The sequence below is a fragment of the Methylosinus sp. genome, assembly GCF_036560965.1.
Taxonomy (GTDB): Bacteria; Pseudomonadota; Alphaproteobacteria; order Rhizobiales; family Beijerinckiaceae; genus Methylosinus.
On sequence record NZ_DATBQF010000019.1, the window covers coordinates 1 to 53,366 of the forward strand.

Consider the following 53,366-nt stretch of genomic DNA (forward strand, 5'->3'; position numbering starts at 1 on the left):
CGACGCGCTGTTCGACAACGGCCGGCGTGGCCGCGTCATCACCGGCGCCAATAAGCGCCCGCTGAAGTCGCTCGCCGACATGCTGAAGGGCAAGCAGGGCCGCTTCCGCCAGAATCTGCTCGGCAAGCGCGTCGATTATTCCGGCCGCTCGGTCATCGTCGTGGGTCCGGAGCTCAAGCTCCATCAATGCGGCCTGCCGAAGAAGATGGCGCTGGAGCTGTTCAAGCCCTTCATCTATTCGCGTCTCGACGCGAAGGGCCATTCGGCCACGGTGAAGCAGGCCAAGAAGCTGGTCGAGAAGGAGAAGCCGGAGGTTTGGGACATCCTCGACGAGGTGATCCGCGAGCATCCGATTCTGCTCAATCGCGCGCCGACCCTGCATCGCCTCGGCATTCAGGCCTTCGAGCCGGTGCTGATCGAGGGCAAGGCGATCCAGCTGCATCCGCTCGTCTGCGCCGCCTTCAACGCCGATTTCGACGGCGACCAGATGGCCGTGCATGTGCCTTTGTCGCTCGAGGCGCAGCTCGAAGCGCGCGTGCTGATGATGTCGACGAACAACATTCTGCATCCGGCCAATGGTCAGCCGATCATCGTGCCGTCGCAGGATATCGTTCTCGGCCTCTATTATCTGTCGCTCGAGCGCGACGGCGAGCCCGGCCAAGGCATGATGTTCGCCGACCAGGGCGAGATCGAGCACGCGATCGCCGCCAAGGCGATCACGCTGCAGACCAAGATCAAGGGCCGCGCCTGGACCTATGACGAGAAGGGCCAGCGCGTGTCGAAGATCTTCGACACGACGCCCGGCCGCCTGATCCTCGGCCAGCTGCTGCCGCGCAATCCGAAGATTCCCTTCGACGCAGCCAACAAGCTGATGACGAAGAAGGAAATCTCCAACATGATCGACACCGTCTACCGCAACTGCGGTCAGAAGGAGACGGTCATCTTCTGCGATCGCATCATGTCTCTCGGCTTCCGCGAGGCGTTCAAGGCGGGCATCTCCTTCGGCAAGGATGACATGGTCATCCCGGAGACGAAGGAGCGCATCATCGCCGAGACGCGCGCGGCGACGAAGGAATATGAGCAGCAGTATAACGACGGCCTCATCACCCAGGGCGAGAAATACAATAAGGTCGTCGACGCCTGGATGAAGTGCTCGGAGAAGCTCGCCGAGGAGATGATGATCCGCATCTCCACCGTCCGCAAGGACGAGCACGGCCGCGATCTGCCGATCAACTCGATCTATATGATGTCCCACTCGGGCGCCCGCGGCTCGCCCGCGCAGATGAAGCAGCTCGCGGCGATGCGCGGCCTCATGACCAAGCCCTCGGGCGAGATCATCGAGACCCCGATCATCTCGAACTTCAAAGAGGGCCTCACCGTTCTCGAATACTTCAACTCCACCCACGGCTCCCGCAAGGGCCTGTCGGACACGGCGTTGAAGACCGCGAACTCGGGCTATCTCACGCGTCGTCTCGTCGACGTGGCGCAGGATTCGATCATCACCACGGTCGATTGCGGCACCGAGAAGGGCATTCGCATGCGGGCGATCATCGACGCCGGCCAGGTCGTCGCCTCGCTCACCTCGCGCATTCTCGGCCGCACCGCGGCGGAGGATCTGCGCGACCAGCAGGGCAAGATCATCGTCCCCAATGGCGAGATGATCCAGGAGTGGCATATCGAGCCGATCAACGCCGCCGGTCTTCAGGAGGTGAAGATCCGCTCGGTGCTGACCTGCGAGTCGAAGAATGGCGTCTGCGGCAAATGCTACGGGCGCGACCTCGCCCGCGGCACGCCCGTCAATATGGGCGAGGCGGTCGGCGTCATCGCGGCGCAGTCGATCGGCGAGCCCGGCACGCAGCTCACCATGCGCACCTTCCACATCGGCGGCGCGGCGCAGCTCGCGGATCAGTCCTTCGTCGAGTCGAACTTCGAAGGCACGGTGCATATCCGCAACCGCCATGTCGCGCGCAACTCGGATGGCGATCTCATCGTCATGGCGCGTAACGTCGCGGCGGTGATCGTCGGGCCGGATGGCGTCGAGCGCGCGGTCAACCGTATCCAATACGGCGCAAGGCTGAAGGTCGACGAGGGCGACAAGATCAAGCGCGGCGAACGCATCGCGGAATGGGACCCCTACACGCGTCCCATCGTCAGCGAGGTCGACGGCGCGATCGGCTTCGAGGATCTCGTCGAAGGCCAGTCGGTGACGGAGACGGCCGACGAATCGACCGGCATCACCAAGCGCGTCGTCATGGATTGGCGTCTCAACACGCGTTCGGCGAGCCTCAAGCCGGCGATTCTGATCAAGAGCCCCGACGGCAAGGTCATCAAGCTGCAGCGCGGCGGCGACGCTCGCTACACGCTGCCGGCCGAGTCGATCATCGCGGTCGAGCCGGGCTCGGTGATCAAGGCCGGCGACATTGTCGCGCGTATCTCGCTGGAGAGCGCCAAGACGCGCGACATCACCGGCGGTCTGCCGCGCGTCGCCGAGCTGTTCGAGGCGCGCCGTCCCAAGGATCACGCGATCATCGCGGAAATCACCGGCACGGTGCAATTCGGCCGCGACTACAAGAACAAGCAGCGCCTCTCCATCGTCCCGCACGAGGAGGGGGGCGAGCCGGTCGAATATCTGATCCCCAAGGGCAAGCACATCCATCTCCAGGACGGCGACGTCGTGGAGAAGGGCGACTATATCGTCGACGGCAATCCGGCCCCGCACGACATTCTGGCGATCAAGGGCGTGGAGGAGCTGGCCGCTTACCTCGTCAACGAGATCCAGGAGGTCTACCGGCTGCAGGGCGTCAACATCAACGACAAGCACATCGAGGTGATCGTGCGTCAGATGTTGCAGAAGGTCGATATCGTCGACGCCGGCGACACCGGCTTCCTCGACGGCGAGCAGGTCGATCAAACCGAGCTCGACGAGGCCAACGCCAAGGTGCTCGAAGAGGGCGGCAAGATCGCGCATGGCACGCCGGTGCTGCTCGGCATCACCAAGGCTTCGCTGCAGACGCGCTCCTTCTTCTCGGCGGCCTCCTTCCAGGAGACGACGCGCGTGCTCACGGAAGCGGCGGTCAATGGCAAGGTGGACCCGCTCGTCGGCCTGAAGGAGAATGTCATCGTCGGCCGGCTGATCCCGGCGGGCACGGGCGCGGCCATGGCGAAGTTCCGTGGCATCGCCACCGGCCGCGACGATCTCATCATCGAGCAGCGCGCCGCCGAAGCCGACGCGCGCCCGACGACGCCGCGCCTGCCGCCCGCCGCGGCGGAGTGAGGCGGCGAATAGACCGAAGAAAAGGCCGCCCAGCGATGGGCGGCCTTTTTCATGGGGGTCGGTCGTCGAGAGGCGACGATCGTCGGTCGGCGGCCTATCGCTTCTTCCGGCCGCCGGCCTCGGCCGTTTTCTTGAAGCCGGTCGCGAGCTGCGTGCCGAGCGCGAGAGCCCGGGCTTCGGTCACGCGCAGCGCGCAATAGCCGAAATCGGCTTCCTGAATATAGGAGCGGCAAATCTCCTCGCGGCGCGCCGAAAATCCGGCCTGCTCGCGCACCAGCTCCTTGCGCTGGGCCTTGTCGGATTTGATCTTGTCGTAGAGCGCCTTGAAATCATTGCGCACGGTCTGGTCGATGCGGGCGCGCATCGTCAGCATGTCGCCGGCGCGCTTGGGGTCGAAATCGCCGCCGCCCATGCCCCAGAGTCCATTGGGATCGGCGCGGCAATCGGCCTGCTTCAGCTCGCAGGCCTTGCCCTCGGCGCTGACGAGAATCGCGCCGTCGAGCGCGTCGAAGCCGAAGGGGCAGGCCGGAAACTCCACCTCATAGCGATGAAGTCCGCTCGCCGTCTCCCGCGGCGTGAGCCGCAGCGGCTCGGAGACCTCGATCCGGCAGGTCTCGCCGGAGCGCGTCAGCCGATCGCCGACCAGCGACAGGCGCGCGACCTCGAGCGCGCCGCCACGGCGCTGCAATTCGATCGAGCCATGCGCTTCGCCATCCTGATAGAGGACGCGGCCGAGGATCGAGTCCTCGCTCGGCAATTTGGGGGCGACGGGCGCGACAGCGGCGCGGGGTTTCGGCTTTGGCGCTTCGGCCGGCGCCGCGACAGCGCCCGTCGGCGCAGGCGCGACCGCGCCCGGCAACGCCATCTGCGCGACGGCGCCGGTCGAGGCGGCGAGAGCCGAAAGAAGCGCCGCGCCGAGAATCGCGCGGGAGGACACATTGGACATGAAAGATAACAAAGACTGAAAGACGCGGCCTCGGCAAGTGCCTCGGCAAATGCGGATCGAGGCCCCGTCCGATGCCGCGCCTCAACGCGGCGCCAGCACCATGATCATCTGGCGGCCTTCCATCGAGGGCTCGAGCTCGACCTTGGCGATGGTGACCGTCTCTGCCTTGACACGGCTCATCAGCCGGTAGCCGATGTCCTGATGGGCGATCTCACGGCCGCGAAAGCGCAATGTGACCTTGACCTTGTCGCCCTCTTCGAAGAAGCGCAGCACGGCCTTCATCTTCACTTCATAGTCGTGCTCGTCGATGCCGGGGCGGAGCTTGATCTCCTTGACCTCGACGATCTTCTGCTTCTTGCGGGCCTCGGCGGCCTTCTTCTGTTCGAGAAATCGAAATCTTCCGTAATCGAGGATTTTGCAGACCGGCGGCTCGGAGTTGGGCGCGATCTCGACGAGATCGAGCGAAGCCGTCTCCGCCAGTGTGAGGGCGTCGGGCAGCGGAACCACGCCGTGGTTCTTGCCTTCCGAGTCGATCAGTTGCACCTCGCGCGCGCGAATCTCCCGGTTGATGCGCGGACCCTCTTTCTGTGGGGCCGCGGTGCTCTTCATTGGACGGCGAATGGATATTCTCCCTTCAGGATGAAACCGATCGTCTGCCGATCCGAGCCGATTCGCGAGAGCAAGCGGCATAAAGCCGCCACCTCCCCCGAGACGACCCGGCGGATGGCCGACGTCGAAAGAATCTCACTCTCTTCGACGAAGTCAACCGTCGAGAGGGAACTATTCTCGGTGACGTGGTCGAAATCGGTGCTCAACCGCAATCCGCGAAGGCGGGACAGGCTGCGCCGCAGCCTCCCGCTCCACCCATTGCGGCGCAGGACGCCTCTGTCTCGCCTCCGCTCGCGGGCTTGGCGATCAGCGACAGCTGGCGCGTCAATTCGACGCTTCCGCAGGCCGGACATGCGGGAATGTCGTCCGAGCGCACCAATGTCTCGAACTCTTTGTCGCAGGAATTGCAGCGATAAGCGTAGAGCGGCATCGATATCCTCGTTACCGGGAAGACGTTCCGACGATTACATGCGCTCGAGGCCGCGTCATTGCAAGCCGTGGCTCCTGCTCACCCGGCCCCCTGTCGCGCGCCGCTGCTCACTCGGCGCGGGCGAGGCGCAGCGCATAGGCGCGGACATCCTTCGGCCATTCAGTCATTTGCGCTTCGAATCGCGCGGCGTCTCCCGAAAAGAGCGCGCGCAGCGCCTCCTCATAGCCCGGCAAATCTCCGGCGACGGCCGACAGAAAGCGATAGGCGGCCTCGCGCGCCGCGCGCTGACGCCCATCCGCCCCGCCCTCGCGCCGCGCGGTCTCGACGAGGCGCCGCAGCGCCGCCGAAGCGCCCCCGGGCTGCGCGGCGAGCCAATCCCAATGGCGCGGCAGCAAGGTGATCTCGCGCGCCACGACGCCGAGCTTCGGCCGCCCGCGTCCGCGCGCGCCATCCTCAACGGCGTCCTGCTCCGCCGCGTCCTGCTCGACGCCGTTCGGCTCCGCAGCCGCGCTCCGGGCCCTGCCGCGCGCCCTGTCGCTCATGGCTGGGCCGGGCGGCGACGCGGCGAGCCGCGTGATGATCTCGGCTTTCGCGCCGCGCAAATCGAGATCGACGACCTCGCCGGTCGCATCGTCGAAAGTGAGGATAAAGCCGTCGGCGGCATCGGCGTTCTTGACCGCCAATGCGACCTCGACCAGAGGGCCGGCGGCCAGCATTCGCCCTTCGGCGAAAGCGGCGCAGGGCCGCGACAAACGGGAGAGCGCTTCGTTTTCCATGGGAAATTATACCCGTTATAAAATAGCAGAGTCAATAATACCCGGAATAAATATTCCACCGGCGGCCGGCGCCTGCGCCCTATCTGTTTCGGGGCCCCGCCTTTTTCGGCACGCGATGGAGATCTCCCGAATGATTCGCCCTTTCGCCCTTTGCCTTTGTCTGTGCGCCACGCCGATGCTCGCCGCGCGCGCGGAGCCCTCGGCGCAGGCCGAGACGCGACGAATCGAGTCGGATCTGCGCCGCATCCGGCTGCCGGAGGGCTTCTCCATCTCGCTCTATGCGCTGGTTCCCCATGCGCGCACGCTCGCCGTCGGCGGACGCGGCGCTGCGATCTTCGTCGGCACGGATGCGAGCCGCATTCATGTGCTGACGCCGGGCGGCGAGCGCGCCGCTTCCATCGACGCATTCGCGCCGGACGCGCCTTTCGTCATTCCGCACGGCCTCTGCCTCGACGCGGAGGGAACGCTTTTCGTCGTCGAGCAGAATCGCATTTCGAGCTTCGCTTCGGCCGAGAAGGACTGGCGCAGCCTCGCCTGGAATGACGCGCGCAATCTCGCGCCGCAGGGCGGGCTCGTCCCCGTCGCCGAGCAGAGCGCCAATCACACGGCGCGCGTCTGTCGCATAGGGCCGGACGGCAGGCTCTATGTCGCGTTGGGCCAGCCATACAACGTCACCCCGCGCGAAAAGCTCGCGCTCTATGACCGGATCGGGATGGGCGGCATCATTCGCATGAATCGCGACGGCTCCGGTCGCGAGGTTTTCGCGCGTGGAATCCGCAATTCCGTGGGGATGGATTTCGATCCAGCGGATGGCGCGCTCTGGTTCACCGACAATCAGGTCGACCGCATGGGCGACGACACGCCGCCCGGCGAATTGAACCGCGCGACGTCGCCGGGATTGCATTTCGGCTTCCCCTGGTATGGCGGCGGCCATGTGCGCACTTACGAATATTCGCGCGACGAGCCGCCGCCGGGCGTGGTCTTTCCGCAGGTGGAGGAGGCGCCGCACGCCGCCGATCTCGGCATGAGCTTCTACCGTGGCTCGGCCTTCCCGCCCTATTATCGCGGCGGGATTTTCTCCGCCCAGCACGGCTCATGGGACCGCACCATGCCGGTCGGCGCGCGCGTGATGTTCACCCGCGTCGGCCCGGAGGGAAAGCGCGGCGTCAGCGAGCCCTTCGCCGAGGGCTGGGACACCGGCGATCCGCAATATCTCGGTCGCCCGGTGGATGTGGCGGAATTGCCGGACGGCTCGCTGCTGGTGACGGATGACCAGAACGGGGCCGTGTATCGGATCGTCTATCGCGCGCCGTGACGTCGGGCCTGGATCGTTTCGTCGCTGCGCTCGTCGCGATGACGCGCGATCAGGCCGGTTCTGCGCTTGTCCCGCTCAACGCCTTTCCGTCATGCCCCGTCACGCGCGCATCCAGCATCCGTCCCGCCTCGGCGCCGGGCGTGCGCAGCGGCGTGAAATCTTCGGCGCGGGCCATGCCGCCCTTTTCCGTCAGCACGCGCAAAGTCTTGCCGATCTGCGCGTCGAGATGGCGCGCCAGCGCCGCCTCTCCCGCTGCGCGCAGGCGGGCGGCGCGCTCTTTCACGATCACGCCATTGACTTGCGGCATCAGCGCCGCCGGCGTTCCGGGGCGCGGCGAAAAGGGGAAGACATGCAGATGCGTCAGCCCGCATTGCTCGACGAGAGCGAGCGTGCGCGCGAACATCTCTTCCGTCTCGGTGGGGAAGCCCACGATGAAATCGGCGCCGAAGACGATGTCCGGCCGCGCCGCGCGCAGCGCCGCGCAGAAGCCGATGGCGTCGGCGCGCGAATGGCGGCGCTTCATGCGCTTTAAAATCAGATCGTCGCCCGCTTGCAGCGAGAGATGCAGATGCGGCATGAGGCGCGGCTCGGCGCTCATGCAATCCAACAGCTCGGCGTCCGCCTCTATGCAGTCGATGGAGGAGAGCCGCAGCCGCTCGAGCTGCGGCAGCGCGCGCAGCACGGCGCGCACGAGCCCGCCGAGCGCGGCGCCTTCGGCGGCGTAGCTGGTCAGATCGACGCCGGTCAGCACGATCTCGCGCTTGCCGCTCGCGACGAGCCGGCGCGCTTCGGCGATGACCTCGGCCGGCGCGATGGAGCGCGACGGCCCGCGGCCGAAGGGGATGATGCAGAAAGTGCAGCGATGGTCGCAGCCGTTCTGCACGGCGAGAAAGGCGCGCGTCTGCCCCTCGGCGGCGCTCTCGGCGCGCGCCTCGCCGGGCTCGACGAGCACGCGGGCGACGCCGTCCATGGCGGAAAAGCTCTCGGGCTCGATGCGCGCCGCGCAGCCGGCGACGATGATCTCCGCCGTGGGACGCTCGCGGTTGAGGCGCCGGATCGTCTGCCGCGCCTGGCGCGTCGCCTCGGAGGTGACGGCGCAAGTGTTGACGATGACGCGCTCGCGGCCACTCGATTCCGGAGCGCCGGCGCGCGCCTCGCGCAGCAGCCGCTCCGAATCGACGTAATTGAGACGGCAGCCGAAGGTGACGATGTCGACCGCCGCGGTCACGCGTCCGGCTCGGTGAAGAAACGCGCCTCGAGCACTGTCTCGAATTCCAGCTCGACGTCGCCGGTCATCAGCACATGATCGTCCGCTCCCCAGGCGATGACGAGATCGCCGCCGGGCAGGCGCACGCGCGCCTCGCGGGCCGAGAGGCCGGCGCGGGCCGCCGCCACCAGCACGGCGCAGGCCGCCGAGCCGCAAGCGCGCGTCTCGCCCGTGCCGCGCTCCCAGACGCGCAGCAGAATCTCATCCGCCGCGATCATCTTGGCGAAGGAGATATTGGCGCGCTCGGGGAAGAGAGGGTGATGCTCCAGCTGCGGCCCGAGCGTCGCGAGATCGATCGTCTGCGGGTCCTCGACGAAGAAGACCGCATGGGGATTGCCCATGTTGACCGCCGAAAAGGCGGCGGGCGCCCCCTGGACGGGAGGCGAGAGCGGCACATTTGATGTGTCTGAGGCGTCAGTGGCGAGCGGGATCTCCCGCCAGCCGAGACGCGGCGCACCCATGTCGACGGTGAAGCGCGTGTCGCCGGCGCGCCAGGTGCGCACGGGGCCGGCGTCGGTCTCCAGCGTCAGCGCGTCGCCTTCGCCCGCGCGGCCGAGCACATAGGCGACGCAGCGCGTGCCATTGCCGCAGGCGGCGGAGAGCGAGCCGTCGGTGTTGTAGATGCGCATGAAGGCGTCGGCGCCCGCTTGGCGCGGCTCGTGCAGGACCATGAGCTGATCGAAGCGCAGGCCCGGCGCCCGCGCTATGGCGCGCGCCTCCGCGGGCGCCGCCTCGACGCCGGCTCCGCGCAAGTCGAGCACGAGTATTTCATTGCCGATCCCGTTCATGCGAAAGATCGGGCGGCCGGCGAGCGGGTTGGTCATCATGCCGTTCATTTCCTGTTACAGGCGTATATAGAGAATCGAATCGCGACGCTATGGCCGGCGCGCGCTTTCAAAAGGACGAGACCGATGAGCGATACGAACGGTGAGGGCTTCACGCAGAGATTGAAGCGCGCCTGGCCCTTTGTGGTGGGTCTGGCCGTTCTCGCCGTCGCGGCCGGCGCCTTTTTCGGCGCGACCTCCAGTCCGCCGCCCTCGCCTCCCTCCGCTCCGCCGTCATCCGCCGCCGTCGCCCCGCCGCCCGGCGCGCATGCCGCGGCGGAGGCGCCCGCGCCCGACAGCCCGGTCGCGCCCAAGCCGACGTTGGACCTCAACGAGCAGCAGCCGCCGGCCGATGCGCAGGCGGAGGCGCAGGCCGAGGCGATCGCCGGTCAGGCGATCGACATCATCGCGCGCCCCGTGGTCAAATTGCGCGGGCAGGGCACATGGGCGGAGGGGTTGAAGACGATCTCCGACGCCATCGCCAATCTGCGGATCGCCGCCTCCAAGGTCGGCCTCACGGTGGACGGACGTCCTCTCGTCGCCTTCACCGAGACGGATGACAATGGCTTTCATTTCGAGGCGATGCTGCCGCTCACGAAACCGCCGGAGGCCAAGACGAAGCTCGACCATGGCGTCGAGGTCGGCGCCTCGCCCGCCGGCAAGGCGCTGAAATTCCAGCACCGCGGACCCTATGAGGAGATCGACTCGACCTATGAGGCGATCACCGCCTTTCTGGACGAGAAGGGCCTCGATACGAAAAATCTGTTCGTCGAGGAATATCTCACCGATTTGAAGACCAGCGACGACGATGGGCTCGAGGTGGATATTTACGTATTCTTGAAGTGAGAGGCGTCACGTCGTCGTCTCTCCTTCCGGGCGATATTCGAGAATATCGCCCGGTTGGCAGTCCAAGACCTCGCAGATCTTCTCCAGCGTGTCGAAGCGAATTCCCTTCACCTTGCCGGATTTCAAGAGGCTGACGTTCTGCTCGGCGATGCCGATGCGTTGCGCGAGATCGCGCGAGCGCATCTTGCGCCGCGCCAGCATCACGTCGAGATTGACCACGATCGCCATGGCGCTCACACGAACTGCGCGTTTTCGCCGGCGATGTCGGCGGCCGTCTTGAAGATATGCGCAATGGCGACCAGCATCAGCGTGAAGATGATGTTGAGCAGATCCTCGAGCCTTATATAGCCGTGATGGCTCTGCTCGAAGGGCAGATGCGAGGCGATCGCGAGAATGATCGCCGAGCGGAGCGCCACATCCAGAAAAATCGAGGCGAGGCCGATCACGCCCGCGCGCCGCAGCCATAGCGCCGCCTCGGCGGAGAACACGCCGCCGCTCAGATAGAGGCTGAAGACGCGCCACAGGCAAAAGCAGATCACGGCGACGAACACCCACAGGGCGAGGCTCAGCGCCGTCGCGATCGCATATTGGCCTTGCGAAGCGCCCGAAACGTCGATCTGCAGCAGCTCGCGATAATGGCTCTCGACCTTTCCACGATCGGCCCAGAAGGTCAGGATCGCGAGGAGATCCGCCCCGGCGAAAAGCACGACGAGCGTGCGGATCGTCTGGCAGATCCAGCCGATGCGCATCCGCAGCGCCGAGACGCGCGGGTCTTGAAAAGCGGCGATGTCGGTCATGAAATTCATCCTTCTCCTCGCGCCGGCAGAAATTGCCGTATCGCGCGATGAAAACAATTTGACGCATATTATTTTTAATGTCAAACATGAAATTATTATAGAACCACAGGAAGCGAACCATGACCCGCGGTTTCACGCCTCTCACGCTCGCCGTCGCCGCTTGCCTCTCCGGTTGCAATGGCGTGCCGCTCGCCACGCAATGGAAGCTGCGCTCCTATGATCTCTCGACCGCCGACGTCGCGCCTCTGCGCGTCGCTTTGCGCGCGCCCGATTGGCTCGAGCCGACGCCCGCCAGCGCGCGGGTCGTCGCGACCTATTGGCGCGACGGCGAGGAGGAGGCGAAGCATGTGCTGACGATTCGTCTCGTCGGCTCCGAGCGCGCGGAGGACGCTCCTGTCCTCGCTGGACAGGACGCCGCCGCCTCCGGCAGGCTCGTCGTCTTCGAAGCCGATCGCCGCGATCTCGCCGCCATCCGCGCCGCGCAGGAGGAAGCGAGCCGCTGGCGCGCGAGCCGGGCGCAAACGCATGGCTCGCTCGATCTTACCGGCGGCCTCTTCTGCCGCCGCGCGGAGATCGCGAAGGGGCCGTTGCTCTTCGACGTCTATGTCCATGCGGATGATGGGCTCGGCTGGCTGCCGCTGCTCCTCGGCCATGATGCGCATCCGAGCGACGCGGACGAGCGGAAGTTGGCCGATTTCATGCCGCCTTGCGCGGCCGGGCCCGCGAGCCTCGCAGCCAAAGCGCGGAAATAGCGGGCCGATTGCGCCGCTGTCCGATCTTGCTGGCGCAGCCCCCCCTCGATCCGATATGATCCTCGCCACACTGCCCGCGGGCAGGGCTGGACACCCAAGTCAATGTACGGCGACGAGCTTTCCGTCGGCTTCGAAATCTTAGAGATCATCTGGATCGATCTGCTTCTCTCGGGCGACAATGCGATCCTCATCGCGCTCGCCTGTCACAAGCTCCCGAAAAAGCAACGACGATGGGGCATATTGCTGGGCGCGGCCGGCGGCGTCGCGTTGCGCATCGCCTTCGCTTTCGTCGTCGTCCAGCTCATGGGCGTTCCGGCGCTCAAGGCGATAGGCGGCGTCCTGCTGCTGGGCGTCGCGGTGAAGCTGCTGATCGACGAGACCGAGCATCACGTCGATGCGAAAGAGGATCTCTGGGGCGCTGTCGCCGCCATCGTCATGGCCGATGCGGTGATGTCGCTCGACAATGTCATCGCCATCGCCGGCGCCGCGCGCGGCTCCATGCCGCTCATCATTTTCGGCCTCGCCGTCTCGGTGCCGATCGTCGTCTTCGGCGCCGGATTGCTGATGCAGGCGCTGTCGCGCTTTCCCATTCTGGTCTGGGCCGGCGCGGGCCTGCTCGGCTGGATATCGGGCGAGCTGATCGCCGGCGATCCGGTGTGGGAAAAATTCGGCTGGACCGCGCCCGCTCATTTCGATCTTGCCGCCTCCGTCGTCGGCGCCGTTCTGGTGCTCGCCGCCGGCGGGATCGCGCTGAAGCTCGAGGAGCGCGCCGAGGCGCGGCGCAAGACGCAAGGCGGGGGCTGATCCGCCATGGCGCTCGCGCTGCTGAAATGGGCGCTGCTCGTCGCCGTCTGCGTCTATGTTCTCGCGGCGGCGGGTCTCGGCCTGTTTCAGCGGCGGCTGCTATATCTGCCGGATACGCGCCACATCCCGCCGCATGAGGCGGGCCTGGACGGCGTCGAGGAGCTGACCCTCGCGACCGCCGATGGCGAGACGATCGTCGCCTGGCGCGCGCCGCCGCGCGAAGGGCGGCCGGTGCTTCTCTATTTTCACGGCAACGCCGGCGGGCTCTTCGACCGCGTCGCGCGTTTCCGCAATTTTATCGGCGAGGGCTATGGCTTCCTCGCCATCGCCTATCGCGGCTATGCCGGCTCCAGCGGAACGCCGACGCAAGACGGACTCATGCGCGACGCCGAGGCGGCCTATGACGCCGCCCGCGAAGCCTATGCGCCCGCCCGCATCGTGATCGTCGGCGAATCGCTCGGCTCCGGCGTCGCGACTCGGCTCGCCGCGCGGCGGGAGGCGGCGGCGCTGGTGCTCGATTCGCCCTTCACCTCGGCGGCCGACATCGCCGCGGCGCGCTATGGCTTCCTGCCGGTGCGCTGGCTGATGCTGGATCAGTTCCGCTCCGATCTCGCCATTCGCGATGTGCATATGCCGGTGCTGATCGTCCATGGCGATCAGGACGGCGTGGTGCCGATCGCGCTCGGGCAACGGCTGTTCGCGCTCGCCAATGAGCCGAAGAGCTTCATTCGCGTGCCCGGGGGGCAGCATCTCGTCGTCGGATTGGCGAATGTGTTTCCGCGCGTCGCGCGCTGGGTGGATGCGACGCTCGCCGCGCCACGCCGCATGGAGAGGCGAGCGACTGAGCGTGTCGCTCAGCCGCGCGAGGAGCCTTGGCGCGCGATGGGCTGCTGCGGATCGAGCGCCAGAGCGCGCTGATAGGATTCCGCCGCCTTCTGGCGATTGCCCTTGCGCTCATAGGCGAGGCCGAGCCACGCCCAGGCCGGGGCGCTCCGATTGTCGACATTGAGCGCCGCGTTGAAATCCTCGATCGCCTTGTCGTAATTGCCGAGCGTGACGAGGCTCTCGCCGCGCGCCTGATAGGGCGCCGCCGCGAAGGGATCGCGGTCGATGGCGTTGTCGAAATCGGTGACGGCGCGTTGATTGTCGCCGCGCTTCTGATGGATCAGCCCGCGCGCGTGAAACGCCTGGGCGCTCTCGGGATTGAGCTTGATCGCGGAATCGAGGTCGAGCAGCGCCTGATCGAAATTGCCCTGCGAGCGCAAGAGATTGGCGCGGCCTATATAGGCCGGGGCGTGATTGGGATTGACGTCGACGGCGCGATCGAAGTCCAGTCGCGCCTGATCGTTGCGGCCGATCTGGCGGAAGGCGAGCGCGCGATTGGTGAAGGCGGCGGCGTTATTGGGCTCGATCTTGATCGCCTGGGAGAAGTCGGTGATCGCCTCCTGGAACTGGCCGATCTTGGCCAGCGCCACGCCGCGCGTGTTGAACGCTTCGGCGCTCGGATTGCGCCGAATGACCTCCGACAGCGATTCGATATTGGCGTTGGCGGCCTTGGGGTCGGCGGCGTCCGTCTCGGCGAAGCCCCGTCCCGGCGGGCGCAGCATGCCGGCGGTCTCGCAGCCGGCGAGAGCGAGCAGCGCCAGAACCGCGGCGCAGACGCGCGAAGGCGCACGGCGCGCCGATAGGGCGGACGTCCGGCGAACCGCCGAGCCGAGCGGCAATTCCATTCCGTCCGACCTCCTAGAACGATGTCCTGAAAGCGCCTGACGCGCCATGACGATGATATAGACCGGGCAATTCGGCGAGAATTCGACCGCGCGCCCGGTTTTGGACGCTCAGCGACCGCCGACGGCGGGCTTCGGCTTCATCGGCAGCAGGCCTTCGCGCTGCAGCTTCTTGCGGGCGAGCTTGCGGGCGCGGCGCACGGCCTCGGCCTTCTCGCGGGCCCGTTTCTCCGAGGGCTTCTCGTAATGGCCGCGGAGCTTCATCTCACGGAAAATGCCTTCGCGCTGCATCTTCTTCTTCAGCGCCTTGAGAGCCTGGTCGACATTATTGTCGCGGACGAGAACTTGCACGAAGCGATCCTGTTTTTTGGGGCGGCGGCGCCCCGGTTGGAGACGTTGCTGCGGAGGTGAGAATAGTCGATCGGGCGCTGACGGAGCGCCTGATCCGTGCGCGGGGAATTAACAGACTTGCCCGGCGTTGTCCACAAGGAGCAGCTGTGGCGACGCCGGCCTCCGTACTAACCGATATGCGCCGCCGATATACGCCCGAGAGGCGTCGCCGACGGTTTCGCCGAAGCGGGCGCGGCCGAGGCGGCGGTGGGGAGGGTGGATTTTTGCGGCCGCTTTCGCCACCATGCCATAAAGCGCGCGGCCATAAAGCGCGAGTCACGGCGCGCGCGGCGTTTTCTGGAGATGACATGAACAAGCCGATCACGAGAGGCGAATTGAGCGCGGCCGATGGCGCGGAGGCGATCCGCGCCCGCTATCGCCGGGACGATTCCCCGACTCCGCCCGTTTGGAACGAGACGCTGGACCTTTTGCTCGCGCATCGCTCCATCCGCGCCTATCTGCCGGAAAAAATTCCCGCCGAGACTCTGGCGACCGTCGTCGCCGCCGCGCAATCGGCCGCGACCTCCTCCAATCTCCAGGTGTGGAGCCTCGTCGCCGTGGAGGATGAGGCGCGCAAGAGCCGGCTCGCCGATCTCGCCGGCAATCAGCAGCATATTCGCGACGCGCCTTTGTTTCTTCTGTGGCTCGCCGATCTCTCGCGACTCGACGCTATCGGCAAGGAGCAGGGGCGCGACGGGGCGGCGCTGCCCTTCCTCGAAATGTTCCTCACCGCGTCGATCGACGCGGCGCTGGCCGCGCAAAATGCGCTGGTCGCGTTCGAATCGCTCGGTTTCGGCGGCGTCTATATCGGCGGGATTCGCAACAAGCCGGAGGAGGTGGCCAAGGAGCTGGAGCTGCCGCCGGGCGTGTTCGCCGTCTTCGGCATGGCGGTCGGCCGTCCCGATCCGGCCAAGGCCGGCGGCGTGCGCCCGCGCCTCGGCCAGGGCGCCGTTCTGCATCGCGAGCACTACGCCTGGAACGAGGCGCAGCGCGAGGCCGTCGCGACCTATGACGAGAAGTTCCGCGATTTTCAAAAAGAGGCCGGCCTTCCCGAGCAGGGCTGGATACGCCAGGCGCTCTCCCGCGTGCGCGGCCCCGAGAGCCTCAGCGGCCGCGATCGGCTGAAGGAGGCGCTGCGCGCGCTGGGCTTCGCGTTGAAATAAGAGCAACTTCTCCAAGGAGCGCTCCACCCTCCCCTTCAGGGGGAGGGTCGGCCGGCGTCAGCCGGACGGGGTGGGGAGCCCCCGAGACTCGGGGCGTCACCCCTCCCGATCGCCTTCGGCGCTCGATCTCCCCCTCCAGGGGACAGGGGAATCGCGCCGTCATTTCTCGCTCACCCGACCGCCTCGAGGCATGCGAGGCCGCCTTGCAACGAGGTTTGCGTCACGCAGATCGCGCCGGCGCCGGGACCTCGGGGGGCTCACCTCACCCGGCGATCTCCTCGCGCTTGATTTCCAGCTCCAGCCAGCTCTCCTCCGCCGTGGCCAGCTCCGCCTCCACTTTCGCGAACAGCTTGGTCGCGTCGGCGAATTTCGTCGGATCGCGCGCATAGAGCTGGGGGTCGTCCAAGAATTTCTGCAGCTTCGCCCGCTTGCCGCGCAATTCCTCCATTTTCGCCGGCAGCGTCGCCAGCGCATGCTGCTCGGAGAAAGAGAGGCGTGGCTTGGCCGCGGTTTTCGGCCGCGGCGCCGCGGCGGCTTTCGTCTTCTCCTCGCGCGGGGCGGAGGCTGCGCCTCTCGACTGCACGCCTTCGCCGCGCTGCGCCACCATGTCGGAATAGCCGCCGGCATATTCGATCCAGCGGCCGTTTCCGTCCGACATCAGCACGGAGGTGGCGACGCGGTCGAGAAAATCGCGATCATGGCTCACCACGATCAGCGTGCCGGGATAATCGGCGAGCATTTCCTCCAGGAGATCGAGCGTCTCGAGATCGAGGTCGTTGGTCGGCTCGTCGAGCACCAGCAGATTGCAGGGCTGCGCCAGCGCGCGCGCGAGCAGCAGCCGTCCGCGCTCGCCGCCGGAGAGGCGGCCGATGGGCGTGCGCGCCTGCTCGGGCCCGAAGAGGAAGTCCCGCATATAGCCGATGACATGCTTGCGCTGGCCGTTGATCTCGACGAAATCGGAGCCGCCGCCGGTCAGCGCGTCTTTCAGCGTCGTCTGCGGATCGAGGCTGGCGCGGCTCTGGTCGAGCGTCGCCATCTCGACGGCGGCGCCCAGCCGCACATGGCCCCCGTCCGGCGCCAGCGCCCCGGTCAGCAGCTTGATCAACGTGGTCTTGCCGGCGCCGTTCGCGCCGACGATGCCGAGCCGATCGCCGCGCAGCACGCGCGTCGAGAAATCGTCGACGATCACGCGATCGCCGAAGGATTTCGAAATTCCGCGCGCCTCGACGACCAGCGTGCCGGAGGTCTGCGCCTCGGCGACCTCGAGCTTGACGTCGCCCGTGGGCGCGACCCGCCGGCGCCGCGCCGCCCGCATGTCCTGGAGATCGCCGAGCCGCTTCTGATTGCGCTTGCGCCGGCCGGTCACGCCATAGCGCACCCAATGCTCCTCGGCGACGATCTTGCGGTCGATCTTGTGCTGCTGCTTCTCCTCCTCCTCGATCTCGCGGTCGCGCCAGGCCTCGAACTCCTTGAAGCCGCGAGACAAAAACCGCGTCCGCCCGCGGTCGAGCCAGAGCGTGGCGCGAGTCAGATCATGCAGGAAGCGGCGATCGTGGCTGATGACGACGATCGCCGAGCGCAGCCCTGCGAGCCGCTCCTCGAGCCAGAGAATCGCCGGCAGATCGAGATGGTTCGTCGGCTCGTCGAGCAGCAGGACGTCGGGCTCGGGCGCGAGGGCGCGGACCAGCGCCGCCCGTCTTCCCTCGCCGCCCGAGAGGCTGCCGGGGTTTTCCTCCCCGGTCAGGCCGAGCTCCGTGAGCAGCGCCTCGGCGATATGAGGATCGTCGGTCGGGCCGAGCCCGGCCACGACATAGTCGCGCGTCGTGGCGAAGCCCGAGAGATCGGGCTCCTGCGGCAGATAGCGCAGGCTCGCTCCCGGCTGCAGGAAGCGCGTTCCGGCGTCGGTCTCCACCTCGCCGGCGGCGATTCGCAGCAGCGTGGACTTGCCCGAGCCATTGCGGCCGACGAGGCACAGGCGCTCGCCGGCGGAGACGGAAAGATCGGCCGATTCGAGCAGCGGCTTGCCGCCGAGCGTCAGGACGACGTTCTGGAGCGTCAGAAGGGGAGGCGGGGCCATGGGGTCCGATGGTTGCGCGCCGGCGACGCGGCCGGCTCGCGGTCTTTTATCGCACTCGCCCCGGAACGCCACCCTGGAACGCCATCGCGAGCGTCGATCATAGCGCCGTCATCGGTTCTCGGCGAGCGTCGAGGCGGCGCGCAGGAAGCGCGTCGGATCGACCGGCTCGCCGTCCACCCGCACCTCGTAATGGAGATGCGGCCCGGTGGAGCGGCCCGTCGAGCCGAGGCGGCCGACCGTCTCGCCCGGCGCCACCTCCTGGCCGACGGTCACGGAAATGGCGGAGAGATGCGCGTAGCGCGTCGCGAGGCCGGAGCCGTGATCGATCTCCACCATCTGCCCATAGCCGCCGCTCGTCCCCGCCGAGACGACGACGCCGCCCGCCGTGGCGCGCACGGGCGAGCCATAATCGTCGCGCAGATCGACGCCCGTATGCAGCGCCGGCCGGCCGAAGAAGGGATCGGTGCGATAGCCGAAGCCGGAGGTCGTCTCCGGCGCGCCGGCCAGCGGCTTGCGCAAAGGCACGCTCGGCAGCGCGCTGCGCAGGCCCTCGAGCGTGGTGGCGGCGCTCTGCGCGGCGGTGAGCTCGCGCTCGAAGAGCAGATCGCCGGTCATGTGATCGGCCGGCACGAAGGGCCCGCCGGCGAAAGCCTCGGCATGGGCGCGGCCTTTGGAAAGATAGCGCTCCACCGGCAGGCCGGCGACGTCGAAAGCGCGCCGCAGCCGCCCGGCGGCCGCGCGAATCGGCTCGACGAGCCGGCCGAGGCGCTGGGTCTGCTCCCGCTCGGCGTGATCGAGCGAGGCTTCCAATTGACCGAGACGCGATTGCAGCGGCAGGCGCGCATCGGCGGACCGCCGCGGCGATTCGTTCTGTGTGAGGCCGGCGCCGCCGACGGGCTCGGCGGGCCGCGAGGGGCCGTCGTCGTCGCGTCGCAGCCGCAGCTCGAGGCCTTCTGGCTGCGGCTTGTCGAAGCCGGCGAAAGGCTCCGGCCGCTCCTCGGGCGCCGGCGCATAGGCGTTCGCGCCTGTCGGCAATCCCGCGGTCGCGACGGGCGCGCGGCGTGTGGAAATGGCGAGAGCGCCGGCGTCCTTGGCGGCGACGCCTTCGACGAGCCGCGCGACCAGCGCCGCGCGCGTCTCCAGCCTGGCCTGGCGGGCGGCGAGCGTCTGCACCTTGCTCTCGACGTCGCCCTGAGCGAGGAATTGTCGGCTGGTCGCCTGATCGAGCCGCAGCCGCAGCGAGGCCAGACGATCCTCATAGGCGTAGCGCATCTGCGTCTGGCGATCGACGAGCTCGGCGAGCATATCGTCGCGAAAGGCCAGATAGGCGGCGGCGCAAGGGGCGAGGAGCCCCGCCGCGACGGCGACGACGCCCGCCACGACGAGCGTCGGCGCGGAGACCTCCAATCGTCGTCGGCCGGAGCCGAGCGAGAATTCGACGACGAAGGGAAGCCGCGTTTTTCGCGGTCTGGGATCGTGGGTTTTCCGCATGCGCATATTCCAGAGAGCCGCCCGGCGCGCGAGGCCGCGTTTCGCGCGTGAGGCAAGGCCGGCGGCTCTGTTAGACATTATTAAGGTTAACGATCGGCAAATCCGCCACACGGGCCTGAGCGACGCTGGACGAAGGATCGTGGTTTCGAGCCTTGATCGCCGAGGCGAACGCGTGCTATTGGGCGCTTCGCCGCGAGCGAGGCAAGTCCTCGCTTTCGCCTCCGGAGAGGTGGCTGAGTGGTTGAAAGCACCGCACTCGAAATGCGGCATACGGGCAACCGTATCGGGGGTTCAAATCCCTCCCTCTCCGCCATTCGAGCACATATCGTGCTGTTTTCACACTGAGCTTTCGACGATCTCGCATGGTGGCGAACGCTGGCGCTCAGCTTGCGTTTCCGATTTTCCGATAAAAATTGTCATGTTAATAAAAGGGCGGTCATCGAGGCCGCGCCGGCGCGCGCTCGTCCTCGCCTCGCGTCCCTTCCGGCGCAGCGCTCGAACGTGAAGGTCGCGCGACGGGGCGGCTCGGCCGCTCCGGTCGGAAGAGGAAGCTCATGTATCGCCCGTTCTATCGTTCGATCGCCGCCGCGCTCTTTTTCTGTTTCTCTTGCGGCGTCGCCACGGCGCGCGCGCCGCTCGTGCTGCTCACCGATTTCGGGACGGCGGATGGCGCCGTCGCCGCCATGAAGGGCGTCGCCTATTCCATCTCGCAGGATCTGCTGATCGCCGATCTCTCGCACGAAGATCCGGGGAGCATATTCGCCGGCGCCTATCGGCTCTATCAGGCCGAGCCCTTTTGGCCGAAGGGATCGGTCTTCGTCGCCGTCGTCGATCCGGGGGTCGGAACGGGGCGGCTGGCCGTCGCGCTCGAGACGCTGAGCGGCCGCTTTTTTCTCGCGCCCAACAATGGGCTGCTCACCTTGGTCGCCGAGCGCGAAGGCGTGAAAGAGCTGCGCGAGATCGACGAGAGCGTGAATCGCCGGCCGGGCTCCGAGGATTCGCACACGTTTCACGGCCGTGACATTTTCGCCTATGCCGGCGCGCGGCTGGCGGCGGGCGTCGAATCCTTCGAGCAGATCGGACGCCGGCTGCCGTCGGAAACGCTGGTCACGATTCCCTATCGTGCGGCCGAGCGGAAAGGCGATGCGGTGACCGGCGTCATTCCCGTGCTCGACTCGCATTTCGGGAATGTCTGGACGAATATTCCGAAATCTCTCTTCGATGAATTGAAGGTCGCGCTCGGCGACGACATTCGCGTGCGCATTCGTCACGGCGATCGGCTCGTCGTCGATCTCGTCGCGCCCTATCGGCGCACGTTCGGCGATGTTCCGCCGGGACGGCCGCTGGTCTATGTCGACAGCCTCCTCGATATGGCCGTCGCGCTCAATCTCGCCGATTTCGCCAAGAGCTACGGCGTCGAGCCCGGTCTGGACTGGACGGTCGATCTCGCGCGCGAGCATCCGTGATCGGCCGATGCGCGCGCGGCTTCGTCGATGGGTGATTTTCTGCGCTGTCGCCGCGGCCGGCGTTCCGGCGGCGGCGACAGCGCCGCTCTGCGGGAAAGGCGCCGACGCGCAGCCCCGTCCGGCGCCCGAGACGCTGGCGCCGGCGCTTCGCCGCCTCTTCGATCTCGAGGAGGATTTTCCGCGTGAGCGCGCTTTCTATCGCTGCGACCTCGGCCGAATTCTCCTTTGCGTGGACGGCGCCAACCGCTCCTGCGCCAGGGCGGACAAGGCCTGGAGCTCGCCCGCGGCGACGCGTTGGTGCGAGCAGAGCCCGCCTGCGCCGCTGGTTCCGGCCGCCGTCGTCGGACACGACACCGTGTTCCGCTGGCGCTGCCTCGGGCGCGTCGCGCGACCCGGCGAGGCGATCGCGCCGCTCGACGGCCAGGGGTATTTCAAGGCCAATTGGAAGAGGCTGCGCTGATGGCGAACCTTTCAGGTCGGTCGCGGAGCCGCGCGGAGAGCGCAGGACGTCAGCCGCGATGGCGGCCGAGCGCCCGCTCCATGGCGTAGACGCGTAGCGCCGAGGAGAGATTGGCGCGGCCGCGCTCTGCGTCGATGCGCGCGACGAGGCCGGCGAGGGAGCAGCCTTGCTCCTCGGCGGCCGCCTTCAGCGCCTCCCAGAACACGCGCTCCAGCGAGACGCTGGTGCTGTGGCCGGCGATGACCAGCGAATGTTTGGCGACCGTCGAAGCCTTGTCGGCCTCGGACGGATCGGATGTCGGGGCCGTCGTCGAAGGCGCGCGCGCGCGTCTGTGCTTCATCCGTTCCGCGCTCCCGCGATCGGAAAATGCTCCGTCTTGTCCCAATAGAAGGGTCGGACGCACAGGTCGCGCAAGGCGCGCCAGGAGGCGAGGGCCAGCATCAGGCTCCACAGCGGCCAGCGCAGCAGCGCGGGCCACAGCCACACGATATCGGCGTCCTGCATCGCGACGAGGCGCGGCCAGGCGCCGGCCGCCACGCCGCTGGAGGCGACGAAGCAAAAAAGCCCGCTGGCGAATCCGTCGCCGAGCGTCGCCGGCGCCAGCAGCGCGCCGAAGGCCGAGTCGTAGAGCAGAAAGCAAAGGAAGATCGGCGCGTGGAGCGGCGCGAGAAAGCCGCCCGCGAAGATCGCCAGAACCGCCGATCCGCGCGCGGCGCCGAGATCGGCGAAATAGGCGGAAGGGTCGCGGCAATGGACCAGCGCGGTCTGCATCCAGCCCTTCATCCAGCGGCTGCGCTGCGCCACCAGAGCGGAGAAGCGCGTCGGCGCCTGCTCCTGCGTGCGCGAGGCGAAGATGCGGATCGCATAGCCCCGGCGCGCCAGCCGCAGGCCGAGATCGGCGTCCTCGGTCACATTATAGGCGTCCCAGGCGCCGACCGCGCGCAGCGCCGACAGCCGAAAATGATTGGAGGAGCCGCCGAGGAAAAAGGGCAGGCCGACGGCCGAGGCGCCCTTGTTGAACACATCGAACAAGACGGCGTAGTCGATGCAGAACATGGCCGTCGCCCAGCTGCGCCGATGATTGTGGATGAAGAGGCTCGCCTGCAGGCAGGCCAGCGTTTCGTCGGCGGCGGCGAACAGCGCCGCGGCGTCGCGCAGCTGGTTGCGCTCGGGCAGGTCCTCGGCGTCGAAAACGGCGACCAGCGAGCCGCGCAGAAAGGGCGTCGCCACATTGAGCGCGCGCGGCTTGGTGCGCGGCTCGCCGGGCGGCGCCACGATGATCTCCCACCCCGGCCGCAGACGCGCGGCGCGCAAGGCGGCGGCGGTCTCGGCGTCGTCGCATTCGACGACGAATTTGACGTCGAGCTTGGCGTGCGGATAATCGATCGCGTCGAGCGCCCCGGTCAATTGCGGGATGACGCCGGCCTCGTCATACAGCGCCACGACGATGGAGTAGAGCGGCAGATCGCGCTCCTCCAGCGCGGGCGCGGCCTCCCCCGCCCGCCCGCGCATCGAGCAGACATAGAGGCGCAGGCCGATATTGGCGAGAAACAGCAGGGCGAGCAGCGTGGAGACGCTTATCGAGAGCGTCGACGCGGGCGCCAGCCAGGCCGCGAGCAGGGCGAGATTGCCGAGGACGAAGGCGGTCGGAGCGCCGCCGCGCAGCGCCCGCCGCGCCGCGAGATCCGGCGCCACGCGCTCCACCGAATAGGCGGCGGACTCGGCCAGTCTCCGCGCGGAGGAGCGGCGCAGCGCCGCCTCGAACATGGACGGGGCGGCGATGGCGAACAGCGGCCGACCGGCGGAAGAACGCGTCACGCCGACCAGTCGCGCGATCTCCTCGCCGCGCGGCGCGAAAAGCCAGCGCAGGCCGCGCGGCTCCTCGGCGAGGCGGGCGTAGCCGCGGGCGACGTCCCGCTCGAGGCTCGCCGAGGGCTCGAGCGCAGGCGGCGCGTCGAGATAGGGAACGCGCAGCTCCGTCGCCAGAATGCGATAGAAGCGCTCCTCGGAGATCATCCCCTCGGCGATCAGCACGGCGTCGGCCCGGGCGCCCTGACGCCGGGCGAGCGTCGCGCCATATTGCAGCATGACCCGCGGCGCGCCATGGGCGGCGAGAAAGGCGATCTCGGGGGGAAGCGGCCGCCCGGCGCCGGGCGCAGGCGTCTCCGGCGAGGGGCGGGCGCGCTGGCGGGCGAGCGCAGCCTCGGGCGAGGTCTCGCGGCGGCGCGCGAAAGCGGCGCTGTCGTCGCGATGCGGAACCGGCGGATACGGCGAAACCCTATCGACCGGATTCACGCTCATACGCTAATCTCCGCGACGCGCGGGCTCCCACCGCGTCATGCGGCTGCGAGGCCTCGAATGATCTGCGAGAAAAGAACTGTGGCTGAAGCTTGGCGCAGAAGCGATATTTTGACAAGCTTCTGCTTTGCATCGCTCGTCGCCGCGCAGCTGATGGCGGTCGCGCCGGCCCACGCCGCGGACCCCGCCGTCGCTGTCGCGGTCGCGCCCTCCTTCTGGGACCCGGCCCGCAAGCTGGAGAAGCCCGACCTCGGCGCGATCAAGCAGATCCGCTTTCTGACCGAGGATGATTATCCGCCCTTCGATTTCGCGCTGCCGGACGGCGCGATCGCCGGCTTCAACGTCGATCTGGCGCGGGCCATTTGCGAGGAGCTGGAGCTTCCCTGCACCATTCAGCGCCGCCGTTGGGACACGCTCGTCGCCGCGCTGGACGAGAACGCCGGCGACGCCGCCATCGCCTCTCTCGCCATCACCGCCGAGGCGCGCAAGAAAGCGGATTTCACCGCGCCTTATTACACGACGCCCGGCCGTTTCGTCGTCCGCAAGGATTCGGAGCTGCCCGGCGCCGCGCCGGCCGCGCTCGCCGACCGCACCATAGCGGTGGCGGCCGACAGCGCTCATGAGGCCTATCTGCGGAAATTCTTCCCCGCCTCGACTCTCGCCACCTATCCCACGGCGCAGCTGGCGCGCAGCGCGCTGAAGGACGGCCGCGCCCATGCGATGTTCGGCGACGCCATCTCGCTCGCCTTCTGGCTGAATGGCGCCGACGCCGCCGATTGCTGCATGTTCAAGGAGGGGCCCTATTCGGACCCGAATTTTTTCGGCGACGGCGTCGGCATAGCGGTGAAGAAGAACAATATCGCCCTGCGCCGCGCGCTGGATTACGCGCTGGCGCGCGTCTCGCAGAAGGGCGTCTACTCGGAACTCTATCTCAAATATTTTCCGGTGGGGCCTTATTGAGATAGTAACGTGCGCAGCGGCTTTGCGTGTGTCCTGATTGGCGGGCAGGTCATGATTTGGCAAGAAGAGGAGGGTACGCTTTCGAGTTGCCACTTTGTTGGAGGCCGAGGTGAATACTCCTTCGATTGAAATCAAGACCTGCCTTCGCGAGCCTATCCCAGAAATTTTTGATGCGGCGAGGCTTCTCGACGCCGCTGTGTCCCTTCATCATCAAGGCAGGCGAGCATTGGCGGACGAATTGATCCGAATCGCCGACAATCCCGCGATCACTGAATGGTCGGAGAGTCTCTGGGGCGCCGGGGGGCCGTGGACCCGACCGCTGCCGGTCGAGAATCCGCGCGAATTTGTCGCGAGAGAACGGAGGGTCGAGGTAAGGATGCCGACGAGCGCAGAAAAGCGCGCGCTGCTGGAGCGAGACGGATACCATTGCAGATTTTGCGGAATTCCGCTCGTCCGCTCAGAAACGCGTTCGCTAATTCGCGAGTGCTATCCAGAAGCGCTGCGCTGGGGTTCCCGTAATGCGGATCAACACGCAGCTCTACAAGCGATGTGGCTTCAATACGATCACCTCCTCCCTCATGCCAGGGGCGGCACGAATGATCGTGATAATATGGTGGTGGCGTGCGCGCCTTGTAACTGCGGACGCTCCAACCTCACGCTCGAGGAAGTCGGCGTAGCCGATCCACGCGCTCGGGATCCGTTGCCCTTCGCTTGGGATGGGCTGGAAAGGTTTCGCAAATAGAATCGTATCGCGACTGTGGCGATCGGATTCGAGCGCCGATCGATCGGCGCCCGAACCCGTGCCGTGGCAGGCTCTAATTCGAGGGTCTGGCCTCATGCTTCGGCGCGGAACTCGCGCGCGAGGGCTTTCTCGATCTCGGGCAGGGGATGGCGGGTCAAATCCTTGTCCAGCTCGCCCTTCACCTTGCTCTTGGCTTTTGTCGACAGCTCCTGGCGCAGATCGCCGAGCACGCGCGGCGGGGCGATGATGACGATCTCGCTCAATTCGCCGACCTCTGCGGCGGTGTTGATCCTCTGCGCGATCGTTTTCGCGAAATGCTCCTTCTCGAGCTCGTGCCAATCGGCGTTCTCGACGGCGCTGCGCGGCGCTCCGCCCGTGCCATAGGCGCGCCCCGGCGCATCGGTCCCCTGCTCGCGGGTCGGCGGATTCACGTCCACCCGCGCCTCGACGACGCGCAAGTCGAGCAGATCGGGATCGCCGTGGTTTTGTAGAAACAAGGCTCTGCGGCCGTCGCCGACGAGAACCCAGGCTCCGTTGTGAACGGCAATATTGGTCATGTTTTTCGTCTTTCGTTGAAGACCCACAAGTCTCCATTTGGGAACGCCTTGGGGCCACGACAACCGCGGTCGATTGCCGCGCTTCAGCCGGGAGCCGGAAATGCTATGATCACCTTCGAGGCCGCCTCGATGCAGCCAGTCAGCCCCGTCTCGGACGATGCGTTTCAAAAAGATTTTTTTATCGAAGTCGGTGCGGACAACTCTCGTCGTCGTCGTCGTCCTTCTCGCTGTGACTTCCGTCCTATGGCGCAGCTACATCAGGCGATCGACGACGATCACGCTCGGCGACTATGATCTGACCTACGCGATCGACTGGGGCGGCATTCTCGGCATGACCGAGGCTTTCCGATTTTCGCGCGGCCCATTGTCGATTTTCGGCGCCTCCAGCGGCGATCTGGAGATTTGGAAAAAGCCTTACAACGCCGGCGTCACACTCTACGTCGTTCCTGATGGATCGCGATATTTTCTCGGCTCTAACTTCGTTGATTTCGTATTCGAACCGAAGACCGGGCGTCTGACGAAGAAATGCGATCTCGGGCCACTGCCCTTGACGGCCCTCGGAAATAGGCTTCGCCGCACCCGGGACAGTTCGGAGCGCGACGCGATAGACCCGATCTCACATGTCCTCGAGGCGACGCCGGAGACTATCGGCGCTCCGCCGACAGAACCGCCTGCGTCCAAATATTACTCGGGCTTGAATTATATCGGGTCGTTCAAGTTGATCTACCGCGACCCCAAGTCTTCGCAGGGCGACGACGTTGGCTTCGTCCCACCGAGTAAAGCGCCCGAACCGCGGTTTGGATTGGACTACAAATGCGGGTGATGACTGCAAGAGATGATCCTACGCCACGGCAGGCGAGCAGTCCGAGCCCCGCCGAGACGCGGCGCAGGAAAGCGCCGACGATTTCGCCCTCGGCCCGTCCTTCGAGACGCCCGCTGCGCGGGCTCAGGACGAGGGGACTGGGGCGAGGACGACCGTTTGGAGCCGTCTCGCCCCCAACTCGCCGTCTCAGCCTTCCAGCAGGCGCCTCGCGATGACCTGCGCCTGAATCTCCGCCGCGCCCTCGAAGATGTTGAGGATGCGCGCGTCGCAGAGGACGCGGGAGACCGGATATTCCAGCGCAAAACCATTGCCGCCGTGAATCTGCAGCGCATTGTCCGCCGCGGCCCAGGCGACGCGCGCGCCGAGCAGCTTGGCCATGCCGGCCTCGAGATCGCAGCGCTTGCCCTCGTCCTTCTCGCGCGCGGCGAAATAGGTGATCTGGCGGGCGACGTGAATCTCGATCGCCATGGTGACGATCTTGTCGAAGACGCGCGGGAAAGCGAACAGCGGCTTGCCGAATTGCACGCGCTCCTTGGCGTAGCGCAGGCCGAGATCGAGCGCCGCCTGCGCCACGCCGAGAGCGCGCGCGGCGGTCTGAATGCGGGCGGATTCGAAGGTCTCCATCAGCTGCTTGAAGCCCTTGCCCTCCTCGCCGCCGAGAAGGTTTTCGGCCGGCACCTCGAAATTGTCGAAGCCGATCTCGAACTCCTTCATGCCGCGATAGCCGAGCACCTCGATCTCGCCGCCGGTCATGCCCGGCGCGGGGAAGGGATTCTCGTCGGTGCCGCGCGGCTTCTCGGCCAGCAGCATGGAGAGGCCTTTGTAGCCCTTCTCATTGGGATTGGTGCGGACCAGCAGCGTCATCACATCGGCGCGCACCGGATGGGTGATCCAGGTCTTGTTGCCGACGACCTTGTAGACGTCGCCCTCGCGCGTCGCGCGGGTGCGCAGATTGGCGAGGTCGGAGCCATTGTTCGGCTCGGTGAAGACGGCGGTGGGCAGGATTTCGCCGGACGCGATCTTGGGCAGATATTTCTGCTTCTGCTCCTCGGTGCCGCCGACCAGGATCAATTCGCCGGCGATCTCCGAGCGCGTGCCCAGCGAGCCGACGCCGATGTAGGCGCGCGACAGCTCCTCGGAGACGACGCACATGGCGATCTTGCCCATGCCGGAGCCGCCATATTCCTCGGGAATGGTGAGGCCGAACACGCCCATCTCGGAAAGGCCGGCGATGACCTCGAGCGGGATGTAGTCGTTCTTCAAATGCCATTCATGGGCATGGGGCGTCACAGTGTCGGAGGCGAATTTGCGCATCTCGCTGCGGATGGCCTCCAGCGTCTCGTCGAGGCCGGTGGCGCCGATCGTCTCGGCCGCGCCATTATGGTCGATCAGCTCGGCGAGGCGGGCGCGGTTGGGCGCTGTATTGCCGGTCGCGACGAGGCTGTCGACTTGCGGAATGCGGCGGGCGGCGATGTCGGCGGGCGTCAGGCCGAAATCCGAGAGGCGGACGAACTCGCCCTGGCTCATCGGAATGCCGCCGAAGACCTGCGCCAGATATTCGGCGAAGGCGATGCGGGTGAGGAGATTCTCCACCTCGCCATAGGCGCCCTCGGACGAGAGGCGATCGGCATAGGCGAGCAGCTCGCGCAGGCCCTGCACATAGGTCGCGAACCAGGAGAGGCCGTGGGCGGCGTGCTGCTCCACCTCGATCAGCTCATTGGAGAGCTTGCCGTCCTTGGTGACGCGGGCGCGGACGGCGGCGAGCGCTTGCCCATAGAGCGCCTCCACGGAGGCGAAAGCCGCCTGCGCCTCGGGCAGCCAGGTCGTGGAGGTGGTCTCGGTCGCAGCGCTCATTCTCTCTCGCTCTTTCTGGGACGGGCCCGGCCGGGCCGCAGGGGACGGATTTTTTCTAAATGCCGCCAATCGCGGGAGGACGCAACCGTTCCGGGCGTCGGCGGGGCCAACGGGGCGGGATTCGCGCTCCCCCGGGGCGTGCGCGTCCCTGGAGACCACAGAAAAAGCGAATTTCGCCCCGATAGGATCGGGCGCCGAGCGCGACCATTGCGGAGCCCCTCATGTTTCATGATCCTGATTTCACCCCCTTCACGCCGCGCGAAAAGCCCTCCTTTCTCGCCGTGTCGCGCAATTACCTCGAGAATTACGCGCCCGAGGCCTATCGGACCGATTTCTTCTCCGCCGAAGGCCTGTGGCCCTTCTTCCCGCGCATGCATTATGTCGTGAGCCCCGAGCTGATCGAGGAGCTGCTGGTCACGCGCGCCGACGCTTTTCGCCGCGACGACATAGCGAGCAAGGCGCTGCGCGGGCCGGTCGAGGGCGAGACGCTGTTCTTCTCGGAAGGCGCGGAATGGAAATGGCAGCGGCGCGCCATCTCGCCGGCCTTTCGCTATGAGAATATTCTGGCGCTGGTTCCCTTCTTCGTCCGCTGCGCGCAGGCGCAGGCCGCGGAATGGCGCCGTCTCGACGACGGCGCCACGGTGGAGATCACCGAGGCCATGTCGCGCACGACCTTCGCCGTCATCGAGAAGGCGGTGTTCGGCGCCTCGGAGAATTTCGACGGCGAGCGCTTCATCGAGGCGCTGCGGCCGGTTCTCGGCAGCTTCGCCTGGCGAATGCTGGCGGTGATGTTCCGTCTGCCGCCGGATTGGACGCCCTATCCGGGCCTGCTCGCCGCCCGCGCCGGCTCGCGCTTCGTGCATGAGGCGACCGCGAAGCTGCTCGCCGAGCGCCGCGCCCGGAAAGAGGAGACGCGCGACATTCTCGGCCTGCTGCTGTCGGCCAAGGACCCGGAGAGCGGGCGCGTGATGACCGACGCGGAGCTCGTCGCCAATCTGCACGGCTTTCTGCTCGCCGGCCATGAGACCTCCGCCGTCGCGCTGGCCTGGACCTTCTGGCTGCTGGCCAAGGATCAGGCGAGCCAGCAGCGCGCCCGCGAGGAGGCGAAGCGCGTCGCCGGCGACGGCGAGATCACGCCGGCGACGGTCGAAAACCTCGTTTTCACGCGGCAGGTCGTGCAGGAATCGATGCGGCTGTTCCCGCCCTTCGCAGCGCTCGGCCGCCAGCCGCGCGAGGACACGACGCTCGGCCCCTATCGCGTCGCCGCGAAGGAGCCGGTCTATGTGCTGACCTGGTGCCTGCATCGGCACGAGAAGCTCTGGGACGATCCCACTGGCTTCGATCCCGATCGCTTCGCGCCGGAACAGGCGAAGGCGCGCCATCGCTACGCCTATCTGCCCTTCGGCGCCGGGCCGCGCATCTGCGTCGGCATGGGCTTCGCGCTCACCGAGATGGCGACCATCGTCGCGACGCTGCTGCGCGAGTTCCGCTTCGAGACCGTTCCCGGCCATCGGCTGGAGCTGGCGCCGACCTTCGCGATGCGGCCGAAAGGCGCGCTGCCGCTGCGGCTCACGCGCCTCTCTCGAGAGACCCCGGTCACCCGGACGGAGCGTCAGATCCCGGCATAGGCGGCCTCGATCGCCGCAATGTCGATCTTCGCCATGCCCATCATGGCGCGCATCGCGCGCGCGGCGCCGGCTCTGTCGGCGCTGCTCAGCAGCTGCGGCAGACGGCGCGGCGTGATCTGCCAGGAGAGGCCGTAGCGATCCTTCAGCCAGCCGCAGCGGCTATATTCGCCGCCGGCGCCGAGCGCCTCCCAATAGAAATCGACCTCGGCCTGATCCGCGCAATCGACGGAGAGCGAGATCGCCTCGGTGAATTTGAAGGCCGGTCCGGCGTTGAGCGCCATGAAGGGCAGGCCGGAGAGCTCGAAGGCGACCACCATCGCCGAGCCCGGCTCGCCGGGGCCGGCCTCGCCATAGCGCGACACGCTGGCGACGCGCGAATCGGGGAACAGAGAGACATAGAAATTGGCCGCCTCTTCGCCCTCGCGGTCGAACCAGAGGCAGGGCTTGATCTTCGCGGTCGTAATCATTGCGCCGCCTCCTCGCGCGCCGTCTCGACGAGGCGCTTCAGATCGGCGAGGCCCTGCTCGAAAGCGCCGCCGACCATTTTTTCCGTGTCGATGAAAATGGTCATCAGCTTGCCGATGAAGGGTTGCGGGCCGGACATGTCCCATGTGACCAGCGAGCCGCCGTCGCGGGGCGCGATCGTGAACTCGACTCGGTTGCGGCATTTCATGGGGCGGTCCATGCGCAAGGCGACCACTACTTTCGCCGGCGCCACGGATTCGACGATCTCCGCGCGGCCGGCGCCGACCTGCGCGTCGCCGTCGAAATCATTGGCCGCGCCGACGCCGCGCTCCGGCCCGCTGTAGGAGAGCGTGACGTTGCGGTTCTTCACGAAAGGGTTCCATTCGTTCATCGCGCGGGGATCGTCGACGAGCGGAAATATCCGCTCCGGCGGCGCCGCGACGAAGATGGAGCGCGTGAAGCGGCAAGTATCGGGCTTGCGCGCCGCATAGAGAACAACCGCGGCGATGATGAGGGCGACGCCGACGCCGATGATTTCCAACATATCGAACCTCGTGAAGGGGCGGAGCGGCGCCTGCCTCCATGCAGGCGCCGCGCGCCGTCATTGCCGCACGACCACCATCCAGGGAACGCCGAAGCGATCGGTGAGCATGCCGAAAGCGGGTGAGAAGAATGTTTTGGTCAAACGCATCTTCGTCTCGCCGCCGTCGGCGAGCGCGGCGAAGACGCTTTCGGCTTCGTCGAGCGTTTTTGCGCCGAAGGAGAGCGAGAAGCCTTTGAAGCCGGTCTCCTCGCCGTCGCCGTCCGAGCCGAAGACGACCGTGTCGCCGATCTTCAGCGCCATATGCATCACCTTGGCGTTCCAGCCCGGCGGCATCATGTCGACAGGCGGCGACAAGGGGCTGTCCTTATAGCGCATCAGCATCTGAATCTGCGCTCCGAGCGCCTTCTCGTAAAAGGCGGCGGCTTCTTCGGCGCGGCCGTCGAAGACCAGATAGGGTTGAATGGTCATGATATCGTCTCCCCTGCGAGCGCCGCGGACGGGCGCCCGTTTCGTGAGGGGAGATCATGTCCGCGCGACGCGCTTCGTCAACCGTCTCCAACTCTTTTCACTTCGGAACGACGATCATCCACAGCACGCCGAAGCGATCGACCGCCATGCCGAAGCTCACTGCGAAGAAGGTCTCGCCCAAGGGCATGCGCGCTTCGCCGCCATCGACGAGGGCGGCGAACATGCGCTCGGCCTCGGCCGCGCTCTCGGCCTCTATGGAGACGCCGAAGCCGTTGAAGCCGGGCGCGAGCGTTCCGCAGCCATCCGACAGGAACACTTCCGAATCGCCGATCTTCAGGCAGGCATGCATGATCTTATGCTCCCAGCCGGAAGCGAGCGCGCCCGGCGGCGGCGGCTCGGGGCTTTCGTCGTAGCGCAGGAGGAATAGAACCTCGGCGCCGAGCGCTTGCTGGTAGAAGGCAATGGCTTCGTCGGCGCGACCCGAGAAGAAGAGATAAGGCTTGATCGTCATTGGATGCTCCCTCGGCTAGAAAAAATCGGCGCGGCGCGGTCGGCTCTGCGCGCGTTCCTCACTGACGCGTTGCTCCTCACCGAATGGTCGCGGCCAGCGCGCGCGCGAGCGCGGCGAGAAGGTCGAATGCGCCGGTCCAGCCATGCTGGTGAGAGGCGGCGGACTCCGCCGTGGCGAGGCCGCTCTGCACGAAGATCATCTCGGTCTTGCCGTCTTGCTCCGTCAGCTCCACCTCGAGCGTCGTCAGCGCTTTCGGCTCGAGGCGATTGCGCTCCCACTCATGCGTCAGCACGAGTCGCGCGGGCGCGTCGATCTCGAGATATTCGCCGCGATGGATGAACTCCTCGCCATCCGGCGCGCGCATTCCGGCGCGCCATTTGCCGCCGACGCGCAGATCATTGTCGACGAAGAGCACGGTGAATGTCGCGGGGCACAGCCATCGCATCATATGCTGCGGCTCGGTCCAGCATTTGAAGACCAGCGCGCGCGGCGCCTCGAACGTGCGCAGCAGAATGAGCCGATGCGGCGCGTCGGTCTCGCCCGTCTGTCGCGCCAGGCCTTCGAGAATTCCGGTCCAGCCGGAGCGGAAAGCGAAGGACTTCAGCGCTGCTTCCGGCGTCAGATGATGCGTCAGCGTCAGCAGGCTGCCGGCGCCGTCGGGACGAATGTCGATCTCGATCCGCGTGAACGGGCCTTCGCGCTGCATTCCCAGGGTGAAGACGAGACGTCCCGGGCGCGCGATCTCGATATAGTCGCCGAAATGCGTCGCGAGACTTTCGCCGCGTTGCTCGTGGATCGCGAAGCCGCCGCCGACGCGCGCGTCGATCTCTATATGCGTGGATTGTCCGCCGGGGGTGCGGAACAGCCAGCTCGCGACCGCTTTCGGGTCGAGCCATGCGTCGAAGAGGAGCGCCGGCGGCGCCGCGAATCGGCGCGTGATGACGAGCGGCGGCAGTGGCGCGTCAATTGTTCGAAGCATCGGGATCGCCTTTTTGCAATTGCGCGAGATAGGCGTCGAGCCGGTCGAAGCTCTCCTCCCAGAAACGCCGATAGGTCTCGAGCCAGTCGGAAATTTCCCGCAGCCGCGCCGCGTCCAGCTTGCAGGGACGCGTTTGCGCGGCGCGGCCGCGGGTGATGAGGCCTGCCTGCTCGAGCACTTTGAGATGTTTCGAGACCGCCGGCTGGCTGATGGAGAATGGCGCGGCGAGCTCGCCGACCGAGGCCTCGCCCTGCGCGAGCCGGGCGAGAATCGCCCGCCGCGTGGGGTCCGCCAGGGCCGAGAAGGTCGTGCTGAGGGGATCGAGCATTAATTACCTATCAGGTATGTAACTAAATAGTTATATAACTTGTATGGAATGTCGGTGTCAACCGTCCTGCGCTGTCCGGCGACTCCCGTTTTATCCGGGGCCTGAAAAACCGCGACGGCGAGAAGGCGGCGACGGCGCGCGAAGGGCCGGACAAAACGGGAGTCGGCGGCCTTGCCTCATATTTTGCGCTCGCCTATAAGCCCGAGCGGCGCGCTGTGTTTCCGACACCCCTGGAGGCGAAAGGCGCGCTTTCTCTAAACAAGTAAGGACACCGAAATGGCCGAGATCAAGAAGCTCGCGGCCACGGTGCGCAGCGGGACAGGCAAGGGGGCCGCCCGCAGCGTTCGCCGTGAGGGCCGTATACCAGGAGTCATCTATGGCGGCGGCGAAGCGCCGACGCCTCTGTCGCTCGACAAGAAAGAGCTGACCAAGCTCATCTACGCCGGGCATTTCCTCACGACGATCTTCGAGCTCGACATCGACGGAAAGCCCGAGCGCGTCATTCCGCGCGACTATCAGCTGGACGTCGTCAAGGACTTCCCGCTGCATGTCGACTTCCTGCGGCTGAAGGCGGGCTCGCGCCTGCGCGTCGACGTTCCGGTGCATTTCATCAATCAGGAAGCGGCGCCGGGCCTCAAGCGCGGCGGCGCGCTCAACATCGTCTACCATTCGGTGGAGATGTGGGTGCCGGCCGACAATATTCCGGATTCGATCACCGGCGATCTGACCGGGCTCGATTTCAACGACGCGCTGCATATCTCGGCCTTCACTCTGCCGCCGAACTGCAAGCCGACCAATCCGGACAAGAACTTCACCGTCGTCTCGATCGCTCCGCCGGTCGTCTCGGCCGAGGAGACCGCCGCCGCTGCGGCCGCCGCCGCGGCTCCGGCCAAGGGCAAGGGCGCTGCCGGCAAGGCGCCGGCCAAGGCTGCTCCGGCCAAGGCTCCCGAGAAAAAGAAGTAACGCGCAAGGGCGGTCGGCTGTCGGGCGAGCCGCAGCCGACCGCACGCTTCCGACCGTCTATCTATTTGTGACCCCTTCTTGCGACCGCCCACCTCGACCGGGAGCCGATAGGTCATGCTGCTCTTCGTCGGCCTCGGCAATCCTGGCCGCGAATATGCCGGGAACCGGCACAATATCGGCTTCATGGCGGTGGAGAAGATCGCCGGCGCCCATGGCTTTTCCGCGCCGCGGGCGCGGTTTCACGGCCTCGTCCGCGAGGGGACGATCGCCGGCGAGCGCGTGCTGGCGCTGCTTCCGCAGACTTACATGAACGAATCGGGCCGCTCGGTCGGCGAGGCGTTGCGCTTTCACAAAATCGCGCTCGGCGATGTCGTCGTCTTTCATGACGAGCTCGATCTCGCGCCCGGCAAATGCCGCGTGAAGATCGGCGGCGGCGCGGCCGGCCACAATGGCCTGCGCTCGATCGGCGCGCATATCGGGCAGGATTTCAAGCGCATGCGGCTCGGCATCGGCCATCCGGGCGACAAATCGCGCGTTCATTCCTATGTGCTGGGCGATTTCGCCAAGAGCGAGGACGCCTGGGTGCGCACGCTCTGCGGCGCGCTCGCCGACAATGCCGGGTTGATCGCCAAGGGCGATGACGCGGGCCTGCAGAACAAGATTCATCTCGCCATGGACGCCGCCGGCTTCGCCGCGCTCAAGCGCGTGGGCGAGGCGTGATCGCGGTCTCCCGCGCCGCCGTCGCGCTCGCATGTCTCTGGGCGAGCATAGCGGCCCCGGCCGAGGAGAAGCCGACCCAGGCCTATGGCGACGATCACCCCGCCTGTGAGGAATGGACCGACGGCTGCCTCGTCTGCGCCCGTCAGGCGGATGGCGCGGCGGCCTGCTCCATGGTGGGCGCAGCCTGCCTGCCCGCCGCCGTCTCCTGCCTGAAGACCAAATGAGAGCCCGGGCTCGGCGGCTGAATTTCAGCTGAACGCCGCATTCAAAGCGGGTTCAGCGCGGCGCCGGCATGATGCGCTGGTCGATCGGGGAAACGACCCGGTCCAAGGAGACAGACATCATGAAGACCAACGCCATTCTCGCCATCGCCCTTTTCGCCTCCGCTCCGGCTTTTGCTCAGACCGCGACGGCCCCCGCGGCGAAGCCCCCGGCGGGACCGGCCGCCGCCGTCGCCGCGCCGGTCAAGCAGGTGGTCGCCGTCGCCCAGCCGCTCGACATCAATGTCGCGACGGTGGAGCAGCTCGCCGGCGTCAAGGGTCTCACGCACACGCTGGCCGAGGCGATCGTCAAGGGCCGGCCCTATAAAGCCACGGACGAGCTGGTGAAGAGCCGCATTCTGACCGAGGCGCTGTTCACCCAGGTCAAGGACGGGCTGACCGTCAAGCACAATTGATGCGAGCATAGCGCCCGTCCCTCCCCAAGCGCCCGTCCTCCCCAGGCCGGCTCGGTGAGACGCCCGTCGATCCTCGGCGGGCGTTTTCGCTGTTTCGCGCAGAAAGTCGGGGAGATCGGCGAAGCTTTGCGCTCAACCCCTTTCCGCATCGGCCCTTAATGCGTATATTGTGAACTGCCGTCCCTCGGGGCGGCTATGGCGATAAACGAACTCCGTAATAAACCTATCGGACCCGGGGGCGGTACCCGGCGCCTCCACCAGAGGCCGTCACGCGAGACCTGCACAGTCGGCAGGGCGGCCTGTGGCGGGGGCGAAATAGGATTGACGAGGGCGTAAAGGGTGCTTTTTCGCTCGGCATGATACCGCCGTTATCGGGTCAAACCTTATAGTTGCCAACGACAACTATGCTCCGGTGGCCGTCGCCGCGTAATGCGGTGCTGGTACTGGGATTCAAGCCCTAGGGGTTAGCACCTTTAGGCGGGGCTCGGAGGCGCCTGGCAACAGAAGCCTCCACTTTCGTCCCGATCGGGGGGCAGAGCGAACAGGGGTTATCGGCGCGGTCATCATGTCCACCGACCTCATCAGATACGATCTTCTCGTCCAGGACGCGCTGCGCGGCGTCATGCGCAAGGTTCTCGCCGATGCGGCGGCGGCCGGCCGCCTGCCGGGCGACCATCATTTCACCATCAGCTTCCGCACGCGGGCGCCGGGGGTCAGAATTTCCAAGCGGCTCGCCGAGCAGTGGCCGCAGGAGATGACGATCATCCTGCAGCATCAATATTCCAATCTCGTCGTCGACGAGCGCGGCTTCTCCGTGGGCCTGTCCTTCCGGAGCATTCCCGAGCAGCTTCATGTGCCCTTCGAGGCGGTGACCGTCTTCTCGGACCCGTCGGTCGATTTCGGCCTCAAATGGGAGGTGGACGAGCTCGCCCCCGTTCGTGACGAGGAGCCGGCTCAGTTCCCGGCGCGGCCGCAGCAAAGCAGCGAGCCGCCGACCCCCGCGCGGCCCGGCCCGCGTTCCGCCCGCAGCGAGAAGCGGCCGGAGACGACGCCTGTCGCGACGGAGGAGAGCGCTGACGCCGCCGCGGCCAAGATCGTCTCCATCGACGCTTTCCGCAAGAAGACCTGATTCGCCATGGGCGAGATCGTCAATCTGCGACGCGCCCGCAAGGTCAAGGACAGGCGCGCCCAAGAGGCGGAGGCGGACGCCAATCGCATCGCGCATGGCCGCACGAAAGCGGAGCGTCGTCTGGGCGAGGCGACAGCGCGCCTGGAGACGGAAAAGCTCGACGCGCATAGGCTGGAGAATGCGTCGCCCGAGACCGAGCCGCGCCCGAGCGAGAGCCGCGAGCCCGAAGGCTCGTAGTTCGATGAAGGGACAGAGGCGAGCCCGAAGGCTCGCGGTCCATTGCCCCGGATCTCGAGCCTTCAGCCTCGCGCCGTCAGGCGAACAGCCATTGCTTGAGCGAGAAGCCCGAGCTCAGCGCTTTCCGGTAATATTCATAAAGCGCGAGATGCCCGGTCGCCGGCTTCGGCAGCTCGCTCTTCTTCAGCTTGCGGAAGAACGGCCCCACGATATCCTCGAAATTCTGCGTCGTGTAGCGGCCGCCATAGCGGTCCGAGACGCGCTCGGCGGCATTGGCGAATAGCAGGACCAGCGCCTTGAACAGAGCGGGATTGGCGATATTCGCCTCCAGCCCGTGATAGCGCAGGCCATTGAGGCAGGCGCGCAGATAGGCGTTGAGGACCTGATAGACGTCCTGCGCCGAGGCGTCGACGAAGGCGCCGTCGATGGACTTCAGCGCGGCGTTGAAGGTCACGCGGGAGATCTTGCCCTTGCGCCGCTCCGAGGGGCTGAGCAGGCCGGCGAGCACGCTTTTCTCATCGGTCGAGAACAGGTCGAAGACATTGTGGAGCAGCGCGTCGGCCTCGGTCTCCGATTCGGAGAGGCGGCGAATGTCGAGCAGGAGCTCCGGCGGGACCGGGCGCTGCTTGGTGTTGATGTCCATGAACAGCTGACATTCCTGCGCGCGCGTCAGCCTGTTGTAGACGACGACCGGCACTTTGACGCTCTTGGCCGCCAGATTGAAGCCATAGACGCGATGCTGCCCGTCGATGATGAGGAAGGAGCGTGGGTCCTTGAGGAAGGTCAACTCGCCGCTCTTGCGGTCGAAATGCAGCTGCGCGCGCGGCTGGGCGGAGAGAATGATCGCGCTCGGCACGCTGCCGAAGCCGCTGTCGACATAGTCGGCGATCTCTCTCGCGCGCTTCTTGTCGAGCAGCCGCTGGAATCCATCGATGGGATTTTCGAGCCGCGCCTCCACCGCGCAGGTGGCGGCGAGCAGATCGCTCGGCAAGACTAGCGAGTAGAAGCGGTGCTTGCCCTGGGTGACGAGCAGAGCAGGGGCCGCGGCGGAGCCCGCCTCGATCTTCTCTCGCGGAGCATCCGTCTCCTCGTCGCGCGCGCCGGGAAGCGCGGCTTCGAGCGCAGGCTCGACCTCGCTCGGCTCGGACTGATCGGAGGAGGGCGCGTCGATCGGATTTTCCATGTTCTGATCCTTCGGGAAACGCGCCGGAGAGGCCGGCGAATCGTCGCATTGCACCGAATCGAACACGTAACTGGCCGAATCCTAGCGAGGAGGCGGCAAAGAACAAGGCGAATCGCAGTCTGCCCGACAAAAAAACCGGCCCCTTTCGGAGCCGGTTTGATTTGTCTCGATTTGCGGGCCGCTCAATATTTGGCGAGCACGGGCTGCAGCAGGCCGCCGCCGAAGCGATAGGTGACGCCCGCCGAGACGACGAGCGGGTTGATCGGCAGCGACACTTTGACCGGAACGAAGATCGGGCCGAGCACAGCCGCCCCCGGCACGAAAGCGACGGCCGTCGCGTGAACCATCGGATGAACGCCGACATATTTGACGTCGACGTTCACGCCCCAATGCTCGTTGAACATATAGTCGAAGCCGACCTGGCCGACGACGCCCCAAGAGGGAGCGACAGTCGCCCATTGGAAGGTGGCGAGCGCTCCGGGCAGGCCGAGACCGGCCAGCGTCGAGCCCGCCGCGAAGGGGATGCCCCAGACATCGTTGTTGACGCGCGTGCCCCAGAAGGCCGTGAAATTCGCGCCGACGCCGAGATAGGGCTGGAACTGGCCGAAATTGGTGAAGTGATACTGCGCCATCAGGGACGGCGGGAACACCCAGGCGCGCGCGAAGTCGCTGGCGATGGTGCCCGTGCCCTGAATGTGATGCGGCGCGACGCAGCAGATCGCCTCGATCGCCCAGTTCTTGGTCAGGTAATAGGCCACGTCGAGCATGGGAACGATCGACGTCGAGGTGTTGGTGCTGGCGCCGGCGATCACGCCATTCGCGCCGGTGAGGCCCGCGAGGCGGCCGATGGAGCCGAGCGCCGGATGGCCGATGCCCTGATCATAGACAGTGCCGTGGCCGTCCAGCGGAATGAGGCTGCCGACCTTCAGGCGAACCTGGAAGGGCTGATAGCTGTCGACGAAGGCCGGCGGCGGCGGCTCCTTGAGCGACGACAGGCCGTCGGCGCGCGCGACGAGGCCGGGCGCGAAGGGGTCGAAGTGCCAGTTGAGGCCGACGCGGACATTGTGGAAGCGGGTCGGCGAATTCTGCGTCGCGGCGAAGACGGGCGTCGTCGCGCCGAGGATCGCCGCCGTGCCGCCGTTCAGAGAGACGGAATTGGCGTTGGTCGAGCCGAGATCGACATAGAGATATTCGGCTTTGACCGACCAGTTCGGGATGGGCGACCATTCGACGCCGCCGCCCGCCGTCCAGCCGGTGCGCGTGTCGTCGGAATAGCCATGGCCGACGGCGCCTCCGGCGAAGCCCGCTGCGGCGGCGCTGGCGAAATTATCGGCGAAGCCGACATTGTGGATCACCTGGCCATAGGCGAAGCCGCCCGTGCCATAGACCATCAGATTGGGCATGGACGGCAGAGTGAAGCCGACGCGGGCGCGGACAGTGCCGAACCAGTCGACCGCCTTGGTCGAATCGGCGGTCTGCAGATGCGCGCCCGTGGCGTCGAACACGCCGACCCCGGATTTCGCCTTGCTCTCCACGTCTGTGGCCTGAATATCGGCCTCGAGGCCGAGAACGAGCCAGGGGTTGACCTGATGATTATAGCCGACCTGTCCGCCGCCGATGACGCCATGCAGATCCTGCGAGGCGCCCCAGGCGGAGCCCAGCGGCACGGCGGGAGCCAGCGAGCCGGGCGAAATATAGCCGAGCCCGCCCGTCTCCCGGCTGGAGTCGCCGAAGCCATAGCCGATGTTGATGCCGCCATAGAGGCCGGTCCAGCTGAAAGCCGGCGGCGGCGGCGGCAGCGGCGCCCCTTTCAGCGAGGGAAGATCGGCAGCCTGAGCCGTAGCGCTCGCTGCGGTCAACACGGATGCGGCGAGCGCGCCGCGCAAAACACTTCTCATCAGGCTCCCCCGTCAATTGCTCTTAGGACCGGCGCGAAGCGCGCTCTTGTCCGAGTCGGGATCAAATTGCTCCGATTTTCCTGGGAAGGACTTGACCTAGATCAAAGATTGCGGCGTCTCACAATTCTTTCTCGGCGGCTGTGACTCTTTGGCAACAGGCCGCTGCTGTTGCCATCGCGCGGCGATCCTATTAATCGGAGGGCGAACCGCCGGATTCTTCGGCCTTTCCGGGCCAAATCGGGAGAATCGCGGCAGATCGCCGGCGAACGGCCGCTTAAGAAGCTCGGTCGAGGCTGCGACAATTCGACTTGCCACAACAAGAGCCGAAGTCCGCGGCGAGGCCGCGTTCGGCGGGGGAGAGACGATGCTCGAGGCGGCCTTGGCGCATGGGCTGAAGAAAGAGGAATACGAGCGCATTCTCGCGCTGATTGGCCGCGCGCCGAGCCTCACCGAGCTCGGAATATTCTCGGCCATGTGGAACGAGCATTGTTCCTACAAGTCTTCGCGCATTCATTTGCGCAAGCTGCCGACCAAGGCGCCCTGGGTCATCAAGGGTCCGGGCGAGAACGCCGGCGTCATCGACATCGGCGGCGGCGACGCCTGCGTGTTCAAGATGGAGAGCCACAACCACCCGTCTTTCATCGAGCCCTATCAAGGCGCTGCGACGGGCGTGGGCGGCATATTGCGCGACGTCTTCACGATGGGCGCGCGGCCGATCGCTTGTCTGAACCTACTGCGCTTCGGCCAGCCGGCGCATCCGAAGACGCGGCGTCTCGTCGCCGGGGTCGTCGCCGGGGTCGGCGGCTATGGCAATTCCTTCGGCGTGCCGACGGTCGGCGGCTCGACGGAATTCGACCGATCCTACGACGGGAATATTCTCGTCAACGCCATGGCTGTGGGCCTCGCCCGCGCCGATTCGATTTTCTATTCGGCGGCGGCCGGCGTCGGCAATCCGATCGTCTATCTCGGCTCCAAGACCGGACGCGACGGCATTCACGGCGCCAGCATGGCCTCCGCCTCCTTCGAGGCCGACGCCGAGGAGAAGCGCCCGACCGTGCAGGTCGGCGATCCCTTCTCGGAGAAGCTGCTGCTCGAGGCCTGTCTCGAGCTGATGGCCTCGGGCGCCGTCATCGCCATCCAGGACATGGGCGCGGCCGGCCTCACCTCCTCCGCCGTGGAGATGGGCGCGAAGGGCAATCTCGGCGTGGAGCTCGATCTCGACGCGCTGCCCTGCCGCGAGGAGGGCATGACCGCCTATGAGATGATGCTCTCGGAGAGCCAGGAGCGCATGCTCATGGTGCTGAAGCCCGAGCAGGAGCAAGAGGCCGAGGCGATCTTCCGGAAATGGGGGCTCGATTTCGCGATCATCGGCAAGACCACCGACAATCTGCGCTTCGTGGTCAAGCACAAGGGCGTCGTCGAGGCCGATCTGCCGATCAAGGAGCTCGGCGACGAGGCGCCGGTCTATGACCGGCCCCATGTCCCGACGCCGAAGCCGCCGGTGCTCGATGCGGCTTCGATCGCGCCGGTCGACTCCAATGCTCGAGCGCTGCTCGCCCTGCTGGCGACGCCGGACCTCTGCTCCAAGCGCTGGGTCTGGGAGCAATATGATCATCTGATCCTCGGCAATACGGTGCGCGCGCCGGGCGGCGACGCCGCCGTCGTCCGCATCCGCGAGGGGCGTAAAGGCCTGGTGCTGACCACCGATGTGACGGCGCGCTATTGCGCGGCCGATCCGGCGGAGGGCGGCCGCCAGGCGGTGGCGGAGGCCTGGCGCAATATTTCCGTGCGCGGCGGCCAGCCGCTGGCGCTCACCGACAATCTCAATTTCGGCAATCCCGAAAAGCCCGAGATCATGGGCCAGCTCGTCGGCTGCCTCGAAGGCATAGGCGAGGCGGCGCGGGCGCTCGACTTCCCGATCGTCTCGGGAAATGTCTCGCTCTACAATGAGACGCAGGGGGCCGGCATTCTGCCGACGCCGGCCATCGGCGGGGTCGGCGTGATCTCCGATGTGGCGCTCGCCGCGACCATCGCCCTGCCCGAGGGCGGCAAGACCATCCTGCTCATCGGCGAGACGAGAGGCTGGCTCGGCCAGTCGCTCTATCTGCGCGATCTTTGCGGTCGTCGCGACGGCGCGCCGCCGCCGGTCGATCTCGAGGCCGAGAAGCGCAATGGCGATTTCGTCCGCGCCCTCGTGCTCGAGCGGCGGGCGCTCGCCGCCCATGATCTCTCGGATGGCGGGCTCGCCGTGGCGCTCGCGGAAATGGCGCTCGCCGGCGGCGTCGGCGCGACGATCGCGCGCCTGCCCGCGGGGCCCGCCCATGCGGTTCTGTTCGGCGAGGACCAGGCGCGTTGCTTGATCGTGGCCGAGCCCGCCGAGGCGGAGGCGATCGAAAAGGATGCGAAGGCGGCGGGGGTCGCGGTCCTCGCCCTCGGCGTGACCGGCGGAAACGAGTTGCATCTCCCCGGTGAGGCGCCGATATTGCTTTGTGATATGCAACATGCGCAGGAGGCGCCGCTGCCGGCCTATATGGCCGGAATGGACGGCGCCTTCGCCGAGGCTCCAGGAGGTCGATGCGCAAATGGCGATGCAAAGAAGTGAAATCGAGCGTCTCATCAAGGTGGCGATTCCGGACGCCGTGATAGAGATCACCGCGCTCGTCGACGACGGCGATCATTGGGCCGCCTCGGTGAAATCGGAGTCGTTTCGCGGCAAGAGCCGCGTGCAGCAGCATCAGATGGTCAACAAGGCTTTCGGCGAGCGCCTCGGCGGCGAGCTGCATGCTTTGGCGTTGACGACGATCGCTCTATAAATCGTTTCTGCGCCCGGCGGGGCTCGCCGGGCCGCCTGCAACGGAACCTTGAATTCCGCTCGAAAGGAAATCCCATGTCCGACACCACAACCGTGATCAAGAACGAGATCGACAGCGCCGAAGTCGTGCTGTTCATGAAGGGCACGCCCGCCGCTCCGCAATGCGGCTTCTCCTTGCAGGTCTGCCAGATTCTCGGCCAGATCGGCGTCCCGTTCAAGAGCGTCAATGTGCTCGCCGACCCTGCCATTCGCGACGGGATCAAGGCCTATTCCAGCTGGCCGACCATTCCCCAGCTCTATGTGAAGGGCGAGTTCGTCGGCGGCTGCGACATCACCCGCGAGATGTACCAGTCGGGCGAGCTGACCGCTCTGCTCGATCAGGAAGGCATTGCCCACGCCCAGACGGCCAAGGCCTGACGCGGCGCTCCTTCTCCCGTTTACGGGAGAAGGACGGCCCGGCGGAGCCGGGTCGGATGAGGGTCGGGAGCCGAGAGGCCGGCCCTCTTTCGATTACGATCAGCGCGACGTGGGACGAGCGCTCATCCGACTCGCTTCGCGGGACCGCCGTCTCCCGCGATCTAGAGACGGGAGCGCCTAACCGCCGATGTCGACGCCCTTGGACCGGGCGAGCGCGATGACCAGCAGCCCAACATGCTGGCTGTTGACGATCCCGCCGCCGAGCGCCAGCTCCAGCGCCTTCCGCCATGGGATGCGCTCGACGCAAATGTCCTCGCCGCTGTCGAGTTTCAGAGGCGCTATCTCTCTCGCGCCCTCGCCGTAGAGGAGGTGGAGCCAATTGGAGTGGCTCGCCGGATTGGGCGACAGACGCGCCAAATGTCGCAATGATGGCGCGGCGTGTCCGGTTTCCTCCAGCAATTCGCGCGCGCCGGCGGCTATGGGGTCGCTCTCATGCGCATCCAGCCTGCCGCCCGGCAGCTCCAGCGACGCGACGCCGGCGCCATGGCGATATTGCCAGACCAGCAGCAGACGGTCCTCCTCGTCCAGAGCGACGACATGGACCCAGTCGGGATATTCCAGCACATAATAGGGATCGAGCGAGACGCCGCGCCGCGTCACGCAATGATCCGCGCGCAGCGTGAGCCATGAATCCTTCACGAGCGTCTGCGAGGAGCGGACCTCCCAGGGCCGCAAAATATCGTCGGTCAAGTCGCGCGTCCTCAGGGCGTGGGTCTGGACGAGATCTCCGCCGTGCGCGTCACCAGCGAGCGGCCCTCTTCGGAATCCCAATTGGCCGGTCCCTGCATCAGGCCGATCTGGCAGCCCGAGCCGTCGATGAGGAAGGTCGTCGGCAGGCCCAGCGCCTGGCCGCTCTGCCGCAGCTGGAAGAAGATTTCCGCCTTGGGGTCGGCGTAATAGGCGAGATTCTTCGCGCCGATCTCGCCGAGAAACGCCTTGGGCCGTTCGAGGCGAGAGGTGTCGACATTGATCGTCACCACCTCGAACTTTTCCGAGCCGGCGGCCGCCTGCAGACGGTCGAGCGCGGCCATCTCGCCGCGGCAGGGCACGCACCAAGTGGCCCAGAGGTTGAGCAGCACGGTCTTGCCCTTGAAATCCTCGAGCTTGCGCGGCTTTCCGTCCGGCCCGGTGAAGGTCACGTCCGGCATGGGCTCGGGCGCGTTGGCGATGGCCATGGCCGCGACCTGGCCCTTGGCGAGCGCCGACACGCGCTGCGACGTCTCGCGTGAGGCGGCGCAGGCCTGGCTCACAGCGCTCGTCTTGCCGCTAGAGCCGCCGTTCACGTATAGAACGCCGGCTATGGCGGCGACGACGAGAGTCGCGCCCGCGATTTTCGGCAGATTGCCTCGGCTGGAGCTTTCCATCTGGTCGGTCATCGATCCTGTTCCGCGAGGAGTTATGACGAGCAAAATATGGGGTGGCCGCTTTCAGAGCGCAACCGACGCGATTCTGGAGGCGATCAACGTCTCCATCGATTTCGACAAGCGCCTCGGCCCACAGGATGTGCGGGGCTCGCTCGCGCATGTCGCCATGCTGGCCGAGACCGGCATAGTCTCGGCCGAGGACGCCGCCGCCATCACGCGTGGTCTAGACCAAATCCGCGGCGAAATCGAGGAGGGGCGCTTTGCCTTCTCGCGCGCGCTCGAGGACATTCATATGAATGTCGAGTCCCGCCTCGCCGACATCATCGGCCCGGCGGCCGGGCGGCTGCACACGGCGCGCTCGCGCAATGACCAGGTGGCGACCGACTTCCGCCTCTATATGCGCGACGCGATCGACGACATCGACGCGCAGCTCGCCGATCTCCAGCTCGCCCTCGCCGAGAAGGCGCTGGAGGAGGCCGGCAGCGTGATGCCCGGCTTCACCCATCTGCAATCGGCGCAGCCGGTCACTTTCGGCCATCATCTGCTCGCCTATGTCGAAATGCTGGCGCGTGACCGCGGGCGTTTTTCCGATGCGCGGACGCGGCTCAACGAATCGCCGCTGGGCGCCGCCGCGCTGGCCGGCACCTCCTTCCCCATCGATCGCGAGAAGACGGCCAAGGCGCTCGGCTTCGCGCGGCCGACGGCGAATTCGCTGGATAGCGTCTCCGATCGCGATTTCGTGCTGGAGACGCTGGCCGCGATGGCGATCGCGGCGACGCATCTCTCGCGTTTCGCGGAGGAGATCGTGCTGTGGACGACCTCGCAATTCGCCTTTGTCGCGCTCTCCGACAAATTCACCACCGGCTCCTCCATCATGCCGCAGAAGCGCAATCCCGACGCCGCCGAGCTGGTGCGCGGCAAGACGGGACGCATCATCGGCGCGCTGCAGGCGATGCTGGTGGTGATGAAGGGCCTGCCGCTGGCCTATTCCAAGGACATGCAGGAGGATAAGGAAGGCACATTCGACGCGCTCGACAATTTCGCGCTCTGCGTGGCGGCGATGGCCGGCATGGTGCGCGACATGAGCGTCGATCGGCCGCGCATGCGCAAGGCTGCGGGCGCGGGCTACGCCACCGCCACCGATCTCGCCGATTGGCTGGTGCGCGCGCTGGGGCTGCCCTTCCGCGAGGCGCATCATGTGACCGGCCGCATCGTCGGAATCGCCGCCGAGCGCAATGTCGGCCTCGAGAAGCTGCCGCTGGAGACCATGCAGGCGGTGGAGCCGCGCATCACCGAGGATGTGTTCAACGTGCTCGGCGTCGAGAAATCGGTGAAGAGCCGCACGAGCTACGGCGGCACGGCGCCGGAGAATGTGCGCAAGCAGGCGCGCCGCTGGCTGAAGCAATTGGCGAAGAAGTAGGAGAGAGCAGCGCCCTCGGCCTAAGGCTCCCTCATCCTGAGGAGCGGCCGCAGGCCGCGTCTCGAAGATGCGGGAGCCGTCAGCGCGGCCTTCTGAAGCTCACCCTCGTGCTTCGAGACGGTCGCTTTGCGACCTCCTCAGCATGAGGGTGAGGGTGATTGAAAGCGCGCGGTCTCGTCATCCGCGCGCTTTCGTCTATAGTGCCGGCCCGATCCGGCTCCGATGGATGAGACCTATGGCTGATCTGCTCCGGCCGCGTTCGGCGGCGACGCTTCTGATTCTCGCGCTCGCGCTCGCCGGCTGCGGGCGGCGCGGCGCGCTCGATTATCCGCCGGAGGTCGCGGCGCGGCCCAAGGCCGTGGTGGTGCAGAAGACGACGCTCACGCCCGTCGGCGGCAAGACGCCCGTCGCCGAGGATGTGAAGGCGGTGGAATTTATTCCCGGCACGCCCGGCTATCGGCCGCCCGACCAATATCCCTTCATCCTCGACCCGCTGATCGACTGAAACGAGCGACATGCATCACTTCGACTATCGCGCCGGCGCGCTCTTCGCCGACGATGTTCCGTTGGCCAAAATCGCCGAGCAGGTCGGAACGCCCTTCTACTGCTATTCGGCGACGACGATCCGCCGGCATTTCCAGGTCTTCTCGGCCGCCTTCGCCGGGCTCGACGCGCTGGTCTGCTATGCGCTGAAAGCCAATTCCAATCAGGCCGTGCTGGCGCTGCTCGCCGGCCTCGGCGCCGGTATGGACGTCGTGTCCGGCGGCGAGCTGAAACGCGCCCGCGCCGCCGGCGTTCCCGCGAGCAGGATCACGTTTTCCGGCGTCGGCAAGACGGCCGCCGAGATCGCGCTCGCGATCGACCAGGGCATTTTCTGCTTCAATGTGGAGTCGGAGCCCGAGCTCGCCGAGATTTCCCGCATCGCCTCCGCCAAAGGCAAACGCGCGCATATCTCGCTGCGCGTCAATCCGGACGTCGACGCCAAGACTCACGCCAAGATTTCGACCGGCCTCGCCGAGAATAAATTCGGCGTGCCGCTGTCGCGCGCCCGCGCGATCTACGCCCATGCGGCGAAGCTGCCCGGCATAGAGGTCACCGGCGTCGATATGCATATCGGCTCGCAGATCACCGATCTTTCGCCCTTCGACGAGGCTTTCTCGCTGCTCGCCGAGCTGGTGGCGGGGCTGCGCGCCGATGGGCATATGATTTCGCATGTCGATCTCGGCGGCGGGCTCGGCATTCCCTATCACGAGGGCGAGGACCCGGCCTCCTATCACCCGGATCGCTACGCCGAGATCGTGCGCCGCCATATGGCGGGGCTGGGGTGCAAATTGCTGTTCGAGCCGGGGCGGCTCATCGTCGGCAATTCGGGAATATTGGTCACGCGCGTGCTCTATGTGAAGCAGGGCGAGGCCAAGTCTTTCGTCATCGTCGACGCCGGCATGAATGATCTCGTCCGCCCGACGCTCTATGACGCTTGGCACGAGCTGATCCCGGTCGCGCAGGCGGCGCCGTCGCATCCACGCATTATCGCCGATGTCGTCGGGCCGGTGTGCGAGACCGGCGATTATATCGCGCTCGGACGTTCGATCCCGGAGCCGGCGCAGGGCGATCTCTTGGCCATTCTGACGGCCGGCGCCTATGGCGCGGTGCAGGCGGGGACCTACAACAGCCGCCCGCTCGCGCCGGAGGTTCTCGTCGACGGCGACAAATGGGCCGTGGTGCGCGAGCGCCCGAGCGTCGAGCAGCTGATCGCGCTGGATTCTGTGCCGGAGTGGCTACGGAAGTAAGGGACTTCGCGTCGATTTTTGAAAGGCGCAAACATGCGGCGTTTTTCGTCTTTTGGATTGCCGGCGTCGGCGCTGTTCGCAGTTGTTTACGCGCTCCTCCTCACGGGAACGCCGACGCTGGCGGAGGAGGCAACTTGGTTCTTCGAGGCGAAAAACGACGCTAGTCCCGCCAAATTCGGCTTTACGAGCGGTTCTTCAGGCGAGTCCGTATTCGTCTCCGGCGCCTGCGAGAAAAACGTCCATCTCGACGTCGCCTTCAGGCTCTCCGCCTTGGCGGAACTGGTCAAATCCGGGGCCTATCCTTCGATCAATTTCGTTATGGACGGCGCGGCCGAGAAATTCGCCATCGGTCGACTGAACATGAACGAAAGCGGACCGTCGATGTGGACGCCGACGATCGAAGGCCTTCCGAAGGAACTCTTCGAGAAATGGGCCAAAGCGAAGAAGGTGTCGATTCAATTGCTGGCCGACAAAAAGGTGCTGGACATTTATCAGGCGTCGACGGATCGCGGCCGCGCGAAAGCCATAGCGAAGGTGGCAAAGGAATGTTTTTGACGGGTCTTTCGGCCCAGGCACGGCTCAGCGCAGGAACTTCAGCGCCGCGAGCAGGAAACCGCCGAGCGCCATTTGCGTGACCACGAGCCAGCGGAGAATATCGACCTCGAGGTTGGCGGAAGAGGTCTCGATCTTCGATTCGAGCTTCAGCTCGACCTCGCGTAGATCCGCCTTCGTAGCGAGCGAGCCGGCGTCGATCTCCCGAAAAGCTTCGACCACGCCAGTGGCTTGCTCTTCCGAGAAGCCTCTCTTGCGTAGAATTTGCACGATGGCGAGCGTGACGATCGTCAGAGCCGTCATGGACGTTAAGATAGCATGTTCGCGGCCGCATTCAACACGCCGGCCGTGAGGGTGGCGGGTCAGCTTGCGTCGTCGGCCTTCGGGGATGTCGGACGGCGGGCGCTATGGCGAATGCCGTGAATGACGATTTCGGTTTCCGTTGCACGATAAAAAATCAAATAGGGGTAAGGATAGACCACCATGCGGCGAAGACCGCTCTTGCTGGTCGAGCAGCCCGCTCGCGGATGCTGCAAAAGCAGCGCCGTCATTGCATGAATTCGCGCTTTGACGCTGTGCGCGCCGTTTGGCGAACGCTCATCGATGAAAGAAAGGATCTTGTCGAGCTCGGCGGCGGCGCGGAGGGTGTAGCGGAGCTTCACAGGCCATGCTTCGTCCAGATGGCCCGCAGCTGTTCGTCCGTCGCGAACTCGCCGCGCTCCGCCTGCGCGAAAGACTCTGCGAACGAAGCTTCTTCCTCGGCGGTGAGCTGCACGACTGGCGGCTCGTCGCCGGTCATCGCCATGATGACGCGCGCCATGTCGTCCTGCATGGCGGCGGGGAGGCTACGGGCCGCCTCGAAGGCCTGTTCGAGCAGTTTCGTCATGGGGGAATTCTACCCATTCGGCCGGCGCGCGGGAAGGATTTTCCGCGTGTCTGCTTCGTGCAAAAAAGCCATTCAAATTCAATGGTGTGAATTTTGTTCATATTTCTTGATATTTGGATATGGCGGCAGCGTCAGAGCATTTCTGTAACTAGGTTACAGAAATTGCTTGACGCGCCCTTCCTTAAGGTATTTATAGACAGCCATGGTTCAAGACAAAGCCTGGAAGACAAAGCCTGAAAGGAATGAATTATGACGGTCTCCCCCAACCAACCTCCCTACGACCCTGCGGCCGTTGGTGCGGCCATCGACAACATCATCGCCGCTTTAGAGCGCCTTAGGCTGCTGCTTGTCCTAGAGGATAGCGCTGACTCTTCGGAGTTCGACCCCAAAGACCCTGCGAACAAATACGAAGTGGGCGGCTTAGAAAAGCTCACGAATCGCGGGATTGAAATTTGCTATCGCTACTTTGATGCTGGCAAAACTCGCTATGCCGTTTCGGAACTCATGAACATCAGCTTTGGTGCTGCAAATCATCGCTACAAAGCATGGGAAAAAGCTGGCGGTGTCAACCGCGTCAAGATGGCTATCTAATAGCGATCAATCGCCTCGTCGTGCGAGGAAGGTGCGGGTCAGGCGCGGCCTTCGCACAACTTACGAATATGGCACTGCGTCTCACGCGGACGCAGCCTTCGCATAGCCGGTTACATGGAACCCTGCGAGTGGGCGCGTCCGACCCTCATGACGGGAAAGCGATCCAACAGGCCGCCCCACGGCTCTGGATCGCTTCGCTTCGCTTCGCTCGCGATGACGGCGCGGGCAGCTTTACGCCCGCCCCTCCACGCTCTTCTCGATGATCTGCGCGAGATCGGTCATGATCGCGTTGAGATCGTAGTTCTTCGGCGTGTAGACGGCGGCCACGCCATTGTCGCGCAGCAGCTTCTCATCGGCCGGCGGGATGATGCCGCCGACGACGAGCGGCACTTCGCCGAGGCCCTTCTCTTTCATCAGCCGCAGCACCTCATGGGCGAGCGTCACATGCGAGCCGGAGAGGATGGAGAGGCCGACGCAATGCGCGCCTTCCTTCTGCGCCGTCTCGACCAGCTCCGCGGGCGTCGAGCGAATGCCGGCGTAGATCACCTCGAAGCCGGCGTCGCGGGCCCGCACGGCGATCTGCTCGGCGCCGTTGGAATGGCCGTCGAGGCCCGGCTTGCCGACCAGAAATTTGGCGCGCTTGCCGATTTTGGTGGAGACGCGCTGCACCTCCTCGCGCACGGCGTCGAGCTGGCCGCCGACCTGCCGGGCGGTGGAGGAGACGCCGGTCGGCGCGCGATATTCGCCGAACACGCCGCGCAGCACCGTGCCCCATTCGCCCGTCGTGACGCCGGCCTTGGCGGCGGCGATCGAGGGCTCGACCATATTGCGGCCTTCCTTCGCCGCGCGGACCAGCTCGTCCAGCGCCGCCTGCGCGGCCTTGGCGTCGCGTTGCGCGCGCCAGGCGTTCAGCCGCGCGATCTGTTCGGCCTCGACATGCTCCGGCACGACCATGATCTGATTGTCGCCTGCGGTCAGCGGCGACGGCTCGCCCTCGGTGAATTTATTGACGCCGATGACGATCTGCTCGCCGGCCTCGATCCCCTCGAGCCGCGCCGTATTGCTCTCGACCAGCTTCGATTTCATATAGCCGAGCTCGACCGCCGCCGCGGCGCCGCCCAGCTCGTCGATCTTCTTCAGCTCGGCGACGGCCTCTTCCTTCAGCGACGCGACCTTCGCCGCGATCGCCGGATTGCCGTCGAATATGTCGCCATATTCCAGAAGGTCGGTCTCATAGGCCATGATCTGCTGCATGCGCAGCGACCATTGCTGATCGAAGGGCCGCGGCAGGCCGAGCGCCTCGTTCCAGGCCGGCAGCTGCACGGCGCGGGCGCGGGCGTTCTTCGACAGCACGACGGCCAGCGACTCGATCAATATGCGATAGACGTTGTTCTCGGGCTGCTGCTCGGTGAGGCCGAGCGAATTGACCTGCACGCCGTAGCGGAAACGGCGGGATTTCTCATCCGTCACGCCATAGCGGTCGCGGGTGATCTCATCCCACAGCTCGACGAAAGCGCGCATCTTGCACAGCTCGGTGACGAAGCGCATCCCGGCGTTCACGAAGAAGGAGATGCGGCCGACCACCTCGGCGAAATCCTTGTCCGACAGGCCGGCGGCTTTCACGCCGTCGAGAATGGCGCAAGCAGTGGCGAGCGCATAGGCCAGCTCCTGCGCCGGCGTCGCGCCGGCCTCCTGCAAATGGTAGGAGCAGACATTCATCGGGTTGAACTTCGGACATTCCTTCGTCGTGAAGAGAATGAGGTCCTGCGTCAGCCGCAGCGACTGCGCCGGCGGAAACACATAAGACCCGCGCGAGAGATATTCCTTGATGATGTCGTTCTGCGTCGTGCCTTGCAGCTTTGCGCGCGGCGCGCCTTGCTCATCCGCCGCCGCGATATAGAGCGCGAACAGCCAGACGGCGGTGGCGTTGATCGTCATCGACGTGTTCATATCGGCGATCGGAATGCCGTCGAACAAAGTGCGCATGTCGCCGAGATGCGACACCGGAACGCCGACCTTGCCGACCTCGCCGCGCGAGAGAATGTGATCGCTGTCATAGCCGGTCTGGGTCGGCAGATCGAAGGCGATGGAGAGACCCGTCTGGCCCTTGGCGAGGTTGGAGCGATAGAGAAGATTCGACTCCTTGGCCGTGGAATGGCCGGCATAGGTGCGGAACAGCCAGGGCTTGTCGCGACGCGGGGCAGCGGATTCGGTCATGTGTTCGGTCTCCCTCCGAAGCTTGCGATAACACAAGACGCTGGCGAGGCAAAAGCGGGCAGGTGGGGGGTCACGGAGCCAGCACGGCGACGCCCAGCGCCGGCGCCGCCTCGGCGAGCCGGCGGTCCAGCGTGCAGAGCTTCGCGCCGTGGTCGGCGCAGAGGGCGAGATGCAGCGCATCGCCGGCGCGCAGGCCGAGGCCGTGCTGGTCGCAGAAATGGGCGGCGGTTCGGAAGTGAAGCGGAGCGATCGGCAGAAGCAGGAAGCTCGCGGACGCGAGCCGCGCGAATTCGGCCAGCGCCTCGGCGCGCTGCGGAAGTCCGATCTGGCGGTTGCGCAGCTTGATCGACAAAGCGGAGGAGAATTCCGTCACCACCCAGTCGCTGATCGCCAGCTCGCCGGTCTGCTCGCCGAGCCAGGAGTGGACGCGATCCGTCTCCGCCTCTCTGGTCAACGCCGCGACGAGCAGCGACGTGTCCAGATAGAGCGTCAATAGCGGTCCTCGTCGCGCATCCGGCGCGTGAAGTCTCCGGCGGATTCCGCCTCGGGCGGCATGGCGTCGGTGAGCGCCCGCAAGCGGGCCACATCGACGCGCTTTTTCGGCTCGTCGAGCGGCGCGATCTTCGCCACGGCCTTGCCGCGGCGCGTGACGCGAACCGTCTCGCCCTGCGCCGCGCGCTCGACGATCTCGCTCAAATGGGCCTTGGCTTCCGCAACGGTGACGGCGCTCATCTTCGCCTCATGACCAACCAGATGACCAATTTAGAGCAGTGTCTTTCGGAAACCAAGGTCGGCGTAGCGACATGGTTTCGGCTTCTCGAGGCCGCCGCCCGACGCTCCCCGGCGTCCGCCCCGCCCGAATATCCCTCTGTTCAGGCGA

At 66.2% G+C, this 53,366-nt stretch carries 60 protein-coding genes, 1 tRNA gene and 1 other RNA gene; 29 read left to right on the forward strand and 33 right to left on the reverse strand.

What is annotated here, in order from left to right:
- A partial coding sequence (locus tag VIF40_RS05850; RefSeq protein ID WP_331936588.1) for a DNA-directed RNA polymerase subunit beta' occupies positions 1-3,274 on the forward strand: 3,274 nt, incomplete at its 5' end.
- Between the two features lie 94 nt (positions 3,275-3,368).
- On the opposite strand, the gene VIF40_RS05855 is transcribed toward VIF40_RS05850, so the two are convergent.
- The 5 genes from VIF40_RS05855 to VIF40_RS05875 all read right to left on the reverse strand — a co-directional run bounded on the left by VIF40_RS05855 (position 3,369) and on the right by VIF40_RS05875 (position 5,975).
- Positions 3,369-4,220: a hypothetical protein gene (locus VIF40_RS05855; protein ID WP_331936589.1), complete on the reverse strand. Its 852-nt coding sequence runs from the start codon at positions 4,218-4,220 to the stop codon at positions 3,369-3,371.
- Between the two features lie 81 nt (positions 4,221-4,301).
- On the reverse strand, positions 4,302-4,829 hold the full coding sequence (gene infC, locus VIF40_RS05860; protein ID WP_331936590.1) for a translation initiation factor IF-3: 528 nt from the start codon (positions 4,827-4,829) through the stop codon (positions 4,302-4,304).
- Positions 4,826-5,035: a hypothetical protein gene (locus VIF40_RS05865; protein ID WP_331936591.1), complete on the reverse strand. Its 210-nt coding sequence runs from the start codon at positions 5,033-5,035 to the stop codon at positions 4,826-4,828. The genes infC and VIF40_RS05865 overlap by 4 nt, the downstream gene beginning before the upstream one ends.
- Entirely contained in the window at positions 5,032-5,259 is a 228-nt protein-coding gene (locus VIF40_RS05870; protein WP_331936592.1) for a zinc ribbon domain-containing protein, read from the reverse strand. The genes VIF40_RS05865 and VIF40_RS05870 overlap by 4 nt, the downstream gene beginning before the upstream one ends.
- 107 nt (positions 5,260-5,366) lie before the next feature.
- The gene (locus VIF40_RS05875) at positions 5,367-5,975 is read right to left on the reverse strand and encodes a DUF2239 family protein (RefSeq protein WP_414684760.1); all 609 of its coding nucleotides are present in this window, start codon (positions 5,973-5,975) and stop codon (positions 5,367-5,369) included.
- 190 nt (positions 5,976-6,165) lie between these two features.
- On the opposite strand from VIF40_RS05875, the gene VIF40_RS05880 reads away from it, so the two are divergent.
- Positions 6,166-7,350, forward strand: coding sequence for a PQQ-dependent sugar dehydrogenase (locus VIF40_RS05880; RefSeq protein WP_414684761.1), 1,185 nt, complete (start codon positions 6,166-6,168; stop codon positions 7,348-7,350).
- Positions 7,351-7,399: 49 nt separating this feature from the next.
- On the opposite strand, the gene VIF40_RS05885 is transcribed toward VIF40_RS05880, so the two are convergent.
- On the reverse strand, positions 7,400-8,578 hold the full coding sequence (locus VIF40_RS05885; protein WP_331936594.1) for a MiaB/RimO family radical SAM methylthiotransferase: 1,179 nt from the start codon (positions 8,576-8,578) through the stop codon (positions 7,400-7,402).
- Positions 8,575-9,441 carry a diaminopimelate epimerase gene (gene dapF / locus VIF40_RS05890; protein ID WP_331936671.1) on the reverse strand — a complete coding sequence of 289 codons (867 nt, stop codon included), beginning with the start codon at positions 9,439-9,441 and terminating at the stop codon, positions 8,575-8,577. Before dapF ends, VIF40_RS05885 begins: the two co-directional genes overlap by 4 nt.
- A gap of 87 nt (positions 9,442-9,528) precedes the next feature.
- On the opposite strand from dapF, the gene VIF40_RS05895 reads away from it, so the two are divergent.
- On the forward strand, positions 9,529-10,287 hold the full coding sequence (locus VIF40_RS05895) for a GyrI-like domain-containing protein (RefSeq protein WP_331936595.1): 759 nt from the start codon (positions 9,529-9,531) through the stop codon (positions 10,285-10,287).
- A gap of 6 nt (positions 10,288-10,293) precedes the next feature.
- Here the strand turns inward: VIF40_RS05895 and VIF40_RS05900 are convergent, their stop codons facing one another.
- Together VIF40_RS05900 and VIF40_RS05905 are read right to left on the reverse strand one after the other, a co-directional pair.
- Positions 10,294-10,515 (reverse strand): helix-turn-helix transcriptional regulator, encoded by a 222-nt coding sequence (locus tag VIF40_RS05900; protein ID WP_331936672.1) that lies wholly within the window; start codon positions 10,513-10,515, stop codon positions 10,294-10,296.
- A gap of 5 nt (positions 10,516-10,520) precedes the next feature.
- A complete protein-coding gene (locus VIF40_RS05905; protein WP_331936596.1) occupies positions 10,521-11,084 on the reverse strand; it encodes a DUF2975 domain-containing protein in 564 nt (187 codons plus the stop codon).
- Between the two features lie 119 nt (positions 11,085-11,203).
- Here VIF40_RS05905 and VIF40_RS05910 point away from each other — a divergent pair, with 119 nt between their 5' ends.
- From VIF40_RS05910 to VIF40_RS05920, 3 genes are all read left to right on the forward strand, one after another.
- Positions 11,204-11,836, forward strand: coding sequence for a hypothetical protein (locus tag VIF40_RS05910; protein WP_331936597.1), 633 nt, complete (start codon positions 11,204-11,206; stop codon positions 11,834-11,836).
- Positions 11,837-11,938: 102 nt separating this feature from the next.
- The gene (locus VIF40_RS05915) at positions 11,939-12,640 is read left to right on the forward strand and encodes a TerC family protein (protein WP_331936598.1); all 702 of its coding nucleotides are present in this window, start codon (positions 11,939-11,941) and stop codon (positions 12,638-12,640) included.
- A gap of 6 nt (positions 12,641-12,646) precedes the next feature.
- Positions 12,647-13,558: an alpha/beta hydrolase gene (locus VIF40_RS05920; protein ID WP_331936599.1), complete on the forward strand. Its 912-nt coding sequence runs from the start codon at positions 12,647-12,649 to the stop codon at positions 13,556-13,558.
- Here VIF40_RS05920 and VIF40_RS05925 read toward each other — a convergent pair.
- On the reverse strand, positions 13,495-14,370 hold the full coding sequence (locus VIF40_RS05925; protein WP_331936600.1) for a tetratricopeptide repeat protein: 876 nt from the start codon (positions 14,368-14,370) through the stop codon (positions 13,495-13,497). The two genes, VIF40_RS05920 and VIF40_RS05925, sit on opposite strands and share 64 nt — an antisense overlap.
- Positions 14,371-14,478: 108 nt before the next feature.
- The gene (rpsU, locus tag VIF40_RS05930) at positions 14,479-14,718 is read right to left on the reverse strand and encodes a 30S ribosomal protein S21 (protein WP_024881562.1); all 240 of its coding nucleotides are present in this window, start codon (positions 14,716-14,718) and stop codon (positions 14,479-14,481) included.
- A gap of 347 nt (positions 14,719-15,065) precedes the next feature.
- Here rpsU and VIF40_RS05935 point away from each other — a divergent pair, with 347 nt between their 5' ends.
- Positions 15,066-15,920, forward strand: coding sequence for an NADPH-dependent oxidoreductase (locus tag VIF40_RS05935; RefSeq protein WP_331936601.1), 855 nt, complete (start codon positions 15,066-15,068; stop codon positions 15,918-15,920).
- A 262-nt stretch (positions 15,921-16,182) separates the two neighbouring features.
- Here VIF40_RS05935 and VIF40_RS05940 read toward each other — a convergent pair whose 3' ends face one another.
- Entirely contained in the window at positions 16,183-17,997 is a 1,815-nt protein-coding gene (locus VIF40_RS05940; RefSeq protein ID WP_331936602.1) for an ABC-F family ATP-binding cassette domain-containing protein, read from the reverse strand.
- A gap of 108 nt (positions 17,998-18,105) precedes the next feature.
- Positions 18,106-19,488, reverse strand: coding sequence for a M23 family metallopeptidase (locus VIF40_RS05945; protein ID WP_331936603.1), 1,383 nt, complete (start codon positions 19,486-19,488; stop codon positions 18,106-18,108).
- 223 nt (positions 19,489-19,711) lie between these two features.
- Here VIF40_RS05945 and VIF40_RS05950 point away from each other — a divergent pair.
- The 3 genes from VIF40_RS05950 to VIF40_RS05960 all read left to right on the forward strand — a co-directional run bounded on the left by VIF40_RS05950 (position 19,712) and on the right by VIF40_RS05960 (position 21,414).
- A tRNA-Ser gene (locus VIF40_RS05950) sits at positions 19,712-19,801 on the forward strand.
- 241 nt (positions 19,802-20,042) lie between these two features.
- On the forward strand, positions 20,043-20,954 hold the full coding sequence (locus tag VIF40_RS05955) for an S-adenosyl-l-methionine hydroxide adenosyltransferase family protein (RefSeq protein ID WP_331936604.1): 912 nt from the start codon (positions 20,043-20,045) through the stop codon (positions 20,952-20,954).
- A 7-nt stretch (positions 20,955-20,961) separates the two neighbouring features.
- Positions 20,962-21,414 carry a hypothetical protein gene (locus tag VIF40_RS05960; RefSeq protein ID WP_331936605.1) on the forward strand — a complete coding sequence of 151 codons (453 nt, stop codon included), beginning with the start codon at positions 20,962-20,964 and terminating at the stop codon, positions 21,412-21,414.
- Positions 21,415-21,463: 49 nt separating this feature from the next.
- Here the strand turns inward: VIF40_RS05960 and VIF40_RS05965 are convergent, their stop codons facing one another.
- A complete protein-coding gene (locus VIF40_RS05965; protein ID WP_331936606.1) occupies positions 21,464-21,754 on the reverse strand; it encodes a ribbon-helix-helix domain-containing protein in 291 nt (96 codons plus the stop codon).
- Positions 21,751-23,715 carry a glycosyltransferase family 2 protein gene (locus VIF40_RS05970; RefSeq protein WP_331936607.1) on the reverse strand — a complete coding sequence of 655 codons (1,965 nt, stop codon included), beginning with the start codon at positions 23,713-23,715 and terminating at the stop codon, positions 21,751-21,753. Before VIF40_RS05970 ends, VIF40_RS05965 begins: the two co-directional genes overlap by 4 nt.
- Positions 23,716-23,823: 108 nt before the next feature.
- Between VIF40_RS05970 and VIF40_RS05975 the strand changes: the two genes are divergently transcribed.
- Both VIF40_RS05975 and VIF40_RS05980 read left to right on the forward strand, forming a co-directional pair.
- Positions 23,824-24,672 (forward strand): transporter substrate-binding domain-containing protein, encoded by an 849-nt coding sequence (locus tag VIF40_RS05975; protein WP_331936608.1) that lies wholly within the window; start codon positions 23,824-23,826, stop codon positions 24,670-24,672.
- Between the two features lie 94 nt (positions 24,673-24,766).
- A complete protein-coding gene (locus VIF40_RS05980) occupies positions 24,767-25,414 on the forward strand; it encodes an HNH endonuclease (RefSeq protein ID WP_331936609.1) in 648 nt (215 codons plus the stop codon).
- 92 nt (positions 25,415-25,506) lie between these two features.
- Here VIF40_RS05980 and VIF40_RS05985 read toward each other — a convergent pair whose 3' ends face one another.
- Positions 25,507-25,971, reverse strand: coding sequence for a host attachment family protein (locus VIF40_RS05985; protein WP_331936610.1), 465 nt, complete (start codon positions 25,969-25,971; stop codon positions 25,507-25,509).
- 157 nt (positions 25,972-26,128) lie between these two features.
- Here VIF40_RS05985 and VIF40_RS05990 point away from each other — a divergent pair, with 157 nt between their 5' ends.
- Positions 26,129-26,794: a hypothetical protein gene (locus VIF40_RS05990; RefSeq protein WP_331936611.1), complete on the forward strand. Its 666-nt coding sequence runs from the start codon at positions 26,129-26,131 to the stop codon at positions 26,792-26,794.
- 186 nt (positions 26,795-26,980) lie between these two features.
- On the opposite strand, the gene VIF40_RS05995 is transcribed toward VIF40_RS05990, so the two are convergent.
- A complete protein-coding gene (locus VIF40_RS05995; protein WP_331936612.1) occupies positions 26,981-28,648 on the reverse strand; it encodes an acyl-CoA dehydrogenase family protein in 1,668 nt (555 codons plus the stop codon).
- Positions 28,649-28,869: 221 nt separating this feature from the next.
- Between VIF40_RS05995 and VIF40_RS06000 the strand changes: the two genes are divergently transcribed.
- Positions 28,870-30,276 carry a cytochrome P450 gene (locus VIF40_RS06000; protein ID WP_331936613.1) on the forward strand — a complete coding sequence of 469 codons (1,407 nt, stop codon included), beginning with the start codon at positions 28,870-28,872 and terminating at the stop codon, positions 30,274-30,276.
- On the opposite strand, the gene VIF40_RS06005 is transcribed toward VIF40_RS06000, so the two are convergent.
- From VIF40_RS06005 to VIF40_RS06030, 6 genes are all read right to left on the reverse strand, one after another.
- Positions 30,261-30,743, reverse strand: a complete 483-nt coding sequence (locus VIF40_RS06005; protein WP_331936614.1) for a VOC family protein — start codon at positions 30,741-30,743, stop codon at positions 30,261-30,263. The genes VIF40_RS06000 and VIF40_RS06005 overlap by 16 nt on opposite strands.
- Positions 30,740-31,285, reverse strand: a complete 546-nt coding sequence (locus VIF40_RS06010; RefSeq protein ID WP_331936615.1) for an SRPBCC family protein — start codon at positions 31,283-31,285, stop codon at positions 30,740-30,742. Before VIF40_RS06010 ends, VIF40_RS06005 begins: the two co-directional genes overlap by 4 nt.
- Before the next feature lie 57 nt (positions 31,286-31,342).
- Complete coding sequence (locus tag VIF40_RS06015; RefSeq protein ID WP_331936616.1) at positions 31,343-31,753, reverse strand: VOC family protein; 411 nt, start codon at positions 31,751-31,753, stop codon at positions 31,343-31,345.
- Positions 31,754-31,850: 97 nt separating this feature from the next.
- Positions 31,851-32,264: a VOC family protein gene (locus VIF40_RS06020; protein WP_331936617.1), complete on the reverse strand. Its 414-nt coding sequence runs from the start codon at positions 32,262-32,264 to the stop codon at positions 31,851-31,853.
- A 76-nt stretch (positions 32,265-32,340) separates the two neighbouring features.
- Complete coding sequence (locus tag VIF40_RS06025; RefSeq protein ID WP_331936618.1) at positions 32,341-33,243, reverse strand: SRPBCC domain-containing protein; 903 nt, start codon at positions 33,241-33,243, stop codon at positions 32,341-32,343.
- Entirely contained in the window at positions 33,227-33,571 is a 345-nt protein-coding gene (locus VIF40_RS06030) for a metalloregulator ArsR/SmtB family transcription factor (RefSeq protein ID WP_331936619.1), read from the reverse strand. Before VIF40_RS06030 ends, VIF40_RS06025 begins: the two co-directional genes overlap by 17 nt.
- Before the next feature lie 276 nt (positions 33,572-33,847).
- On the opposite strand from VIF40_RS06030, the gene VIF40_RS06035 reads away from it, so the two are divergent.
- The 7 genes from VIF40_RS06035 (at position 33,848) to VIF40_RS06065 (ending at position 37,296) form a co-directional block, all read left to right on the forward strand.
- The gene (locus VIF40_RS06035; RefSeq protein WP_331936620.1) at positions 33,848-34,534 is read left to right on the forward strand and encodes a 50S ribosomal protein L25/general stress protein Ctc; all 687 of its coding nucleotides are present in this window, start codon (positions 33,848-33,850) and stop codon (positions 34,532-34,534) included.
- A 114-nt stretch (positions 34,535-34,648) separates the two neighbouring features.
- Positions 34,649-35,254, forward strand: a complete 606-nt coding sequence (gene pth, locus VIF40_RS06040; RefSeq protein WP_331936621.1) for an aminoacyl-tRNA hydrolase — start codon at positions 34,649-34,651, stop codon at positions 35,252-35,254.
- Positions 35,251-35,478 (forward strand): hypothetical protein, encoded by a 228-nt coding sequence (locus tag VIF40_RS06045; protein WP_331936622.1) that lies wholly within the window; start codon positions 35,251-35,253, stop codon positions 35,476-35,478. The genes pth and VIF40_RS06045 overlap by 4 nt, the downstream gene beginning before the upstream one ends.
- A 119-nt stretch (positions 35,479-35,597) precedes the next feature.
- Complete coding sequence (locus tag VIF40_RS06050; RefSeq protein ID WP_331936623.1) at positions 35,598-35,930, forward strand: ComEA family DNA-binding protein; 333 nt, start codon at positions 35,598-35,600, stop codon at positions 35,928-35,930.
- Positions 35,931-36,066: 136 nt separating this feature from the next.
- Positions 36,067-36,445: a transfer-messenger RNA gene (gene ssrA, locus VIF40_RS06055) on the forward strand.
- A 50-nt stretch (positions 36,446-36,495) separates the two neighbouring features.
- A complete protein-coding gene (locus tag VIF40_RS06060) occupies positions 36,496-37,059 on the forward strand; it encodes an SspB family protein (RefSeq protein ID WP_331936624.1) in 564 nt (187 codons plus the stop codon).
- Positions 37,060-37,065: 6 nt separating this feature from the next.
- Positions 37,066-37,296, forward strand: a complete 231-nt coding sequence (locus VIF40_RS06065; RefSeq protein ID WP_331936625.1) for a DUF4169 family protein — start codon at positions 37,066-37,068, stop codon at positions 37,294-37,296.
- Between the two features lie 76 nt (positions 37,297-37,372).
- Here the strand turns inward: VIF40_RS06065 and VIF40_RS06070 are convergent, their stop codons facing one another.
- Positions 37,373-38,479: a DGQHR domain-containing protein gene (locus VIF40_RS06070; protein WP_331936626.1), complete on the reverse strand. Its 1,107-nt coding sequence runs from the start codon at positions 38,477-38,479 to the stop codon at positions 37,373-37,375.
- Between the two features lie 182 nt (positions 38,480-38,661).
- The gene (locus VIF40_RS06075) at positions 38,662-40,377 is read right to left on the reverse strand and encodes an OmpW family outer membrane protein (protein ID WP_331936627.1); all 1,716 of its coding nucleotides are present in this window, start codon (positions 40,375-40,377) and stop codon (positions 38,662-38,664) included.
- Between the two features lie 364 nt (positions 40,378-40,741).
- On the opposite strand from VIF40_RS06075, the gene purL reads away from it, so the two are divergent.
- The 3 genes from purL to grxD all read left to right on the forward strand — a co-directional run bounded on the left by purL (position 40,742) and on the right by grxD (position 43,606).
- On the forward strand, positions 40,742-42,979 hold the full coding sequence (gene purL / locus VIF40_RS06080; protein ID WP_331936628.1) for a phosphoribosylformylglycinamidine synthase subunit PurL: 2,238 nt from the start codon (positions 40,742-40,744) through the stop codon (positions 42,977-42,979).
- A complete protein-coding gene (locus tag VIF40_RS06085; RefSeq protein ID WP_331936629.1) occupies positions 42,960-43,190 on the forward strand; it encodes a BolA/IbaG family iron-sulfur metabolism protein in 231 nt (76 codons plus the stop codon). The genes purL and VIF40_RS06085 overlap by 20 nt, the downstream gene beginning before the upstream one ends.
- A 74-nt stretch (positions 43,191-43,264) precedes the next feature.
- Complete coding sequence (gene grxD / locus VIF40_RS06090; RefSeq protein ID WP_331936630.1) at positions 43,265-43,606, forward strand: Grx4 family monothiol glutaredoxin; 342 nt, start codon at positions 43,265-43,267, stop codon at positions 43,604-43,606.
- 177 nt (positions 43,607-43,783) lie between these two features.
- On the opposite strand, the gene VIF40_RS06095 is transcribed toward grxD, so the two are convergent.
- Both VIF40_RS06095 and tlpA read right to left on the reverse strand, forming a co-directional pair.
- A complete protein-coding gene (locus VIF40_RS06095) occupies positions 43,784-44,356 on the reverse strand; it encodes an NUDIX hydrolase (protein ID WP_331936631.1) in 573 nt (190 codons plus the stop codon).
- A gap of 11 nt (positions 44,357-44,367) precedes the next feature.
- A complete protein-coding gene (gene tlpA / locus VIF40_RS06100) occupies positions 44,368-45,042 on the reverse strand; it encodes a thiol:disulfide interchange protein TlpA (protein WP_331936632.1) in 675 nt (224 codons plus the stop codon).
- A 22-nt stretch (positions 45,043-45,064) separates the two neighbouring features.
- On the opposite strand from tlpA, the gene argH reads away from it, so the two are divergent.
- The 4 genes from argH (at position 45,065) to VIF40_RS06120 (ending at position 48,795) form a co-directional block, all read left to right on the forward strand.
- Positions 45,065-46,450, forward strand: a complete 1,386-nt coding sequence (gene argH, locus VIF40_RS06105; protein ID WP_331936633.1) for an argininosuccinate lyase — start codon at positions 45,065-45,067, stop codon at positions 46,448-46,450.
- 235 nt (positions 46,451-46,685) lie between these two features.
- Positions 46,686-46,955, forward strand: a complete 270-nt coding sequence (gene lptM / locus VIF40_RS06110) for an LPS translocon maturation chaperone LptM (RefSeq protein WP_331936634.1) — start codon at positions 46,686-46,688, stop codon at positions 46,953-46,955.
- Positions 46,956-46,965: 10 nt separating this feature from the next.
- Positions 46,966-48,240, forward strand: coding sequence for a diaminopimelate decarboxylase (gene lysA / locus VIF40_RS06115; protein WP_331936635.1), 1,275 nt, complete (start codon positions 46,966-46,968; stop codon positions 48,238-48,240).
- 33 nt (positions 48,241-48,273) lie between these two features.
- Positions 48,274-48,795: a hypothetical protein gene (locus tag VIF40_RS06120; protein ID WP_331936636.1), complete on the forward strand. Its 522-nt coding sequence runs from the start codon at positions 48,274-48,276 to the stop codon at positions 48,793-48,795.
- 24 nt (positions 48,796-48,819) lie between these two features.
- On the opposite strand, the gene VIF40_RS06125 is transcribed toward VIF40_RS06120, so the two are convergent.
- The 3 genes from VIF40_RS06125 to VIF40_RS06135 are packed head-to-tail and all read right to left on the reverse strand — an operon-like array spanning position 48,820 to position 49,678.
- On the reverse strand, positions 48,820-49,095 hold the full coding sequence (locus VIF40_RS06125) for a hypothetical protein (protein ID WP_331936637.1): 276 nt from the start codon (positions 49,093-49,095) through the stop codon (positions 48,820-48,822).
- Between the two features lie 59 nt (positions 49,096-49,154).
- Complete coding sequence (locus VIF40_RS06130; protein ID WP_331936638.1) at positions 49,155-49,454, reverse strand: type II toxin-antitoxin system RelE/ParE family toxin; 300 nt, start codon at positions 49,452-49,454, stop codon at positions 49,155-49,157.
- The gene (locus tag VIF40_RS06135; RefSeq protein ID WP_331936639.1) at positions 49,451-49,678 is read right to left on the reverse strand and encodes a hypothetical protein; all 228 of its coding nucleotides are present in this window, start codon (positions 49,676-49,678) and stop codon (positions 49,451-49,453) included. The genes VIF40_RS06130 and VIF40_RS06135 overlap by 4 nt, the downstream gene beginning before the upstream one ends.
- A gap of 249 nt (positions 49,679-49,927) precedes the next feature.
- On the opposite strand from VIF40_RS06135, the gene VIF40_RS06140 reads away from it, so the two are divergent.
- On the forward strand, positions 49,928-50,269 hold the full coding sequence (locus tag VIF40_RS06140; protein WP_331936640.1) for a hypothetical protein: 342 nt from the start codon (positions 49,928-49,930) through the stop codon (positions 50,267-50,269).
- A 231-nt stretch (positions 50,270-50,500) separates the two neighbouring features.
- Here VIF40_RS06140 and VIF40_RS06145 read toward each other — a convergent pair whose 3' ends face one another.
- The 3 genes from VIF40_RS06145 to VIF40_RS06155 form a co-directional block, all read right to left on the reverse strand.
- Positions 50,501-52,486 carry a protein meaA gene (locus VIF40_RS06145; protein WP_331936641.1) on the reverse strand — a complete coding sequence of 662 codons (1,986 nt, stop codon included), beginning with the start codon at positions 52,484-52,486 and terminating at the stop codon, positions 50,501-50,503.
- 70 nt (positions 52,487-52,556) lie between these two features.
- Positions 52,557-52,979 carry a type II toxin-antitoxin system VapC family toxin gene (locus VIF40_RS06150; RefSeq protein WP_331936642.1) on the reverse strand — a complete coding sequence of 141 codons (423 nt, stop codon included), beginning with the start codon at positions 52,977-52,979 and terminating at the stop codon, positions 52,557-52,559.
- The gene (locus tag VIF40_RS06155) at positions 52,976-53,218 is read right to left on the reverse strand and encodes a type II toxin-antitoxin system prevent-host-death family antitoxin (RefSeq protein ID WP_331936643.1); all 243 of its coding nucleotides are present in this window, start codon (positions 53,216-53,218) and stop codon (positions 52,976-52,978) included. Before VIF40_RS06155 ends, VIF40_RS06150 begins: the two co-directional genes overlap by 4 nt.
- Positions 53,219-53,366: the final 148 nt, after the last annotated feature.

What these genes read in the sequence shown, in the direction of transcription:
- VIF40_RS05995 (WP_331936612.1), bottom strand. Translation starts at nt 28,648, where the DNA reads ATGAGCGCTGCGACCGAGACCACCTCCACGACCTGGCTGCCCGAGGCG.
- VIF40_RS06050 (WP_331936623.1), top strand. Translation starts at nt 35,598, where the DNA reads ATGAAGACCAACGCCATTCTCGCCATCGCCCTTTTCGCCTCCGCTCCG.
- lptM (WP_331936634.1), top strand. Translation starts at nt 46,686, where the DNA reads ATGGCTGATCTGCTCCGGCCGCGTTCGGCGGCGACGCTTCTGATTCTC.
- purL (WP_331936628.1), top strand. Translation starts at nt 40,742, where the DNA reads ATGCTCGAGGCGGCCTTGGCGCATGGGCTGAAGAAAGAGGAATACGAG.
- VIF40_RS05965 (WP_331936606.1), bottom strand. Translation starts at nt 21,754, where the DNA reads ATGAAGCACAGACGCGCGCGCGCGCCTTCGACGACGGCCCCGACATCC.
- VIF40_RS05915 (WP_331936598.1), top strand. Translation starts at nt 11,939, where the DNA reads ATGTACGGCGACGAGCTTTCCGTCGGCTTCGAAATCTTAGAGATCATC.
- VIF40_RS06125 (WP_331936637.1), bottom strand. Translation starts at nt 49,095, where the DNA reads ATGACGGCTCTGACGATCGTCACGCTCGCCATCGTGCAAATTCTACGC.
- VIF40_RS05855 (WP_331936589.1), bottom strand. Translation starts at nt 4,220, where the DNA reads ATGTCCAATGTGTCCTCCCGCGCGATTCTCGGCGCGGCGCTTCTTTCG.
- VIF40_RS06120 (WP_331936636.1), top strand. Translation starts at nt 48,274, where the DNA reads ATGCGGCGTTTTTCGTCTTTTGGATTGCCGGCGTCGGCGCTGTTCGCA.
- VIF40_RS05920 (WP_331936599.1), top strand. Translation starts at nt 12,647, where the DNA reads ATGGCGCTCGCGCTGCTGAAATGGGCGCTGCTCGTCGCCGTCTGCGTC.
- VIF40_RS05900 (WP_331936672.1), bottom strand. Translation starts at nt 10,515, where the DNA reads ATGGCGATCGTGGTCAATCTCGACGTGATGCTGGCGCGGCGCAAGATG.
- VIF40_RS06035 (WP_331936620.1), top strand. Translation starts at nt 33,848, where the DNA reads ATGGCCGAGATCAAGAAGCTCGCGGCCACGGTGCGCAGCGGGACAGGC.
- VIF40_RS06005 (WP_331936614.1), bottom strand. Translation starts at nt 30,743, where the DNA reads ATGATTACGACCGCGAAGATCAAGCCCTGCCTCTGGTTCGACCGCGAG.
- VIF40_RS05945 (WP_331936603.1), bottom strand. Translation starts at nt 19,488, where the DNA reads ATGCGGAAAACCCACGATCCCAGACCGCGAAAAACGCGGCTTCCCTTC.
- VIF40_RS05875 (WP_414684760.1), bottom strand. Translation starts at nt 5,975, where the DNA reads ATGCTGGCCGCCGGCCCTCTGGTCGAGGTCGCATTGGCGGTCAAGAAC.
- grxD (WP_331936630.1), top strand. Translation starts at nt 43,265, where the DNA reads ATGTCCGACACCACAACCGTGATCAAGAACGAGATCGACAGCGCCGAA.
- VIF40_RS06145 (WP_331936641.1), bottom strand. Translation starts at nt 52,486, where the DNA reads ATGACCGAATCCGCTGCCCCGCGTCGCGACAAGCCCTGGCTGTTCCGC.
- VIF40_RS05940 (WP_331936602.1), bottom strand. Translation starts at nt 17,997, where the DNA reads ATGGCCCCGCCTCCCCTTCTGACGCTCCAGAACGTCGTCCTGACGCTC.
- VIF40_RS06030 (WP_331936619.1), bottom strand. Translation starts at nt 33,571, where the DNA reads ATGCTCGATCCCCTCAGCACGACCTTCTCGGCCCTGGCGGACCCCACG.
- VIF40_RS06135 (WP_331936639.1), bottom strand. Translation starts at nt 49,678, where the DNA reads ATGACGAAACTGCTCGAACAGGCCTTCGAGGCGGCCCGTAGCCTCCCC.
- VIF40_RS06155 (WP_331936643.1), bottom strand. Translation starts at nt 53,218, where the DNA reads ATGAGCGCCGTCACCGTTGCGGAAGCCAAGGCCCATTTGAGCGAGATC.
- VIF40_RS06140 (WP_331936640.1), top strand. Translation starts at nt 49,928, where the DNA reads ATGACGGTCTCCCCCAACCAACCTCCCTACGACCCTGCGGCCGTTGGT.
- VIF40_RS05985 (WP_331936610.1), bottom strand. Translation starts at nt 25,971, where the DNA reads ATGACCAATATTGCCGTTCACAACGGAGCCTGGGTTCTCGTCGGCGAC.
- VIF40_RS06020 (WP_331936617.1), bottom strand. Translation starts at nt 32,264, where the DNA reads ATGACGATCAAGCCTTATCTCTTCTTCTCGGGTCGCGCCGACGAAGCC.
- VIF40_RS06025 (WP_331936618.1), bottom strand. Translation starts at nt 33,243, where the DNA reads ATGCTTCGAACAATTGACGCGCCACTGCCGCCGCTCGTCATCACGCGC.
- VIF40_RS05990 (WP_331936611.1), top strand. Translation starts at nt 26,129, where the DNA reads ATGCGTTTCAAAAAGATTTTTTTATCGAAGTCGGTGCGGACAACTCTC.
- VIF40_RS05870 (WP_331936592.1), bottom strand. Translation starts at nt 5,259, where the DNA reads ATGCCGCTCTACGCTTATCGCTGCAATTCCTGCGACAAAGAGTTCGAG.
- VIF40_RS05955 (WP_331936604.1), top strand. Translation starts at nt 20,043, where the DNA reads ATGTATCGCCCGTTCTATCGTTCGATCGCCGCCGCGCTCTTTTTCTGT.
- VIF40_RS05880 (WP_414684761.1), top strand. Translation starts at nt 6,166, where the DNA reads ATGATTCGCCCTTTCGCCCTTTGCCTTTGTCTGTGCGCCACGCCGATG.
- VIF40_RS06000 (WP_331936613.1), top strand. Translation starts at nt 28,870, where the DNA reads ATGTTTCATGATCCTGATTTCACCCCCTTCACGCCGCGCGAAAAGCCC.
- VIF40_RS06065 (WP_331936625.1), top strand. Translation starts at nt 37,066, where the DNA reads ATGGGCGAGATCGTCAATCTGCGACGCGCCCGCAAGGTCAAGGACAGG.
- lysA (WP_331936635.1), top strand. Translation starts at nt 46,966, where the DNA reads ATGCATCACTTCGACTATCGCGCCGGCGCGCTCTTCGCCGACGATGTT.
- argH (WP_331936633.1), top strand. Translation starts at nt 45,065, where the DNA reads ATGACGAGCAAAATATGGGGTGGCCGCTTTCAGAGCGCAACCGACGCG.
- VIF40_RS05905 (WP_331936596.1), bottom strand. Translation starts at nt 11,084, where the DNA reads ATGACCGACATCGCCGCTTTTCAAGACCCGCGCGTCTCGGCGCTGCGG.
- VIF40_RS05970 (WP_331936607.1), bottom strand. Translation starts at nt 23,715, where the DNA reads ATGAGCGTGAATCCGGTCGATAGGGTTTCGCCGTATCCGCCGGTTCCG.
- VIF40_RS06060 (WP_331936624.1), top strand. Translation starts at nt 36,496, where the DNA reads ATGTCCACCGACCTCATCAGATACGATCTTCTCGTCCAGGACGCGCTG.
- pth (WP_331936621.1), top strand. Translation starts at nt 34,649, where the DNA reads ATGCTGCTCTTCGTCGGCCTCGGCAATCCTGGCCGCGAATATGCCGGG.
- infC (WP_331936590.1), bottom strand. Translation starts at nt 4,829, where the DNA reads ATGAAGAGCACCGCGGCCCCACAGAAAGAGGGTCCGCGCATCAACCGG.
- VIF40_RS05895 (WP_331936595.1), top strand. Translation starts at nt 9,529, where the DNA reads ATGAGCGATACGAACGGTGAGGGCTTCACGCAGAGATTGAAGCGCGCC.
- tlpA (WP_331936632.1), bottom strand. Translation starts at nt 45,042, where the DNA reads ATGACCGACCAGATGGAAAGCTCCAGCCGAGGCAATCTGCCGAAAATC.
- VIF40_RS05910 (WP_331936597.1), top strand. Translation starts at nt 11,204, where the DNA reads ATGACCCGCGGTTTCACGCCTCTCACGCTCGCCGTCGCCGCTTGCCTC.
- VIF40_RS06015 (WP_331936616.1), bottom strand. Translation starts at nt 31,753, where the DNA reads ATGACCATTCAACCCTATCTGGTCTTCGACGGCCGCGCCGAAGAAGCC.
- VIF40_RS05935 (WP_331936601.1), top strand. Translation starts at nt 15,066, where the DNA reads ATGAACAAGCCGATCACGAGAGGCGAATTGAGCGCGGCCGATGGCGCG.
- VIF40_RS06075 (WP_331936627.1), bottom strand. Translation starts at nt 40,377, where the DNA reads ATGAGAAGTGTTTTGCGCGGCGCGCTCGCCGCATCCGTGTTGACCGCA.
- VIF40_RS06085 (WP_331936629.1), top strand. Translation starts at nt 42,960, where the DNA reads ATGGCGATGCAAAGAAGTGAAATCGAGCGTCTCATCAAGGTGGCGATT.
- VIF40_RS06010 (WP_331936615.1), bottom strand. Translation starts at nt 31,285, where the DNA reads ATGTTGGAAATCATCGGCGTCGGCGTCGCCCTCATCATCGCCGCGGTT.
- VIF40_RS05925 (WP_331936600.1), bottom strand. Translation starts at nt 14,370, where the DNA reads ATGGAATTGCCGCTCGGCTCGGCGGTTCGCCGGACGTCCGCCCTATCG.
- dapF (WP_331936671.1), bottom strand. Translation starts at nt 9,441, where the DNA reads ATGACCAACCCGCTCGCCGGCCGCCCGATCTTTCGCATGAACGGGATC.
- VIF40_RS06070 (WP_331936626.1), bottom strand. Translation starts at nt 38,479, where the DNA reads ATGGAAAATCCGATCGACGCGCCCTCCTCCGATCAGTCCGAGCCGAGC.
- VIF40_RS05960 (WP_331936605.1), top strand. Translation starts at nt 20,962, where the DNA reads ATGCGCGCGCGGCTTCGTCGATGGGTGATTTTCTGCGCTGTCGCCGCG.